This window comes from Shewanella cutis, assembly GCF_022410515.1.
Taxonomy (GTDB): domain Bacteria; phylum Pseudomonadota; class Gammaproteobacteria; order Enterobacterales; family Shewanellaceae; genus Shewanella; species Shewanella cutis.
The window spans coordinates 1-57,671 of sequence record NZ_JACSDI010000019.1; the positions used below are offsets into that span (position 1 = coordinate 1).

The following is a 57,671-nucleotide window of genomic DNA, read 5'->3' on the forward strand; positions in this document are numbered from 1 at the left end:
GAAGCGTTACATCCTTAAGTTGCCCACGACTCAGCGTTTAGGATTTTTTTGTTTATCCGAAATGGAGATAATTTCGCGCAAAACATAGCACGCTTTTGTCCAAAAGCGTGCTTAGTATTTCTTTAAAACTTACAGACTACGCTAATGCTAAACAGGTGAGCCATAGTGATTAGCGAGACGACCGTCCGCCCCATGGACGGGGCGGTCGAGCATCCAAGGAAGGACTTGCTGCGTGTCGTTGAGCAAATACCATGGTTCGCCCTTAAATATGGTCTGCATTCAATAACCAAGCAATGATATTAGTCTTTCAATATTTAACGCTTTTCTGCCCCCTATTGAGTTGTGTGCTTTCTAGTGGAGATTGTACGATTAAGCCTCGCGATATAATCAAAACAGTCAGTTGGTGTATGAGTTAGTACACTTGAGGAGAGTAAAATGCTCATCAAATATCATACTTATGGGTTGGTTTTTGGCTTGGTTTTTAGTGGTCTAGCATGGGCTGATGAACCCGCTACTATGGGCTGCGCTGCAAAATTAGCGGCCATTGGCGCTGAACTCACCGAGGCTAAAGCTGTTGGCAATCAGCATAAAGTCGCTGGACTTGAAAAGGCCTATGACGAGGTTGCTACCCATTGCGATGATGACAGCTTAACTGCCGAGCGTTTAGCTAAGATTGAGGCCTTAGAAGCTAAATTAACCGAGCGCCAACATGAGCTTACCGAAGCGATTGCTGATGGTAAGCCTATGGATAAAATCAATACAAAACGTCAAAAGATTGCAGAGGTCGAATCAGAGCTTGCTAAGGCGAGAGCTGAACTCTCGCAATAAGTTCAGGCTCTTTCTTTAACCCGCGTATCCAATGCTCAAAATCGTTGATTCAGTGCTGGAGTTATAGCCAGCACTGAGAATGATATGCTCTGTGATACGGTATCTAAGGCCTGCTTCTGCGCCCCATTGAGTGGTTTTATCTTCTTCCCATGTGGGTTTACCATCGACAATTCGGGGGGAAATATTGTTGGTATAAGCTGTGGTGCTGATATAGGCACTGCCACCTGCATAAAAACTTAAGTCGGTCGTTAAACTGTAGCTTAATCCTAAGCGCCATAGGCTTTCTTGCCGATGGGATAATGCAGGTTCTGGTACAACAATATCGGTTTCACCACTGCGGGCATAACCTAGGTAATAGCCCCATCGCTGGTAATCATCATCAAAATGATAAGGCGCAAGGGTCACTCCATAGAGATTATCTGTTGCTGGAACATAATCGAGCATCAGGGCGACATAGGGAGTATTGGTCGTTTCATCTGATTTCTTTGGCACAATCAGATTCGTCGTAGTGTTATATTCTGTTGCCTGTAATGGTTGGCATAGACCTAGTAGTCCAATGCTAAGATAGGCGAACTTTGATGAATGGCGATACATGGGATAGCTTCTTTGGCAACAGGTTGATTATTGTTCATATTCTTTTGTGTGTGGTCAATTCAAAAATGCTAAAATCTCTTTTAAAATAAATGGTTGTAAAATTATTGTGTGTTAAGTTGAGCGTTTTTAAAGGGGATTTAACTAAAGATTACTCAGTTGTCACCTTTGTATAATTTTGTTGCGCTAGCGCCTAAGTTGGAGTGAATTGTGGATCAGGAAATACGGCTCGAAATTTCGACATGGTTAACGGGCTTGGGAATTGATAGCCAACCATCCGACGGTATATCAACTAGCATTATGCTGCTTGCCTGTGTGCTGGTGGCGGCAATCTCCTATTTTATTATGCACCGAGGGGTGATCCGCGCGGTCAATATGGTGATCCTGCGCTCTAGAGTGACGTGGGACGATGTATTTATGCGCTACAAAGTGCTCGAAAAGTTGGCGATGTTAGTGCCCGCTATCGTGCTCAATCTACTGGTGCCTATCACGTTAACCGAACATCCCGTACTCAGCAGTTTAGTTGACCGCCTACTGAGCATTTGGTTGGTGATCTTGATGATCCGCGCTATCTACGCGGGGCTGGATGCCGTCAATGAAATCTCTGATATCAATGAGGTGAGTCGCCGCCTGCCGGTTAAAAGCTTTGTGCAGTTGTTTAAGTTGTTCCTATTCTTTGTCGGCCTTATCGTTTGCCTTTCTGTGTTGGCCGATCAGTCCCCCGTGTACTTCCTCAGCGGACTTGGTGTAGCAACCGGTTTTGTGATGTTAGTGTTCCGCGACACGATTTTGGGTTTTGTGGCGGGGATTCAGTTAGCGGCAAACCGAATGGTAAGCAAAGGTGACTGGATTCAAATGGATAAGTACGGCGCCGACGGTGCGGTGGAGGAGGTGTCGTTAACTACAGTTAAAGTGCGTAACTGGGATAAGACTATCACCATGATCCCCGCCTATGCCTTGGTCTCGGATGCGTTTCGTAACTGGCGTGGCATGTCCGAATCGGGCGGGCGTCGTATTAAGCGTGCGGTCAATATCGATATTAATAGCATCAAATTTTTAACTGAAAGTGATCGAAACCGCCTCAGTAAAATCAATTGCTTAAAAGAGTATTTTCCCGCCAAGATCAGCGAGATCCAAGCGTCGAACGCTAAAGTGTCCGATTTGGATATGATGGTCAATGGTCGCCATCTGACCAACGTTGGCACCTTCCGTGCCTATCTGCAGGAATATCTACAGCGCCACGATAAAGTACACAAAGAAATGACCCTGATGGTACGCCAGCTCGCACCGACCACCGAGGGGCTACCGATTGAGGTTTATATCTTTACCAATGATACCCGCTGGGCTTTTTATGAGGCGATACAAGCGGATATCTTCGACCATATCTTTGCCGTGCTGCCTGAGTTTGGTTTACAGGCCTTCCAAGCGCCGACGGGCAACGATATCCGCAGTCTCAAATCGGTTAAGGTCGAGGGTTAGTCTCGACTGACTAAAATCGCGGCGAGGGTGAGAAACACACCGCCGCTGGTGCGGTCAAACCAATGCAATTTGTTGCTGGCCTTAAGGCTCGGTGCCAGCACATTTGCCATTGAGGCGTAGATCATCACAAAGCTAAAGTCGACGAGCGCCCAAGTAAGGGCAAGAATCGCCAACTGCGGTAATTGTGGCGCGGTTAAATCGATAAATTGTGGGAATAACGCTGCAAAAAACAGCAAGTCTTTGGGATTGCTGATCCCAACTAAAAATGCTTGTTTAAAGAGTTGCTTAGGTGTGCCTTTCCCTTCCGTTTTAACGACTTCTAGTGTTTGCCCTTGCTGTTTTGTTAGCAATAATTTGATGCCCAAAAACACCAGATAGGCGGCGCCACACCATTTGAGTATGGTAAAGCCGTATTCTGAGGCGCTGATAATCGCGCCTAAACCTGCAGCCGAGGCCGCCATTAAGATCAGTGCGGCGCTGACACTGCCAAGTCCGGTGGCAATACTGCGTTTTTTACCAAAATGTATACCGTGGGACATCGACAACATCGCAATCGGTCCGGGGGAAATCCCAATTAATACAATTGCAAAAAAATAGAGTAGCCAAGTTTCGGTTTGCATCTTCTGCTCCGTTTTACATTAGGGAATTAGCGTTTGTTGTCGGGCATATAGTCAGGGATCGTTTTGGGATGTCGACCCTTAATACTGCGGTAGAAGCTTAATATCTCCGCCATATCTTTTTCTATATCAACTGGTTGTAGAGGTGAGCGGATCACCACGGCTTTACAGGCGAAATCTAAGCCCACGGGGACGATAGGGACCTGCGCCTTAGCCGCAATATGGTAAAAACCACATTTCCAACGCCTGACGGGGCTACGGGTGCCTTCGGGGGCGAGTGCCAGTTTATACTCAGGCAGGGTAGTAAACAGCTGCACCGCAGAATCGACCAAGTTATTGTTTTTACGCCTATCGACTGGGCTACCGCCGATCGCTCGGAAGATCCAACCCCAGGGTGGAATAAACAATTGATGTTTACCAAGGAAGTGAATGCGTGTATCTAATGCACCACGAGCGAGGACACCAATGATAAAGTCCCAGTTGCTAGTGTGTGGTGCGACAATCACAATATATTTGGCTTGAGTGGGGAGCTCCCCCTGAATTCGCCAGCCCGAAATGTTAAGTAGCCAGCGGCATAAATGTGTAAACATAATGTGGTGCTCAGAGTCGAAAAATTAATAATATCATCAGCTTTTTTTAATTATAAATCGGCCTAGATAAGATAGTCTGGGCCGAATAGATATAATACAGTCTACCTGATTGTGAGGGAGCGATACTATGTTGCGACAGGGATTGATAAGAAAACATATTTTGCAGTGCCTTACGGCGATATTGCTGCTATTTGTTGGGCAGGTGAGCGCGGTACCAACCGATGATATTGTCCAATTGCTAAAAGGTCAGGAGGAAGCCTGGAATCGAGGCGATCTTGACGCATATATGCAAGGTTATTGGCAAAATGAGCAGCTTATGCTCATCTCAAACGGTAAATTTCGCAATGGTTGGGACGAAACCCTTGCAGCCTATAAGAAGAATTACCCCGATAAAGAGTCATTGGGTGAGCTGAAGTTCACGATTAAAGAAATCAAAATGCTCAGCAACTATGCCGCTATGGTGGTTGGACGTTGGGATTTAACACGCTTAAAGGACACACCAACAGGGGTATTTACCCTGCTGGTGGAAAAAATCGATGACCGTTGGGTGATCACTATGGATCACAGTTCGGACTGAAGTTAATCTCTGACCGATAAGCTAAAAAACCACTAAACAGTCTGGCTCTGGCGGTAATTGGGGCGGTAGGGTGAAGTGGAAATCCTGTTGTCCCAGACGCCGACCCTTACCATCGTATCTCACCTCGGTGAACTGAATTTCCCCTTGGGCATTTTGTAGCAAAATGCTGGTGGATCGGGTGCCATAATCGGGGTGACGAATATAAATCGCGGCTAAACGGCGCTCCCATTCAAGCCCCACACCAGTGTCGGGTAACTCATTATCCTGTGGCTGTGAATCATCCTGCATCAGCTTGATAAGCGACTCGACTTCAAGCTGTGCCGATTGTTGGATTAGGGCTTCGAGTGAGCGCTGACCTTTGGTCATTTTGGGCCAAACATCATCCATTGCCCCATTGCTAATAGCATGAAATCCTTGGGTTAACTTTACCGTCTCCCGGCTAATACTATTAAAACAGTACAGATTGGTACCTTGGCCAAAGACTAAGTTGAAGGGTTGATAATCTTCCGCGTGTTCCACAAGCCAGTTAGGGCAGATAAGCGAGCCAGAATTTAATGCCTGAATGACGAGTTCGCCGCGGCTACGCATGGGTTCTTGGCTTTTTTGCGCGACTCTTAAGTTGGTCACCCCTGCAAGTTGACCTTGTTTATTCACTCCAAACCAAGTGCCGCCCGCCTGTAAGTCTTTTCCCGCGAGCATATTGCGCTCTGGCGGCCAAAATTGCGCTGGTGCCGTGGGTCTGTGGTGAAACTCATCCCGATTCGCACAAATAATCAGGGGATACTGGGGATGAGTATTAAGGGCGACGAAGAGTATGCACATAACAGGCTAAGTTTTTCCTAGAATAGGGTTAACTTAGCCTGTCTGTCGCCAAATGAACAGTTTTAGTGGTGGTGCTTATCCCTATCCGCGTGATCATGGGAGTGGCTATGGCTGCTATCGTGGTTATGACCCGGGCTAGTTGGCGTCGATAAAACAGTTGAATGCGCATGCGCATGGGCATGATCATGGCTGTGCTTATGCCCATGGGTTGAGGGTTTTAACATCATGAGGCGGCGCAGGAATTTACGGGGGCCAAGGCGCAGTAGGCTCGCAGCAAATAAGGCTGATAAGATCAGTAATGCGACTAAATTGATGGCCTCAGGTAAGGTGATCAACGAGAACCACATTGGCAACTTAAGAGCTGCAACGAGGGCGATAGCAATCATTGCTAGCAAAATCGCACGTTGTGGCCAACTCATAAGCCTTAGCTGGGCGATACTTAGCACAGGGGCGGCAATTAAAGGCAATATAATGGCCAACGGGCTCCAGCCGCTATAGGCAAGGGCTATCGACAACACCGCTGCACCTAAGTTACAAAAACGCATTGGTAAAAATACCAGCAATAGCACAGCTATCTGTAACATCGGGTTGTTTAACGGCACTGAAGGATGGCCGATCAGATTCACTAGCACTAAGCTGAGCAGTACCCAAGGCGCGCTGCGATCAACCAAATGGGCAAAACCAAAACGCAGTGCTTTGCTCGGTAAAGTTGTGTGGGGATCGGTAATTTCGACCTGCGCATGGGCCAAATAGGCGCTCATGACAAAGCTCACTAGGAGTTGGAACAGCGCCAACCAAGGGCCGAGCAGCAATGCGGTCAGCACGAGTGCTTCAGGGCCTGCTAAACGTTGGAACCAGCGGCGAGCGAGACTATTATCCTGTGGTGTTAAACCAAGTTGGAATCGCAGTGCTGCTACGGCATAACTGAGTAAAAGCACTGGCGCTATGGTCATGAGCCAGGTTGTTAGCTGCTCGGTACTGTGGTTGTGGTGGGCATGATCATGGCCGCCAGAATCCACTAATAACAGCATCATTAATAATCCAATACCGAGCAAACTGCCGATTCCGGCCTGATATTCGTATCGGCCTTGTTTATCCGTATCCTGTTGACCATGGGGCTGGTGTAATACAACGTGCAGAATCGAACCTGTAATAAAGGCTTGTAAGTAGATAGTGTCATCAATATTTAAATAAGGTAATAATTGCCCACTGGCGAAATAGCCTATACCTGTGAATAGCATAATGGCTGCAAAAATAAAGACTGTCCAACGGGCACCTAGATGGGGTTTTAGAACCCACCATACAGCAAAACCGACAGGCAATTGGTGGAGTATGACACCAAGTGCCAGCATTATGGAGTTGCCATCCTGCTGCGCTAAAACCATAGCGGTGCCATCGGTGATGGTATGTAGTAATAAGCCACTAATCCCTAGAAAAAGGGCAAAATTATGGGTGATTTCAGAATAGCGGTGGAATAATCGCTCGCTCGCCGTTGGCCCCCATAGACCCAGCACCACAAAAACAATTGCCAGCAGGCCGCCATGTTCCAGTAGTTCAGGCAGAATATGGATCAGCACTAACCCGCCTAAAGAGACGAAGATAAAACCATCGAGTCCCTTTTGTAATCCGCTACCCGATGAAAAGTAGCGATAAAACAGTGGCCCGATTAAGAGTGCGATACAACTAGCAAGAAGATAGAGCATGGATTCCACGAAAATTTGCTGAAAAAACGCCGTAGTATACCAGTTGTAATTTAAATGAGCAGTGACTTACTGGCAATTTACTAAAGCTAGATTTACCTTTCATTGCTGGTGCCGAAATCAATTCAATCGTCAAAGACTTATCGGGGTATTGGCCAGCTTTTTCACGGTCAAAATTGACAATTGTGCTGTTGTTTAATCCCATCGTAAGGAATTTTATAGATAAATTTTCACATCTGTAACGTGAAAAAGTTATACAATATCGCCTCATGTGGGTTTGGGTGTTGATAAAGTTAAATGGATATATTTTCTGCTGCGGTAATGTTGTTTTTAATTATGGATCCCCTCGGTAATTTACCGATATTCGCGTCGATTTTACGGCACATCGACCCTAAAAAACGTCGTAGGGTGTTGATCCGCGAACTGATTTTTGCATTAGTGATCATGTTGGCGTTCCTGTATGCCGGGGAGGCCATTTTAAGCTTCTTAAATCTGCGTTCTGAATCGGTCAGTATTGCCGGCGGTATTATTCTGTTTTTGATCGCGATACGGATGATTTTCCCCCAGCCAGGTGGCGTGGTGGGGCTTGCTGCGGGAGAAGAGCCTTTTATCGTACCGATGGCGATTCCATTAATGGCGGGGCCATCTATCCTCGCAGCGCTGATTTTGCTGGCACATACTGATAGTTCTCGTATGACGGACTGGACGATAGCATTAGTGTCTGCATGGGCGGCGAGTGCGGTTATCTTAATGTTCTATAAACTCTTTACCCGTATGTTGGGTGAAAAGGGGTTAACGGCCGTTGAGCGTTTGATGGGCATGGTGCTGGTGATGATATCGGTGCAGATGTTCCTCGACGGGGTATCAAACTATATGAAAACCGCTGGTTAACCGACGGCACTAAACGATATGAAAACCGCATTAACGCAGTTAGTGCGGTTTTTTTATGGCAAAAAATCGCACTGAAGAATGCTTGCTGAATAAACGCTGACAAAAGTACAAAAACCATCACCTTTCAATCTGTATCAAGTTGTTACACTGAACTCGTCCTGATATGTTTTCACATCCCATTAGAGTTGGCCTTCCTAATTAGGAACGTGAGCCAATAAACAAACTTGCCATAGTGCGAATAGGCACTAGCCTTAAAAAATAGCTTGGCTACAGAGCAAATTGTGACGGAAGGAATACGGTAATGCGAAGTACAAAGAGTATCACAGCGTTTGGATTGATGTTGGCCTTGCTAAGTGGCGCCAGTATCGCTGCGCCTAATCACACACCAGCGGATGCGGGGGTCATTAACAAAGAAAGGATCCTCTATTGGCTAATTAAGCGTGGCGAAGTATCTGAGGATGCGAGCGAGAGTGTCAAGCAAGCGGCCGTTGAAGCCTATATTGCCCGCGCGAGCCTAGCACAACCTAAAGAACCTCGGGTGGTGATTGAGGCAGAGCAAGAACGCCTCCATAAAGCCAAAACCACAGCAATGATGCGCGCACCTGCGCAGCGTGCTTTAGCGGATGCCGATGTGACTAAAACGGTTAAGGTATTAACCGTACTGATTGATTTTCCTGATTTAAGATATAACAACAACGGTTTAACCGCGAGTGATACAGACATGTATTATTCAAGTTATCCCGCTTCACACTACAAGAATTTACTCTTCTCAACGGCTGGTTTTAGTGGCCCGCAGGGGCAAACATTAGATTCGGCCTATCAGTATTACCAAGCTGTTTCGGGCAAAACTTTCTTCTTCACTGGCGATGTTAAAGGTTGGTATACCGCTGGCCAAAATGCTGATTACTATGGTGCTAATGATGCTGATACCAATAACGATGTTAAAGTTGGCGAGCTAGTTAAAGAGGCGGTATTGCAGGCGGTTGCCAGTATGTCAGCTGCGGAGCTTGCTAGCTATGATATTGAAGATCCATATGATTTAAATGGTAATGGTAACTTAAACGAAGCCGATGGCATTATTGACCATGTGATGATTTTCCACTCCAGTATTGGGGAAGAAACCGGTGGGGGCAAATTAGGGGCTAATGCGATTTGGTCGCACCGTTATTACGTGAATCAAAGCACTCAAGGTTATACCTTGCCTGGAACAAACAAAAAAGTCTTTGGTTATACGATTCAACCAATAGATGCGGCGACTGGGGTGTGTACCCATGAATTTGGCCATGATCTTGGGTTGCCCGATGAGTACGACACGACAGACAACGCTAACAAAGATGGCTCACCCGTGGGTTATTGGTCGTTAATGTCGAGCGGCAGTTGGACTGGAACGATTTCTGGCGCACAACCGAGCGGTTTTAGCCCCTACGCGCGTTCGTATTTACAGACGAAATATAAAGGCAAATGGCTGAACGAGCGTGAGATTAGCTTAGACACCATACCTCGGTCTGGCATGGAAATCACACTCAATCAGGCGATAAACCAAGAGGTTGTGAATCAAATATCGATTCCGCTCCCAGCCACACAAATTGCCTTTAAAGCGCCTTATCAAGGGACTTACCAGTACTATTCTGGCCAAGGAAACATGCTGGCAAACAGCATGAGCTTTGCTACAACCTTGCCAGTGACGAGTGATAAACTCACGCTTTCCATGCAAGCGAGCTGGGATATTGAGAATAGCTTTGACTATATGCAGGTCAAAGTGGACGGCACAGCGATTGCGGGTAATTACACTCAATCCAGCAACACCATTAATAGTGCTCGACATATCATTACGGGTAAATCATCGAGCATCTCGACCGCAGTGGGGGACGATGCTTGGGTCGCGTTGGAATATGATTTGTCAGCCTATGCAGGCAAAGCTGTCACGATTGAATTTAACTATGTGACCGATGAGGCAGTCAGTGGCTCAGGTATTACTATCGACAACATCAGCATCAAACAAGGTACGAGTGAGTTGTATGCCGATAATGCCGAAGCAGCTAACAAAGCCACTTTCTCTGGTTATAGCCGCATTACTAACACTCGCCCAGGACCAGCATCACGCTACTTAATTCAATTACGCAGCCACAATGGTGTCGATGCGGGATTAAAGAGTAAAGGGTTTGATCCTGGCGTACTGCTATGGCTCGAGAATGCCAGCTATAGCGATAACAACGTGTCAGACCATCCCGGCCGCAGCTTAATAGGCGTGATTGATGCTGATCAAAATAGGATTGGCACTAACTCTACCGATGTACAAATCCGAGATGCGGCGTTTAGCACGGTAAAACAAACCGCTTATTTTGGTGACAATAGTCTCGATGCGGTTAGTCTGTTTGACGATAGTGTCGATTACAGTGCGCCGCTGCAACCTCAGTCAGGTATGCAATTGCAACAACTTGGGTTGACGATGGAAGTTGTCGCTCAAGCCAGTGATAACAGCACTGCAGTGATTCGTTTAGCGAATGCAAACGCCGATCCCGCATTAACTCCCTTAACCGCCGCAATTAATCTGAGCCAAAACGGCCAGGCAGTGACGGTTTCTGCTGCGGTAGAAGGAGGAGAAGGCGCGTATTCCTACGCTTGGGATTTCGGTGTAGCGGGAGCAACAAGTACCTCGGCCACAGCGGTTTATACCTACTCTGCGGCTGGAACCTATACGCTGACCTTAACTGTTACCGATACCAAAGGTACAAAAGTCACCGCCACGAAAACCGTAGTAGTCAGCTTACCGTTAACTGCCAGCTTTAGTTTCAACTCGAACCAGCTAACGGTGAACTTTAGCAACACCTCGACTGGTGGTGCTGGAAGCGTGAGCTATTTATGGAACTTTGGTGATGGCACCTCAAGTACTTCGGCATCGCCTTCCCACACTTACGCTCGGGCGGGGACTTACACCGTGACGCTCACGGTTAAAGATACCCAAAATGCGACCGCAAGCAGTAGCTCAAGCGTTACCGTGTCTGCCCCAATCGCACCACCATCGGAAGATTCAGGTGGCGGTGGTGGCAGTCTAAGTTGGCTTAGTCTTCTGTTGCTTGGCGGTGTTGCATGGCGTCGCCAGCGCCAATAAGTTTGTGAGTTAAAGCAAAATGCCTCTGATCAGAGGCATTTTTTGTTTTTAGCTTAAGAGAATTAGGGGTGTAGCCTCGCCATTGCCTCTTCGGCGGCGGGGAGGAACATTTCACTGACAAACATTTCCTCCTCGTTGTGGTGGAAATATCGACGTCGACCCCAAAGCTCATGTTCTACATTCTGCGCTAAACTTTGCGCTAGGTGGGCGAGACGGCTATCGGTGGCAAAGCGGGCAATTTCAATGCGCCCCGGCACAAAGCTATCTTGGCTAAATAATAATTCGCCCAGTGGTCGAGTCCCTAGGCCTAAAAAATCAGCTTGGCGTGTCGATAATAAAGACTGAGGGATCAAGGTTCTGGCAAATACCCAAGGCACATCGTCGAGGCAGAGTAAGACTTCGCGCACCCAAACGGCACTTTGATTGGGATATTCGCCGTCGAGTGGTGGGCATTGACCTTCACCAAGGATTCTGACTTCAAACTCATTACAGCAGCCTTTGAGCTTTTGTGTCAGACTACCAGGGGCGAGTAACCATTCCTTAAGGGGAGAAGCGGGAAGATTTTTGGTGTTGTCGGCACAAAACCATTGAATTGATTCGCCATAGGGAAAGCTTAAGCTGGTCACATTCATTAAATACTCGTTACAATATAAGCAAACGTCGGCAGTCTACCAGATAGATTGGGAAGTTTCTTCCATTGGCCATTATTGTTTTTAGGGAGCTGTAAACCGCGATGAAAAAATTATTATCAGCCTGCCTGATCTTGTTCAGTGTTGTGTGTAGCGCATATGCGGCCGACGAAAAAGAAGCGGCTCCTGCAGCGGAGTACGCCTATTACGGTTTTGAACCTGAAATCGTGACTAACTATATTTCAAACCGCAAAAAGCTTGGTTTTGTAAAGATCAGTGTCGAGTTGATGGTTAAGAGTCCCGATGATTTAGTGATCGTTGAGCGCCATGATCCTCTGCTGCGGGCGGCGATTATCGAAGTGCTGGGCAATCAGGCCGAAGAAAAAGTTAAGTCCCTCACCGGACGTGAAGAGATCCGCCGTGAATGCTTCGATATGGTCAATAACCTGCTGACAAAAGAAGCGGGTAAACCTTTAGTCGTCAACCTGTTGTTTACCTCCTATCTGTACGATTAATCTCGCTAATACGCTCAAGGGCCGATCCTTGGATTGGCCCGCCCTTGTTGATAAATGATTATGCCTAAACCCGCCATAAAAACTGCCGCTAAACCCGCGACGCCAGCTGCAGGCAAACGCGCTAAGCCAAGCACGCCTCAATCTGTCGCCAAGCTCAAAGCCAGCAAGGCTAAGGCCGCTAGTAAGCCCAAAGCAAAGCTCGGGGAGAAAAAGACCTTACACCCGCGTAATGTGCATCTTCATGGCTATGATTTTGTGGCCTTAATGGCGAGTTTCCCTAAGCTGAAAGCCTTTGTCAGGCCTACGGCCTATGGTGCGTTATCGATTGATTTTGCCGATCCCTTAGCGGTTAAGAATCTGAATGCCGCGTTACTGAAACACCATTACCAAATTGATTTTTGGGATATTCCCAAGGGGGCGCTTTGTCCGCCTATCCCCGGGCGAGTCGATTATGTGCACTACTTGGCTGATCTCTTATTTGAGGGAGCCACCGCCCCGCGTATTGAACAAGTTAGCGCCTTAGATATTGGCACTGGGGCGAATGGGATTTACGCCATCCTAGGGCATCAAGTGTATGGCTGGCAGTTTGTTGCTTCGGATATCAATCCCCAGTCACTGGCCAATGTGCAGCGCATTATCGACAACAATTCCTGCTTACAAGGTCATGTAACATTAAGGCGGCAGCGGGATGAAAACGCCATTTTTAAGGGTATTATCGAGGCTGCGGATCGCTTTGAGTTAACCCTCTGCAATCCGCCGTTTCATGCCTCATTACGGGAGGCTAGTGAAGGTTCACAGCGTAAGGTGCGTAACTTACAACTCAGTCGAGGCGAAAAACCAAAAGCCACTGGCGCAGCCTTAAACTTTGGTGGTCAGGCTGCGGAACTTTGGTGCCAAGGTGGTGAGAGACAATTTTTAGCCACAATGATCCGCGAAAGCCATATGTTTGCCGAGCAATGTTTGTGGTTTACCAGCTTGATATCGAAGCAGGAAAACCTTAAGCCTTGTTATCAAGCACTGGCAAAACTGGGTGTGGATACGGTAAAAACCATTGAGATGCAGCAGGGTAATAAGGTCACCCGAGTGTTAGCGTGGAGTTTCCATTCGCAGGCTAAACGTTTGCGCTGGCGCAGTGAGCTTGTTACACCGATTAAATAAAACAGGCGCTTAATGCGCCTGTTGATTTGGAGCCACACTCAATTACTGGGCTTTGTCCTGTGGATGGTCGCGGCGAAATAGCGCCCACTCTTCAATCTGTTCACCGTTTGGCAAGGTACACATACCGTGTTCACCCTCTGCGGTTCTTTGGATTTCCGATGTGCCACCGAGGGAGGCGCAATACTCTGATGCCGGGTTGGCGATTTGTGCTTTTGCTTCAGTTTTTGTTTCAGCCTGAGCGTTTGTTGCTGGCTCGGTCTTTTCGCCACAGCCCGCTAAGCCGCTGCAGATGATGAGACCGAATAACCAAGCTGATGCTAATTTCATGTTGTTTCCCTTTGTTGTTAATTCATTTATTTACGGCCTAAAATCCGCAAAATACGCAGAAATAGGTTGATGATATCCATATACAACGCGGCTGCGCTATCGACGGCATTATCGACTGTTTTCGGGATTTGGTTCGCCCGTCCCCAATCGTAGCCAATATAGCCGCAGAAGATCAGCACGACTATCCAATCTAAAATGCCGTGATGGGTTTTAAAAATAAATATTTCAATAAGTTCGACTACTATTACGAGCAGTAATGCGATAGTGAGAACACCGGATATTTTTTGGAAAAAGGCCGGAAACAGCGTCCCCAAACACATCATCGCGATAGTGACTAAGCCCGTGATCCGAATCGCTTCGGTAACGAGCGCGGGGTCGTATTGGCTGACAACCATATTAATAATCAGGCCAAAGGGCACCACCACAAAGTTATAGCCAACAAAGCTGACGATGGGGCTACTTGAGCTTTGGAATAGATAAATCCCCAAGAAGCAGGAGGCAAAGTAACCGATAAAGAATATCCAAGGATTCACACTGGCTATCGCCTCGGGGTCGATATGGCTGACCATGGCATAGTTCACTGCAAATCCCCAAACGAGGGTGAGACCAATCACTAAATTATAGAGACCCGCCCCAATAATAGTGTCATTAGTTGTACGGCGGTCAAATACGCTGTTTTCAGTATCCATTTGATTTTTAATATCCTTAAGTGTGTAAACTGTGCTGAGTATATACCTTTTACTGGCTACATATCTTGCAGTGAGCTTGTTTAGGTAATTTCATTTCACGAAACTCCATGGTCATGGCATCGATCATCAAAATTCGTCCGGCAAGGGTTTTGCCCATGCCGGTAATGACTTTAATGGCTTCAACCGCTTGCAAACAGCCGACCATACCGACGACAGGTGCAAGAATACCGGATTCGACACAGCTGAGTTGTTGCTCGCCAAATAATGAACTAAAGCAATGATAACAAGGCGTTTGTGCTTGATAGTCAAATACGGTGATCATGCCTTCCATACGAATTGCAGCGGCCGAAACTAAAGGGACTTTGTGCTTAAAACAGCTCTGGTTTAGCTGCTCACGCACGCTGACATTATCGGTACAATCGACCACGATACTGTGACTGGCGACAAGCGCATCAATCTCATGATCATCCAATACCGCATTGATTGGATTGATTTTTACATGGGGATTGAGCTGATTCAGGCTTTGTTTGGCCGATTCGACCTTAGGTTGGCCGATATTGGCATCCTGATGTAATACTTGGCGCTGTAGGTTAGAGAGCTCAACCGTATCGAAATCCACTAAGGTCAGCTCGCCAATACCTGCAACGGTAAGGTATTGTCCCGCGGCGCAGCCTAAACCGCCTGCGCCTATCATCAGCACTTTGGCGAGTTTTAGGCGTTCTTGGCCATCGATATCCATCGCCTTGATTGAGATTTGGCGGCTGTAGCGGGTAAGTTCGCTGTCGCTGAGGATGTCTACTTGTTCATTCATCGATTCGCGCCTTAGCAAAGCACTGAGTTAAAAGGTTCTACCGTCACTTGCGTGCCCGCAGGCGTGTCACCTTGGTACTGCTCCAACTGGACGAAGCAATTTGCCAGACTCATCGAAGTTAACATGCCTGAGCCTTGGCTGCCGGTGATGGCGACTTCTAATTCGCCCTGTGCATTGCGGGATAAAATACCGCGTTGATATTCCACGCGCCCAGGTTGCTTACGCACAGGCGTAGTCAGGGTTGCCGATAACATCAGCGGCGCTTTTGGGGTTAAGCCTTGCATTTTGTTAAGTATTGGCCACACCAGTTTGTAGAAGGTGACCATGGAGGAGACGGGATTGCCCGGTAAGCCGCAGAATATCGCCTTGCCTATGCGTCCCATGGCAAAGGGTTTGCCCGGTTTGATGGCGAGTTTCCAGAAGGTGATTTTGCCTTCTTCATCCAGAATTTGCTTAGTAAAGTCTGCTTCGCCGACCGATACACCACCCGAAGTTAATACCATATCTGCTTGGCTTGCTGCGTGACGAAATGCGTGGCGAATGGCCTCGGGATCGTCGCTTACTACGCCTAAATCCAGCCATTCCACATTGGCGCGGCTGAGTAAACCTTGGATGGAATAACGGTTTGAATCGTAAATTTGCCCTGGCGCGAGTTCGCTACCGACTGGGCGCAGTTCATCCCCGGTGGAGAAAAACGCGACTTTGAGTTGGCGGTAAACGCGCACTTGGCTCACACCAATGGTGGCTAATACGCCAAGTTCTGCGGCTTTAATTTCGATACCTGCTTTCAGGACTTTAGTACCTTGCAACAGTTCTTCACCTTGACTGCGAACATTCGCACCCTTGGCCTTGGGGTGATTTATTTGGATCTGATCGCCATTGGCTTGGGTTTCTTCCTGCATTTGTACTGTGTCATAACCAGCAGGAACGGGGGCGCCCGTCATAATACGCACGCAGGAGTTTGGGGTAATTCTCCCCTCAAAGCCATGGCCAGCGAAGGAGCTGCCGATCAGCGTCAGTGTGGTTTGCTTGGCTTCGCTGGTTAAATCGGCAAAGCGAAACGCATAGCCATCCATCGAGGAGTTATCGAAGGGGGGTAAATCGATACAAGAGGCCAAATCCTCTGCTAAAACGCGGCCAAGCGCATGGGGAAGTGTAACGACTTCGGTGTCTGACACTGGGCTAACCTGCTCAAGCAGAAGGGGAATGGCTTGATCTGGATGCATTAAGCTAGGTTGCGAACAAGGATCGGCTTTCACGGACATCGGGTCTTCCTTATGGGCAAAGGGTTGGGCAAATATGCGGGCTATTATGCCACGCTGTGCTTGCTTGGCTATGATCTGTATAGGAGTTTATGTGATTTGTAAGGCGGTTAACTCTTCTAATAGATGATTTTGCAGTGCCCTTCATGCGGAGCTAAACGCGAGTCTATGAACAAATGAAAATCATTTTTATCAACTAATCATTAACTTAGCGAAGTCAACAAAGGTAAATTTTGTTGCTTTTGGCGACGGCCTTCATGACAATGTGAACCGATGATTTCAGTTCGAAGGCCAAAGAGGATTTACAATGCTGTCTGCAACCATGATCGAAAAGTTGAATGAACAAATTAATATGGAATTTTTCTCCTCTAATTTATACCTGCAAATGAGTGCATGGTGCGAAGATCAAGGCTTTGAAGGCGCAGCAAAATTTATGCGCGAGCATGCTGATGAAGAAATGGGCCATATGCGCCGTTTGTTCACCTATGTGAGCGAAACCGGTGGTTTACCGTTACTGGGCGCAATTGAAGCGCCACAGTCACAGTTCAATTCTCTGCTGGCCTTATTCGAGTTGACCTATGAGCACGAACAGTTAATTACTCGCCAGATTAACGCGTTAGCCCACACCGCATTTTCGAATCAAGATTATTCCACCTTTAATTTCCTGCAATGGTATGTGGCTGAGCAGCACGAAGAAGAAAAGCTGTTTAAGTCAATTGTCGATAAGATCCGTTTAGTGGGAGAAGATGGCAAGGCATTGTTCTTTATTGATAAAGATCTTGCCAAATTAGCCTCAAAAGGCGGCGAAAGTATCATGAATGCCCAAAGCCAACCGCAGGCTTAAGTGCATTGGCGTTGAACCACGCGAGATTAAAAAAGCAGCCTAGGCTGCTTTTTTAATGTCTATTAACCTAAATGTTAAGCTGGCCATCCCTTAAGAGTTAACACACTTTTCGCGCGGTTCTTGCTGCAGTAATAATGCCGGTAGTGTTTGGCTTAGCAGTGGGGTAATGGCTGCGAATGGCAAAGGTTTTGAGATCAAGTAACCTTGGGCGTAGTGGCAACCTAAGTCGCACAGTAGATTCCATTGGGCTTCGGTTTCAATTCCTTCGGCCACCAGTTCCATTTCAAGGCTTTGCCCCATCATCACAATAGCTTTCACCAAATTGGTATTTGAGTTGTTGCTTAGGGCATTTTCCACAAAGCTACGATCAATCTTTATCACAGAGATAGGGAATTTCTTCAAATAACTCAATGAGGAATAGCCTGTGCCAAAGTCGTCGATATAAATCTGCGAGCCTATACGGCGAATGGCTTCTAAGGTGCTTAAGCAGTGGCTGGCATCGCCCATCAACATGCTTTCGGTGATCTCAATATGGACGTTTCTTGGGTTGATATGATGACGGTTAAAGCATTCCTGCAGTACTTGATCAAATCCCATACCTCGCGCATTCACACATTGGCGGCTCGAGACATTGATAGCCACATTAAGCTGTAAGCCAAGTTGTTGCCATTGTCTTAGGTCGTGCATCGCTTGGTTGAGTACCCATTCACCCATGGGTTCGATAAGTCCTGTTTCTTCAGCGATGCCAATAAACTGATCCGGCGGGATTAAGCCTAAATCGGGGTCTTGCCAACGAATAAGTGCTTCAACACTACAGACTTTACCCGTCTTCATTTCCACAATGGGTTGATAGTGCAGCGTAAATTCATCCTGCGCCACGGCGCGGCGTAGCCGCTGTTCGAGCTCCATGCGGGCAAACATGGCTTGGTTCATTCCCGAGGTGAAGTATTTGAAGTTATTGCGTCCGGCATCTTTTGCCTGATACATGGCCATTTCGGTATTGCGGGTTAGCGAGCTAACATCCAAGCCGTCTTCTGGATAAACACCAATCCCAAAGCTGGCGGAAATTTGGATTTCCCGTTCATTCAAGTTAAAGGGCGTCGACAAGGTTTCGATGATACGGCTTGCCATATGCTCAATCGCGAATTCATTCGTTACCCGGGGAAGGATAAGTACAAATTCATCCCCACCGATGCGTGCGATCAAATCATTCTTTCCGGCAATATTTTCTAGCCGCTTAGCCACGTCTTGCAGTAGTAAGTCGCCTGTGGCGTGGCCTTGGACGTCATTAATATATTTAAATTGGTCTAAATCAATCAGCAGAATCGCCAGTTTGCGGGAGTCATGTTGGGCGAGCTGGATTTCATGTTGGAGCCGCTCATTAAACAATTTGCGATTAGGTAAGCCTGTCAGCGTATCGAAATGTGCCTGATACCAAAGATCCTGCTCATATTGCTTACGTTTACTAATATCCATAAACAAACCAATATGCTGGATGATTTCACCCCGTTCATTACGTACCACGGTAATGGCCAAATACTCGGGATACACTTGGCCATCTTTGCGTTTATTCCAGATTTCGCCTTCCCATTTGCTGTCTTTTTGCAGCGCTTCCCACATGGCTGTGTAGAAATGGCTTGGATGGCGTTTAGAGCTCAACATCGAGGGGCTGCGACCTTTGATGTCTTCAAGGCTGTAACCTGTGATCTGGCTAAAGGCGGGGTTCACTAACTCGATATGATTATCGGCATCCGTGACCATAATGCCTTCGGCCGAATAGTTAAATACCGCTGCGGCGCGGCTAAGGGCCTGATTGGCTTTTTGGCGCTCGCTCAGCATGCGGTTCATTGCCCTAGACATGCGAGCCAGTTCATCTGAGCCTGACACATCAATATGGATATTCAGCTGGGGATCTGCGGCCATTTGCTGCATATCATTGGCAATTTGGGTGATTTTAATCATAAAGCTGCGAATGATTTTTCGGCCCAGCCACAGGGTGATCGCCGTGGTAAATAAGGCAGACAGCAGATAAAGGCCTAATAACATGAGCGCATGCTGTTGTTGTATATCACTCTGGCGCGCCATGGAGAGGGTGATTTCATTACTGAGCGCATTCAGTTTATTGATTCTATCCGTCGTTAATGTCCACCAATGTTTGCTGCTTACTGGATGGGGTGGCATCAATAATTTATCAATGGCGGCAGAGAGCTCGCTATTGTTGATATGGGCAAGGGCGGTGATTTCCGCGAGCGACAGTTTTTGATCTTTTAACTGCACTATCTTAGACATGCAGAATTGATACTGGTTAATGCTCTCTTCGATGCTTTGTACGGCAGGCGCAAGTGAGGGAAGGTTTACCGTTTCGCGGTTAAGTTCATCGAGTTTTTGCTGGATCGTGGTTAAGGCTTTAGTGAACTTTGCAAGCGATGCTGGGCTGCCCGTTAATAAGTAATCCTGAAAACTATCGATTAACCCCTCATAACCTAAATGCGCATTGATACTTTGCACTAAGGTACTGATATGGATTTGTTGCTCGATTTGTTGGCTGATTTTCAGTATTCGCAGGCTTTCAGGTGAGGCTTGTATTTGGCGGATAAGGGAGTGTCTGTCGGATATTGAGGCATTACTCGCATGGGAAATAGCTTGGCCATACTCGTACATAATTGTGCTGATGGCTTTATAGTCATTAATGCTGAGGCTATCTGACGATAACATCCGATTAATCGCACTGCGCTCTTTAACCGCTAGCTCTTGCACCATCAATAAATTGAGTAAATCCGCGTAGGCCCTTGATTGCGTGATGTCATTCGTGAGTAATTGTAGCTGTTGGACCAACTGTAATAATGAAGAATTAAACTGCTGATATAAATCGATAAATGAAGATGGTCGCTGGTCGAGTGCCTCTTGGCGACTTGATGCTAACTTATGGCTTAGCAGCGTCAAGTTGGTGAGTTTTTCCTGTAATTGTGTCGCTGCTTGTTGGTCACTTAAGGTGGCATTCAATTCAATTAAAGCAGGGCTCTTAAGCAGTGCCTCTAGTGCAGCCGAAGTAATTTGTTGCTGTTGCAGTAGGCGAGTTTCATCTTGAGGCGTAGTGGCAGGGAGTAATTGGGTACTGAGTCCGTACTCATTATGGAGTTGAAACAGGAAGTCTGTCGTTTGTACCGTTGCCCTTATCGCTAAATGATTCTGATTGGCAGACCGGTATTCCTTCACAAGCATATACATTCGCGACAGTACAAAAATACTCATCATCAGCAAAGGTAGCAGCGAAAACAGAATCAGTTTCTGCTTCAGGCTGAGATGCTGTAGCGTGGATGGCATGCAAACTTACTCCTAGATTGGCCTGATTGGAGACATAAAAAATCAAGGGATTACCTTGATGAGTTGAAAGCGAAAAAGTCAGGCACTGGGGGCGAATTATTAACATAGAAGCCTGTCGCTCGCGACCTCTAGTTTATGGATATCTAATCTAGCTCACGAAATTCAGCTAATTATTATATACATCTAAGATTATATTTTTATTGATGAATTTTTCTCCTAGCAGATTCATTGTTTTTTTGTCTGTGATATTTGGCGTGGTTTGGCTCTTAAGCAAATTGTTTTGTTGGCGTTAAATAAAAAGGACGCGGGCCTGGGCGCGCGTCCTTTAAGTCGTATCCCGTTTATGGGGCCAAATTTAGCCTACGTTGGCCAATAAGGATTTACGGTAAACCACGATATCTTCAATCGTGAGTACGGGCATATTATGCGCTGTGCCAAAGGCGATGATTTCGGGCAGACGCGCCATAGTGCCGTCGGGGTTGGTGACTTCACATAACACGCCTGCGGGCTTGAGTCCGGCCAGTTGCATTAAGTCGATAGTGCCTTCGGTATGACCACGGCGAGTTAATACGCCACCGGGCTGGGCGCGCAGCGGATACACATGGCCTGGGCGAGCCAAATCGCTTGGCTTAGCATGGTCAGCGATGGCGGTTTTAATGGTGGTGACACGGTCTGCGGCCGAAACCCCAGTGGTTACACCCACCTTGGCTTCGATACTCACGGTAAACGCGGTGCCATATTGGCTTGAGTTGTTTTCGACCATTGGTGGCAGCTCAAGGGCTTTGACTTTTTCGTCCGGTAAACACAAGCACACTATACCGCTGCATTCGCGAATAAGCATGGCCATTTGCGCATTGGTCAGCGACTCGGCGGCAAAAATTAAGTCGCCTTCGTTTTCTCTATCTTCGTCATCGACGACCAACACACCTAAGCCTTGGCGCAGGGCATTAAGGCCCGCTTCAACGCGTTCGATTGCAGTACCAAAAGGAGCAAGTAAAGACTGATTCATGGTTAATATCCTTCAAAAATACGACATGGGAATATCCAGAATCAGGGCGTGCAGAAATACAGTCATTACCCCAAAGGGGATTGTACTGTAGCAATCGACCTCTTTAAGCGCAGGCTTAAAAACGTGATTGCAAAATATGAGGCTAACAGCTGGGATACTTAGCCAAAGTGAATGCCAATTATCCGAGTGTTGTCTTACATTCTCTTCCATCCGGACTCAGTACTGTTGCTCGCGGCAAACAGTCCATTACCGTCGGCTCTGGAATAATAGCGTGGCCTCGTTTGGCATTAACCATGGCGAGACAAGCTAGGGCACCAGATCTGCTGACCCCGAAATTGCGTTCGGGCGCTCGCGGGCTTTAGCGTGGGAAAATCTCTTTCACCTCACTATTTACCGCCGGTGGGGAATTTCACCCCGCCCTGAGAATTGTTGATAGGCTAAGGCCTAAAAACGCGGTTATGTTGCGCCTAAATAGTGGTGATGGCAATAACATCGCGCCTGAAATTGGGCAATGTTTGCGCAAGCGCACAATTGTCGAAACAAGCCTCATCTTTAGGAAACTCGCAACTTGAGCTAGCTTGGGTATATCATATCCGGCACATCAACTTATTGGCTTGCCGTCGTATCTTACGATGGTGTTTGAACGTCACAAGGACGTATACATGCGCACTCTGTTGCTTACTTTAGGTCTTGCTATGCTATTACCCGGTTGCTCCACTCAAAAAGGGCAAGTTTCTGCGCCCGTTGCGGAAAAAATCCCCCATGTGATGACCTTGCATGGCGTCACGCGCACCGATGACTACTATTGGATGCGCGACGATAAACGCCAAGATCCCAAAGTATTGGCGCATCTTAAGGCTGAGAATCGTTATACCCAAGCTTACTTTAAGCCGCTGAAGTCATTACAAGATGGGCTGTTTAACGAGCTTACTGGGCGCTTAGTGGCCGATGAGTCGAGTGTGCCGTACCAATGGCACCAGCATAGCTATTACCGCCGCTACCAAGAGGGCAGCGAATATCCGCTGATCGCCCGCAAAGGCAGTGACGGGGTTGAGCAAATGATGCTCGATGTGAATGAGCGTGCCAAGGGCCATGAGTTTTATGGTTTGGGCGGGGTTAGCGTCAGCCCAGATGAAACCATGTTGGCCTTCGGTGAAGATGTGTTAAGCCGCCGCGTGTATAACATCTACTTTAAAGATATTGAATCCGGCGCCATGATCACCGATGTGCTTGAAAACACAGAGGGTCGTATCGTTTGGGGCAATGATAATCGCCATGTGTTTTATATCGCCAAAGATCTGCAAACCCTGCTAGGCTATCGCGTGTATCGCCACGAACTCGGCACACCACAATCGAGAGATGTGTTGGTGTATGAGGAACAAGATGATGCTTATTACATCTCTCTCGGCAAGAGTTTAGATGAGTCGCAAATTGTGCTGTTCCATGAGAGCACCACAACCAGCGAAGTGTCAGTGCTGGATGCAAACGATCCTTTAAGCCTGTTCAAACCTGTACTGGCGCGGGAAGAAGGCCATGAATACAGTGTCTCTAAGCTGGGTGACAGTTATTACATTCTCACCAACTGGCAGGCGACTAACTTCCGTTTGATGAAAGTGGCGATTAAGGATGCCGCCGATAAATCTAAATGGCAGGAAGTGGTTGCTCACAATCCCAATGCGCGGCTTGAAGATGAGCTGGTGCTAAAGGATTACCTGATTATTCAAACCCGTGAAAATGGCCTGACACGGATTAAAGTGATGCCATTCAATGGCCAAAAGCCCTTTGAGCTGAGTTTTGATGAGCCCGCCTATGTGCTGGGTTTAGATGTTAATGCCCAGCAAGATAGCAATAAGTTACGGGTTTTCTACTCCAGCTTGACTACGCCCGAGACGATTTATGAGTACCACTTAAGTAATCCTGATAGACGCGATCTGCTAAAGCAGGAACAAGTGCTCGGCGGCTTCGATGCCAGCCAATACCGCGCCGAACGTTTATTTGTCACCGCCCGCGATAGCGCTAAGGTTCCAGTGTCCTTGGTGTATCGTAAGGATAAGTTCAAGAAAGACGGCACCAACCCTCTGTACCAATATGGTTATGGTTCCTATGGTTACACTGTTGAGCCTGACTTTTCTTCATCGGTGATCAGTCTGCTCGACCGCGGCTTTGTGTATGCCATTGCCCATGTGCGCGGCGGTGAAATGCTCGGCCGCCCTTGGTACGATGCGGGCAAGTTGCTGAATAAAAAGAATAGCTTTTATGACTTTATTGATGTCACCACGGCCTTAACCGAGCAAGGTTATGGCGATAAAAATAAGGTGGTAGCCTCGGGCGGCAGTGCTGGTGGGCTGCTAATGGGCGCGATTGCCAATATGGCGCCTGAAAAGTACTTTGCCATTGCAGCGCACGTGCCCTTTGTGGATGTGGTGACGACTATGCTCGATGAGTCGATTCCGCTGACTACCAATGAGTACGATGAATGGGGTAATCCAAACGACAAGACCTATTTCGACTATATGCTCAGCTACTCGCCCTATGACAATGTTGCCGACCATGAGTATCCCCATCTATTGGTGACCACAGGTTTGCATGATTCACAGGTGCAGTATTTCGAGCCTGCTAAATGGGTAGCAAAACTGCGCGAAGTGCAAAATAAATGGTACAAACTGGACGATAAGGTGTTGTTATTCCACGTCGATATGGATGCCGGCCACGGTGGCAAGAGTGGCCGTTATCGCCAGTACCAAGATACAGCGCAGGAATATGCCTTCTTCTTAAGTCTGCTCGGCATGACTAAGTAGGCGCCAACGGGTGACCGATTTAGTGATTGAAGCCGCTAATTCAACTCCCTCGGCTAGCCCCAAAAAAGGGGCTAGCCAAACTCAAGCTGTTAACAAAGCTCAGCTTTCTAGTAAGTCAGAAGCGCTAGGTGCTGAGCAAGCTGTGACTTCGGAGCAAGGCGTAACGTCAGAGAGAGAACAAGTCTCGATCTGGTATCTGTATCTCATCCGCTGCGCCAATGGCCACTTGTACACTGGCATCACCACGGATGTCGCACGCCGCTTTAACGAACATCAATCAAGCAGCCCAAAAGCAGCAAAGTACCTGCGTGGCAAAGGGCCATTAACCCTGATGTATCAAGAAGTCATCGGCAGTCACGGGGATGCGCTAAGGCGTGAAATCGCGGTTAAAAAGTTAAGCCGCAGTCAAAAGCTGGCGTTGATTGAATCAGCTGTTGAGCATAGCGCTCAATAAAAGAGTTAATACTATGGTTTACTCGTAAAATGATTAAGCACTGTCATTTCAGTGACACGCAGCAAGTACGTCCTTGTATGCTCGACGGCGGCATCCATGCCGCCAACGGTCACTTACATGCCAGTGCTTAATCCCGTTAACCACTGAGTATTTTTTTGCCCTACCTGCCCCAATTCTGTTGTTTCACCGCAGAGTTTAACAGTGGGTGCCTCGATAAACTTTGTTCAACTAAATACAGATAGTTAACTTTTAGAAGGTTAGTGATTATGAAACTTCTTCCCCATTACATAGAAATGCTGAGCTTTATAGAAGATGAAATAGTTAAAGTTCGGATCACGACTTCTAAAAGTGGAATAAAAGCGGCAGCAACTTTATTGGTTACAACTGTTGATCACGCTCAAGGCATCAGGTTTTTACTGGAAAGAACGGCATACCCCTCTGCTTCTGCCTTAATGCGAGTTTTATTTGAGACCTATATTCGTGCTATGTGGCTATGGAAGTGTGCGGATGACAACCAAGTAGACTCGTTTATAAATAAGGACAAAGTTATCTCTAAAGATGGTAAGACAATCTATTTTAAAGATCTAGTTAAAGCCGTTGAGCATGCCCACAATTTCCCCGAATACCTGTCTAAAATACAGGGAAATACATGGGAAGGGTTAAATAGTCTTACTCATGGCGGTGCCATTCAGCTTCATAGAAACTTTGATGGTAAAACTATTCAGCACTGCTACGATGAGGAGTTAATAAATGAATTGATTGAGTTTTCAACGATATTAGCTTGTATGGCGTTCGCTGGAATAATGGATCTTTGCGCTCACAAAAATGGAGCGGAAGTTTCAGAAAAGTTATTTCAGCTGGTTGAGCCGTGGGCTCTTAATAAGTTAAACAAGTCTGACACAGAATTATGAACAGCCTCTTAGAAAGATTTATTTGAGGAGCCACAATGAGACTGAACCTTAAAATTTCTTCTTGGGTGATTGTAATTATTGTGGTGCTGCCGCTAATAAGTTTTGCAATTTATGATCTTTTTTACTTTCAGCCTCACCGTGTAGAAATAACTCGACTTATCCAAGTTGCTACTCCAGAAGAATCAGAGCCTCCAGCCATGATTGTTCAGCTAGCTCGGATATCCACTGACGAGAATCTTGATTGGCTTGCTGCAAGGTTAATTATTGATAATTTAAATATCCGCCATGAAACCGAATCAATGACTTATTGGCATCTTAAGTCATTTCTGTGGCTGCAGTTGGTCAGGATTCACCTTACAGAGCAAGAGCAATTAACTCTTTATTTGGCGCAAGTGCATACTGGCAAAGATTCAAAGGGCTTTTCCTACGCATCATATGCACTTTTCAATAAGCCTTTATCGGAATTAAATGTGGAAGAGGCGGCCACAATAGCAGCCCTTCCATATGCTCCTAATATCTTTGCAAAACATCCAGATCTACTCACAAAACGCCGTGAATATTTGCTTTCTAAGTTGGATAAAAGCTTCTAGTCTGCTGTGCTGTTGAGCGGAAATATCAGTTTAAATGAGACACCCATTGTTAAATTTTTTTACGGGAATGGCTATAGCTGGCAAAACTCTTGTGGAATTAACAGCCTGCACAGAGAATAAGAGCTGAGCCAACCAAAATAAGTGTGTCAATTAAACAGAATAGTTGCATGATGAACCCCTGCTTTGTGGAGCAAGCCTTGGTTGCTGGATTTAAATCAATGGCTAAATCCTAACCATTTATGCGGACGTACTGCTCTAAAAAGCAAGATAAATCTTAAGGTAATGGGTACGACAAACGCGATCCAATACCAGCAGAAATGAAATTAACAAACTCTTTGGGAATATGGTAAGTTTATGAAAATTAATGAATTATTTTTTGAAGATGATGAAGCAGTTATGTATGTTAATCATTTATTTGATGCAAGTGACTTGGATGATTATATGCGCGGATTTCATAACATATCGATATCTATGAGAGATGAAACTTTAAACGGTCAAGAAGTAGTAAAGGTTTACTTTGGTGATCTCGTAGATGCTAATAAATTGAAGTTGGCATTAGATGAATACTTTAGTAGCTGAAAAGAAAAGGTAGGAGGGTTTATCGAGACACCATTGTTAAATTTTCTTACGGGAATGGTAGACTTGGAAAATTCTTGTGGGGTTAACAGCCAGCATCGAGAAAGCGTCATGATAGGTATTACTCGTCTATCAATGGTTGCACCTAATCAAGCATTGTTGCGCCAGTGACCTTCTAAAACAGGGATTTTTTAGTAGAGCCTACTGGGACGCGATTTTTTAAAAATGAGTACGGCGAGTCAATGGTGTAGCTCATATAAGAGTGTGCGAAAGCCTGCGGCAGGCAATTAGGAAATACGATAGCCAGAAGCCATGATGCCGCCAATTAGCCCCTCTAACCTTTACCGAAACTACTGGTTTACCGAGACACTTATCGCGACATTTTGCTTAGAAAATTAAATAGGTAAAACGTTACCAAAGGTTTACCTGAATTGAGCCTGAGAAAGTCTCAGACACAAAAAAAGATGCCACTACAAGGGGTTAGTGGCATAAAGTGCATAAGAATGTCCATGGAACGGTAACGCTAAAAGGGTGGGTAGAAGACTGACATTTTGGTTGGGAACCGTTGCAACATCAGCCTCTACGCCGGGAAGAGGGTTGAGTGGTAACGCTATTGATTTAACGGGCTTAGAGTTTGCTTACTGGGCCATCGATTTTATCGAAGCTCACATCCCCTGAACCTGCTGAGAGAATGGTTAAGCCCTTAGTGTTCACCACATTGATATTGCCTGAGCCATCGTTAATGGTGACTGTGCTTTGCACATTAGCGACTTCAATTTCGCCTGAACCATCATCAATGGTGATGCTGCCTTTAATATCATTGATTTGAATGTCACCAGAGCCATCAATAATCGCGAGGTTGCCGTTTACTTGGCTGACTTCAATTGCGCCCGAACCATCATCGATACTGACATGGTTGCCGCCATGGATAGCCAGTTCGCCAGAACCATCCTGAAGCTTGATATCTGCAGTCGTCTTATTGATAAACACAGCACCCGAGCCATCGACAATCTCCAGCGCTAATCCGGCAGGCACCTGTAGCTTCAAATCGATATAAGGCGAGTAATTGCTAATGCGAGTGTTAGACTCAAAATCCGCCTTGAGCTTGGCTTGATTAGCATGTTTCTCAAGGGTTAGCAGCATTTTGCTATCGTCATGGCTATAGATATCAGCAACCAGCTTAATTTGGGTTAGGCCTTCGACACCGATAATCTCGAGACTGCCTGCGCCCGTTTCGGCGACCAGAGTTTGCACATCTTCTGCATCCAGTGTCAGCTCTCGCTGCTGGTGATCTAACTCCAGCATTCCGGCGGCATTTACATTGATTATGCAGCCAGTGAGTGACACGCCAACCGTAAAGACGGCGATAAATCCGAGGGTGAAGATAAAAGGGCGTAGTGACATTGTATTCTTCCTTGTTATCGATACTCGACAACTGACTGAGCGGCGCACTGATAGCGATTTCGTTTATGTAAATCGTAATAGCACATCCTATGCCAGTTTTAAAATTCATTAATAATCAATATGGTATTGCAGGAGTGTCCGTTAATGTTTGAGCGGACATGTCCGCAAAATGAGTGATTTGCCCACTGATTAGTGAAATTGCTCATTTATTAGGTTAGTGTGAGCCCCATAAATCCCACTTTATTCAAAGCCCTGCTAGAAAGGATTCATATGGATTACTTAATGACCAATAAAATCGCCTGGGATGCCCGCACACGGGTGCATTTAACCTCTGATTTTTATGATGTTGAAGGCTTTTTGAGTGGCAAAACATCCTTAACGGAAATCGAGCTTAACGAGCTTGCGGTGGCGGGCAAAAGTCTACTGCATCTGCAATGTCATTTTGGTTTAGATACTCTGTCGTGGGCGCGAATGGGCGCAAAAGTCATTGGGGTCGATTTATCTGAAGTGGCGATTGCTGAGGCGCGCAAGTTGGCGCAGCAGGCGCAGTTGTCCGCCGAGTTTATTTGTAGCGATGTCTACAGCGTGGCAGGCAAGGTTGAGCCGCAGGATATTGTCTTTACCTCCTATGGCGCGATTGTTTGGCTGCCGGATTTAACGCTCTGGGCGCAGACCATTGCGGCTTGTTTAAAGCCCGGCGGACAGTTTTACATGGCCGAGTTTCATCCGGCGCAGCAGCTATTTGATGGGTATAGCTATTTTAATCGCGGTGAGCCAGATATTGAGCAGGAAGGGACCTATACCGAGAATGCCGGTGATGATCTGCAAACCTTAATGTGCTGGTCGCATAGTTTGTCTGAAGTGATCAATGCGTTATTGCAGGCGGGCTTAGTGTTGGAGTGTTTCCATGAATTTGATTTTAGCCCCTATAACTGTTTCGAAGGGCTAGAGGCGCAAGCCGATGGCCGTTATGTGCTAACACACCAAGGGCAGCATGTGCCCTTAGTGTATAGCATCAGCGCGCGTAAGCCTGCTTAAGTCTTGCCGTTTTTAATGGCTAAGATTAACGGCTACGGTAGACCGGATACGTAAGATATTGATTATCGTAGTAAGGGCTGCGCTCATAGAACCAGCGTAAGCGTGCCTCTGGATCAGCGGCAAACTCTGGGTTTTCCAGCGCTTTATTAAATTCCGCCTGCAGCTTTGGATCTTCCTTAAGCATCTTGGCGGCCAGCGGCTCTACTGCATAGTCCTCAATATATTCTGTACGGGTAAAAATAGGGTTAAAGAAGCCCCATTGCAGCAGTGAATCCGGTGATTGTGGCTCAAGCAGTAAAATTGCTAGATCGCCTAAGGGTTGATCTGTACTGATTTTGACTGTGCCCGCGGGCAAGGTGGTGGTCAGTTTCGCCAGTGTCGAGTCGGCCTTAACCGTGAGTCGTCCCTCGAATGCCTTGGTATTAAACACCGGATTGCTCAGGCTGTATTGCTGCAATTTAAGCTCGGTCGGTTTGCTTAAGCGCGTTAGACGAATGCCGTGCAGCGTTAAGCGGTCAATCACTTGCGTCCACTCTGCGGGGATATAATAGGCGCTCGGGCGAGTGACTTTAATATCGGGCACAGTTTCGGCCATCACAGGTAAATTGGGGTACAGCTTAGGCTCGCCCGTCCAACGTACAACGTCGGTGCCGCTAATCGGACTTTTCTCAAGCTTGTAATCTATGCCTTTAAAATCCCAACCCTTAGCCAGCGGCGCCGATTTCCAAGTGAGCGTGATCAGTGGTGAGGCGCGGTATTTATCCTCTTGAATCGCACTCTTTAATTTTGTGGCTTGGTCGCCAACGGTTTTCAGGGTTTGCTCTAGCAGCACATAGGTGCCAAGCACCCGTTGTTTAAAGGGTTTTAAGCTGTGGTTTTCAATCAAAATAGTGGGTAGATGGCGGGCATCACCATAACCATTGGAGAAGCGTGGGCTAGGGTTCCACAGTGACATGCCCTTGGTGATATCTGCGTTATCCGCAGCGAAAATCAGCGGACCTGGAATATGGCCTTGGGCGCTTAGCGCGGCTTCGACCGCTGGGCGGTAGCTATTTTCGAGCCAGCGAAAGCTCGCGGGACTCAAGCCTTGGGCGAGGTTGTAACCAAAGGTAATGTCATACTGGTAATCGATGCCGTCGGTGACATGCACATCAAGATATAAGTCTGGTTGCCACACATTAATAGCCTGCAGCATATGCTGCATTTCTAAGGTGTCGGCCTTGGCGTAGTCGCGGTTAAGGTTGAGGTTATTGGCATTGGTTCGCCAGCCCATATTCACTGGACCACGTTGGTTGACACGATTAAATTCGCCGCTGCGCTCATGGGCATCGACGCTAAATATTGGCACAAACAACAGGTTGGCTTTTTCGAGCAGCTCGCTTTTGTCGCCTTTAACCATATCCCGCAGCAGCATCATGCCTGCATCTTTACCGTCGATTTCACCCGCATGGATACCGGCTTGCACCAGAATTGTCGGCTTAGTGTTTTGCTTTAGCCGTGCCGATTCGTTAATGCCTTCACTGCTGGCGACATACATCCAAATATCGCGACCTTGAGGGCTCTTGCCGAGGCTGACTTTTTGCAATTTAGTAGTTTCGGCTGCCAGTCTATCGAGCCATGCGATGGTATCGTCATAGCTTGGGCTTTCAAGCCCATTGCTTTGCTCGAAGGGGGTTGCCCATTCGTGGTCTGCACTGAGTAACAAGGCTTCGCTAGCACCGTGCCAAGTGATGCTTGGCGGGAGAATAGCATCATTAACAAAGGTATTGGCGCGCGTCGGTGTTGCGGCGACATTCGCTGCGGCGTCAGTGGTGGCTTCAGAAGATGATTCAACTATGGCTGATGTTGCGTTGCTATTGGCGTTGGCTTCAACTACTGCGGCTTGTACAGCTTCGGTGTTGGCGACTTCAGCGTTAGCAACTTGAGTTTTAGTTGCCTCAATCTTAGCGGCTTCAGTGTTCGCTATTTCGGCGTTAGTCGCAGCAGCATTTGCGGCTAAGGCTAACTGGGGAGCCAAAAATGAACCCGCAGATAAGCAGGCGATTGCGACAACGGAAAGGGAAAACAAACGCATGAAAAGAGTCCATATATCGAATTTTTATTAGGGCGGTATCTTTTCATTAAACCCCCAGCCAGCGCAAGGGCTGCCAAGGGTTTATCTTGGTTCGCGGCTATGGTGGTTGGCCGCAATTCCCCGTCGTCACGGCCTATGCACGCTTGGCTGTTTTGTGTAACACGGTTTGTCCGTTATAGGCGGCTTCGATAATCTCGATATCGGCATAAAGCGCTTCGACGGCGATGGCGAGTTGATAGATAAGCCAGCCGTACCCCGTGAGGGCAAATCCTTGCGCTACCTCGTTTACCACAGAGATTGAGGCGTACTCTGGCGTGGGTGTTGCCAAGGTGAGTTGTAATCTGTGTTGTAACTCTTGCTCTAATGCATTTGGCAGTGTGGGCAATGTGGCGGTTTTACCTGCAACAAATTCGCCAAGGCGTTGCAGATATGCGGTGAGCTCGGCGGCGACGTTATTAATTTGGTGATAAGCCTCTTTGTCGGCCTCCTGCCAGCGACTTAAGGGCAGGAGTTCGAGCAGGGTGATCAGCCGCACCTGTTTATTGACTAATTCCGCCAGCAGCACTTTGTGCTTTTTTAGGGTTTGGCTTTCCCACTCGAGGGAGAAAAACAGCTTCTTCTGGGTTAATACGGCTTTCATGGCCGCTTCGAGATCGGCACGAAAATCTAAATCATGGTTGGCGGGCGCCTGTAAATGCTGGGTGAGCACTTTGGCCATACTATTGATGGCATTGGCGAGCTGACTACGCCAATCGTGTTTAGCTTTAATCGGGAAGATAAATAGCGACACCAAAATGGCGATCACACAGCCAAGCAAAATATTGGCCGTGCGCCACAGCGCCTCAGAGGTATCATGGCTGGCATCGCCAACAACGATAATAATGGTGAATCCTGCCACCAGATAGGCGTAGCTATAACGTCCCGCCGAGATAAAACAGATCAGCGTTACCCCTAAAATCAACAAGCCCATAATTAACCAATAGCTGTCGATAGTGGCCACTAACATCACGCCGTAAGCCGAACCTAAACAGGTACCTACCGCCCGTTGCAGCGACTTTTCAATGGCACCGCCCACCTGTGGCAGACTCATCATAATGATTACAATCGTCACCATGCTCCAAATAAAATGCGGCGGTGACCAAATGGCGTTAATGGTGACGGCAATCAGCAGGGCGAGGCCGAGTTTAAGGGCATGAATGGCACGGAAATGACGATAGATAAAGTCGGCAAAAGGGCTTGCAGGGGCAAAAACGGACATAATGCAACACTCCTTTGGACTGATGGTAGCCAAGCCATTATCGCAGAAAGGCATTGTGCTCGTGTGGCTCGGCGGATAAAGAAATTCGAATTGCGAGGCCGCGCCGTTTGAGCTTAGCCCAAGGCGTCGCCAAGATCACATTAATTTGCATTAAGTGATACAAAATCAGTGGGATAAAGTGCGGTATCTCGAAGATTAAGCCATAAAAAAAGGCCTGAATAAGCAAGCCTATTCAAGCCCAGATACACTCGCGTATTGACTCTATTAGTTCGAGTTTGGCTCTGCGGTATATTTATCCATAATCACGGCGCAGGCGGCATCACCTGTGATGTTGAGCGCGGTGCGGATCATGTCAAACACCCGGTCGAGGGCGAATAACAGCGGTAAACCGTCAATCGGAATACCGGCGGCCAGTAGCACAGCGACCACTAAAAATGATGGACCGGGCACACCCGCTTGGCCAATGGCGCCTAAGGTGGAGGTAAAGATAATCGCGGCATAGGCGGTCATTGAGAGGTCAATGTTGTACATTTGCGCGAAGAACATGGCGACTAAACCATAGTAAATCGCGTTGCCGCTCATATTGATGGTGGCACCTAAAGGCAGCACAAAGGCGGTGGTTGCCTTAGAAACCTTAAGATCTTCTTCGCAGGTTTCCATATTCACCGGCAGCGTGGCCATGGATGAAGCCGTTGACAGTGCCATCACCTGAGGTTTTTTCATTGCCGAAATAAATTGGCGTGCCGATACCTTAGAAAACAGCTGTACCACTAAGGGGAAGAACACAAAACCGTAGATCAGAATCGCGGCCACAAACACGGCAAACAGCTTAAACACCACTTCTAAGGCATCAAAACCGAAGGTGCCGACGGAATCGGCCATCAAACCAAACACACCGATAGGAGCAATCATCATCACGCAGTTGATCATCCACACAAAGGCGTCAACGACGGTATTTAACGCCGCCATGATGGGCTTAGCGCCATCGCCTTTGACCTTGGTCAGCGCGATCCCGAAAAATATACTAAACACCAGTATTTGCAGGATATTTCCACCGTTCAGTGATTCGAACACATTGGTTGGGATCATGCCAATAAAGGTGTCCATGACCCCTGGCAGAGCGCCATGCTCGGCGGTCACTTCCATCAGGCCGCTACTGCTATGGGCGGTAAAGTCGACCCCTGCGCCGGGGGTAAACACCTTGCCCATCACTAATGCCAAGGCCACGGCAATCCCTGAGGTCACAATAAAGAAGCCAAAAGTGCCCACGCCTATCTTACCCGCCGAGGGGCTATCACCTAAGCTGGCGGCGCCGCTGATGATAGACACCAGTACCAGTGGGATCACTAGCATTTTGATTAAATGGATAAAGATGGTACCCAGCGGTGCGAAGATACTCGCGCTTTCACCCATCATAAAACCCACGAGTGCGCCAATAATCATGGCAATCACGACTTGCACACCAATGTTGCCTAATAAACTCTTGTTCTTCATTCTTGCGAAACTCCCCGGTTAGCGCGGCATTTGGTGTCTTAAGACTCGAAAGGCTGCTCTTGGTTTTAGCATTAAAAGCTCAGCCCCGACACATTTTTTGGGCGCTTAAGGTACCACAGTTGGCATCACTGGGTTTGTGAAACATCATCAACCTTGGTTTTAAAATAACCAAAATCTAAATAACGATAAGGCTAAGTGAGGAATATTTAAAAATGCACATCATAAAATGATTTTTGTTTAATTATGGTTTGGGTTTTGTCCATCAAATTGATGAATTGTGATTTTGGCTTTGTTGGGCAGACACATTATTTCGTACTCTTAGGGGCTGGTTAAAAAGCTACAGTGCTTTCTATCTGCAGTTTACCCTTTGCAAGCAGAACGAATGTCCAGAGATTGATTGCTAACGTAGACCCAATTCTGTCAAAGCAAAGGAATCGTATTGCATTTGTGTATGACAAACCCCACGCAGAGGAATTTATGAATATCACTTCATTCTTTGGCCAGCCCGAATCGTTACTGTGCTGGATTGGCAAGTGTATCGAGCAACCAGGACTAAGTTATTGGCTAGTTTATCAAGATCTTGCAGAAGGCGAATCCCTACAACTGACCACATTACTTTTCCCGATAGTGGCTGATAGGGATCTCTCGGATGACGAAATCGATGCCTTTGAGGATGGTTTAGGCCGTAGTGACTATGGTTATCTGCTAAACACAGATCAAATCGAGGACGTGATTGATAATCTTAAGCAGCAAAAAGCTCAGCCCAGCGATCAGGAACTGCTTGAAGCTATTATCTTTTACTATGAGCGAGATGCGTTTATTGATATTTAAGTATTTGGATTTAAATGTTTTTTGTTATTTGAAATCAGATAAAATGCCGACGGTTGACGTCGGCATTGGCGTTTAAGGCGAGGTGATAAGCGGCGCAGGTGAGGTATCGAATGCCTGTTTTTTTATGAATTCAATTTCGCAAGCACTCTGCATACCTCTTTTACGCCCTAAGGCATTGCTGGGAAAGTGAATGAGCTACCGATACCCAATGGCAGGCCTATTGCCCAATATGCCAATAAGAAACCGCTCCAAAGCAGTATAAAACTGATTGAAAACGGCAGCATCAGCGCTACTAAGGTGCCAATACCTGACTCCTTAACGTATTTTTGGCAAAACACCACTATCAGCGGAAAATAAGGCATCAGCGGGGTAATGATATTGGTCGATGAGTCGCCCACGCGGTAAGCGGCTTGAGTCAAATCGGGCGATACGCCCAGTTCCATTAACATGGGTACCATAATGGCACCAATCAAGGCCCATTTAGCCGACGCCGAGCCGACTAATAGATTGACGAACGCGGTGAGAAACACAATCCCCACCAAAGTCACACCCATCGGAAGGGCCAATTCTTTCAACGCTAACGCGCCTTTAATCGCCATTAATGCGCCTAAATTGGATTGACCAAACGCATAAATAAACTGAGCGCAGAAGAAGGCCATAACGATGTAATAACCCATACCACTCATGGACTTACTCATGCCTTGGATAATGGCTCTGTGGTTATTCGCCGTGCCTGCAACATAGCCATAGACTATGCCGGGCACGAGGAAGAACACAAAAATAATCGCCACAATGGAGCGCATTAAGGGAGCCGAGGCACTGGTTAATGCGCCGTCAGTAGCGCGCCAAGCAGAGTTGTCACCATAGGCGGTGAATACCAATCCTAATGCACACAACAACATGGATAGCATGGCAAATCTGAGTCCGCGGCGCTCATGGGGTTGCAGCTCATCAAGCGTAGGTAGCGTGCTAGGATCGCCATTCACCGCAGTGTTTTTTAGGCGCGGCTCAATCACTTTATCCGTTAAGAACCAGCCAACTAAGATAATTAACACGGCAGAAGCTGACGTAAAGAAGATATTATTCAGTGGGTTAATCGTTAATGTTGCGGAAGCTGGGTCGGCCGATAATCTTGCCGCTGCCTGTGTTAAGCCCGCTAACATAGGGTCAAGGCTCGATGGCACACCCACTGTTGCAGAAAAACCACCGGATACCCCCGCGAACGCCGCAGCAATACCGGCTAGGGGATGACGACCCGCTGCATAGAAGATCACAGCGCCGAGTGGGATAACCAGTACATAACCCGCATCAACCGCGACATGGCTAAGAATACCCACGGCGATCAGTACTGGAGTGAGAAGCATCTTGGGCGTAACCGATAAAATTGACCGCAGCCCTGCATTAATAAAGCCAGTATGCTCAGCAACACCAAGGCCGAGCATGGCAACCAGCACGACACCGAGCGGCGGGAAAGTCACAAAGGTTGAGACAAGTGTTGAAGTAAAGGCGGTTAATGCGCCGCCTTCGAGCATATTGACGACTTGAATTGGGTTACCCGTTCGGGGATCGATTTCATCAAAACTGACGCCCGATAACCCCCAAGAGATCAGCCAGACCAAGCCTAGAAATAGTGCAAATAATACCGCCGGATCGGGGAGTTTATTGCCTACGGTTTCGACGCCATTGAGAAATCGCTGGAATCCAGTGACAGGTTTATGATTTTCCATAATGAGTGTCGCTTCCTAAAAATGATGATTGTTATGGGTGATTATAAAAACGCAGCATTAATTTAAGCTTGGTTTAACTAATCGATAAGAAATAAAACACATAAAAATCTACCGCAGCGACGTTAGTGCGGGTTAGTTACAAAATCTACAGACAAATAAAAAGCGCGTGTTCATCACTGAATCCGCGCTTTTTTACTCAACAATGTGTTTGGTTACATTATCTGAATGAATCCGCTATGCGCTTATGCCTTTGGGCCGGCGTTACGGATAGCATCTGACACTTGGTACTTAGCGAAGTTTTTAGTGAAAGCTGCGGCCAGTTTTTGGGCGTATTCGGCATACAGTGCCTTATCGCTCCAAGTGTTCACTGGGTTGAGTAGGTTAGTGTCTACACCCGGTACCGCCACTGGCACGGCCAGATTCAGCGTCTCTAAGTGTACGGTTTCAACATCTTTCAACTCACCGCTGACAATCGCATCGACAATGGCGCGCGTCGTTGGAATGTCGAAACGTTTACCAATACCGTGTGGGCCGCCAGTCCAGCCAGTGTTCACTAAGTACACTTGGCTACCGAATGACTCGATACGCTTCATCAGCAGCTCTGCATACACGCCCGCAGGACGTGGGAAGAAAGGCGCGCCGAAGCAGGTAGAGAAGGTGGACTGAATCGCAGAAGTTGAACCGATTTCAGTCGAACCGACTTTAGCTGTGTAGCCAGAGAGGAAGTGGTAAGCCGCTTGCTCTTTGCTCAGGATAGAAACCGGTGGTAATACGCCAGACACGTCGCAGGTTAAGAACACCACAGCGTGTGGCTCGGCGCCACGGTTGTCTTCTTTACGCTGAGCGATATGCTCGAGTGGGTAAGCCGCACGGGTGTTTTCCGTCAGGCTGCTGTCTTTGTAGTTAGGCACGCGGTGCTCGTCCATTACCACGTTTTCCAGCACAGTACCGAAGCGAATCGCATCCCAAATCACAGGCTCGTTCTTTTGGCTCAGGTCGATACACTTGGCGTAGCAACCGCCTTCGATGTTGAATACGCCGCCCGGTGCCCAGCCGTGCTCATCGTCACCGATCAGGAAGCGTTTTGGATCAGCAGACAGGGTGGTTTTACCCGTGCCTGACAGACCGAAGAATAGGGTAGTGTCGCCGTCTTTACCTACGTTAGCCGAGCAGTGCATTGGCAATACGCCTTGGGCTGGCAGCAGGAAGTTTTGTACAGAGAACATCGACTTCTTCATTTCGCCAGCGTATTTCAGGCCCGCTAGCAACACTTTGCGCTCGGCAAAGTTTAAGATCACCGCCGCATCTGAATTGGTACCATCACGCTCAGGAACACAGACGAAGTCTGGCGCGTTGATGATTTGCCATACAGGCTTGTCTTGACGGTTAAATTCTTCTGGGATGATAAAAAGGTTGCGGGCGAACAGTTGGTGCCAAGCGTATTGAGTCGTCACGCGCACTGGCTGGTAATGTTCTGGATCTGCACCGACTTCGAGGTCAGATACAAACAACTCTTTATCGGCGAGGAATGCTTCTACGCGCGCCCATAATCCTTCAAAAGCACCGGGTTCAAATGCTTGGTTGACGGGTCCCCATTCGATATCAGCCGCTGAACCGGGTTCTTTAACAATAAAACGATCGCCAGGAGAGCGACCTGTACGGGTACCGGTTTTGGCAACCAGTGCACCATTGGCGGTTAATTCACCTTCGCCGCGTAGCAGGGCAAATTCGACCAGTTGTGCTGTTGAGGGGTTGTAATGAACGCGGTTTAATCCATCCGCCATAGTGAGGTCTCCATTGACTTGTATTTGTAAGGTTATTTTTTTATCGATCGTCTGCCGATTTTGCTTTTATTTATCGCCCGAGGCGTGCTAGGGGACAAAGTGTGCCGATTGTATCCTATCCACGGCTAAAGTGTGAGCTGGATCATTGAGGCGGTACAAAAAAGGGCACCAGAGGTGCCCTTCTAACAGTAAACGATTACTTACTGCTGAGTATTTGAAGCTGTGCCATTGGCATAAATTGATGCGATATCAATACCATCGAATACGTACTTGGCATTGCAGTATTCACAACCCATTTCGACTTTACCGTCTTCCGCAAGAATGGCTTCCACTTCGGCTTGATCAATCGTTTTAATGGCGGCTGCACTGCGCTCGCGTGAGCAAGTGCATTTAAAGCTGACTTCGATGGGATCAAACAGACGTACTTCTTCTTGGTGATAGAGGCGGTGTAATACGTCCTGTGCTTCTAGCGTAAATAACTCTTGTGCTTTAATGGTGGCGGTTAACTGAGATAAATGCTCAAAGTCGGCATTGTGATCTTCTTGGCTAGGTAAAATTTGCAAGAACATGCCTGCCGCTTGTTTACCGTCGGCAAATAACCACAGTGCAGTAGGTAATTGCTCTGATTGGTTAAAGTAGTCTTCAACACAGGCAGCTAAGGTTGGCTTGTCGAGGGCGACCACACCTTGGTAACGCTCGCCTTCATCGGGCGTTAGGGTGATAACCATATAACCTTGACCAAAGAGATCGGCAAGGCTGGCATTGTCGGCCAACTCGCCATCCCAGCGTGCTATGCCACGAAGCTGCTGCAGATTGTTGCCATTGATTACCGCCAGCGATACAGGACCATTACCTTGCAACTGCACGCTAATATCACCGCTAAATTTTAGGGTAGCGGTTAATAAAGAGGTTGCCGCCAGTAATTCGCCCAGCAGGATTTGCAGCACGGGAGGATAGGCATGTGAACCAATTACCTGTTGATAGCAGTTTTGCAATTGTACAAGCTCACCACGCACATCGGCATTATCGAACAGGTAGCGGTGTAAAATATCTTGGGTCATCTTGTGTCTCACTGTTAGGTAACTTTTAGAATTCTTTAAAACGGATAAGCTCTCGTCGCTGTTTTTTATCCGGTTTGCGGTCTGGCGCAGGATTATTCAGTATGTTTAATCGTCTGGCTTCGGCGTTTAGCGCGCGTTTAGCGGCGCTGGCGGCCGTTTCTTCGTACAATTCCTGCGCGATTGATGCACTTTGGCGCACTTCAGATAATTTTTTTATGACGATCTCTTTATCGTCATAACCTTGTCGTATTTTAAGGACGGCACCTATCTCAGCATTCTTACTAGATTTGGTGCGCGCACCGTTGTAATGTACTTTGCCGCCGTTGATCATTTCTTTGGCTATGGCTCGGGTTTTATAAAAACGTGCGGCCCATAACCATTTATCGAGTCGAACGCTGCCACTGTCGTCTGAACTTTGTGTCATAGTGTCTCCAAGATAAAAGATCGATGAGTTCACATGCTGAGTAATAAAATGCCTAAGTCGCATTGCCATTATGTTAAAGGGTGGTGCGCTTCACACCCTTTTTAGGCGGGCAAAGTTAGCATAAATGGCCGATTTTCGCCAATTGCAATACTGTTATGGGGTTGTTGCCAAATGCGGCCTAGGTTAGCATGTGGCGAACATTATAATTTTTATAATCAGAACAGAGACCTGTATTGAGGGTCCACATAAATATGGATTTATTAGATAAAGTTATCGCAAAAGCTGCAGGTATTCCGCATAAGCCATTGAGCCAAGTCGTTTTCTGGTGTGGTTTTATCCTAAGTATACTCTTAGCTGCGCAAATTACATGGAAGCTCGTACCTACCTCATCTTCTCCTACGGCTTGGTCTCCTTCAGCGGTGACTACGACGGGTAAAGGGGCTGGGCAAATCGATCTCGATGGATTACAGCAACTTGCGCTTTTTGGTCGAGCCGACGCTAAGGCGGACAAACCTAAAGCCGAAGTGGTTGAAACCGTCACCGATGCACCTAAAACCTCCTTATCTATCCAACTGACGGGTGTTGTGGCATCCACCGCCGATCAAAAAGGTTTGGCGATTATCGAATCCAGTGGCAGCCAAGAAACCTACAGCTTGGGCGATAAAATTAAGGGGACTTCCGCCTCGTTAAAGGAAGTCTATGCTGACCGCATTATCATTACCAACGCGGGTCGCTATGAGACCCTGATGCTTGATGGTTTGGTTTACACCAGCCAAAGTCCTGCGAATCAGCAATTACAAAAGGCCAAGAGCGGAAAACCTGAAGTCGTTAGCCGAGTAGATCAACGCAAGAATGCTGAAATCTCCCAAGAGCTGGCCGAATCCCGCAGTGAACTCTTAGCCGATCCCAGCAAAATCACCGACTACATTGCGATTTCACCCGTTAGGCAGGGAGAAACCGTTGCCGGGTATCGCCTCAATCCAGGCAAAGATGCGAACCTATTTAAGCAAGCGGGTTTTAAGCCCAATGACCTTGCAAAATCGATTAATGGATACGACCTGACCGTAATGAGTCAGGCGTTAGAAATGATGAGCCAATTACCTGAATTAACTGAAGTTTCTATTATGGTTGAACGGGAAGGACAATTGGTTGAAATCATGTTTAGTTTGCCGCAATAACACGCGTTAGGGGAAAGAAAAATAATGAATAACAAACGGATTCGACGCAAACTGATTGCTGGAGTTGTGGCGGGCGCCACCATGCTGACCTCGCAATTTGTTTGGTCTGAACAATATGCGGCCAACTTTAAGGGCACAGATATTCAAGAATTTATCAATATTGTTGGTAAAAACCTGAATAAAACCATCATTGTTGACCCAACAATTCGCGGCAAGATCAACGTGCGCAGTTACGATCTGCTTAACGATGAGCAGTATTACCAATTCTTCCTCAACGTGCTGCAAGTGTACGGTTATGCCATCGTCGAGATGGAAAACAACGTCATCAAGGTTATCAAAGACAAAGATGCGAAAACCGCGGCGATTCGTGTTGCTAATGACAACGATCCTGGTCTGGGTGATGAAATGGTTACCCGTATCGTGGCGCTGTATAACACTGAGGCTAAGCAATTAGCGCCGTTATTACGTCAGTTAAACGATAACGCCGGTGGTGGTAACGTTGTTAACTACGACCCTTCAAACGTGCTGATGCTGTCAGGTCGCGCTGCGGTCGTAAACAAGCTAGTGGAAATCATTCGCCGAGTCGATAAACAGGGCGATACCTCTGTACAAGTGGTGCCGCTCGAATATGCCTCTGCCGGTGAAATGGTGCGAATTATTGATACTCTTTACCGCGCAACAGCTAACCAATCGCAGCTTCCCGGCCAAGCGCCAAAAGTGGTGGCCGATGAGCGGATTAACGCAGTGGTGGTCAGTGGTGACGAAAAGAGCCGCCAACGAGTGGTTGAGTTGATCCACCGTCTCGATGCTGAGCAAGCCAGCACCGGCAATACCAAGGTACGTTATTTACGTTATGCCAAGGCGGAAGACTTAGTCGAAGTGCTAACTGGTTTCGCTCAAAAGTTGGAGGGCGAAAAAGATCCGAGCGCTCAAGCGGGTGGTGGCAGCAAACGCCGCAATGAAATCAATATCATGGCCCACACCGACACCAACGCGTTAGTGATCAGTGCCGAGCCAGATCAAATGCGCACCATTGAGAGCGTCATCAATCAACTCGATATTCGTCGTGCTCAGGTACTTGTAGAAGCCATTATCGTAGAAGTCGCCGAAGGCGATAACGTGGGCTTTGGGGTGCAATGGGCCGCAAAAGCCGGTGGTGGTACTCAGTTCAATAACTTAGGCCCAACCATTGGTGAGATTGGCGCGGGTATTTGGCAAGCGCAAGATAAAGAAGGTACCTACATTACCAACCCGAGCACGGGTGAGGTGATTGGCCAAAACCCTAAAACCAAAGGTGATGTGACCCTATTGGCGCAGGCCTTAGGTAAAGTGAATGGTATGGCGTGGGGCGTCGCCATGGGTGACTTTGGTGCCTTAGTACAAGCTGTGTCGGCTGATACCAATTCAAACGTACTGGCAACACCTTCGATTACCACTTTAGATAACCAAGAAGCGTCTTTCATTGTCGGTGATGAAGTGCCTATTCTGACAGGCTCTACCGCCAGCTCAAACAACAGTAACCCATTCCAAACCGTTGAGCGTAAAGAGGTTGGGGTGAAGTTAAAAGTGGTGCCACAGATTAACGAAGGCAACGCGGTTAAACTCGCCATTGAGCAGGAAGTCTCCGGCGTGAACGGTAACACAGGGGTGGATATTTCCTTCGCAACTCGTCGGTTAACCACCACAGTGATGGCCGATTCGGGTCAAATCGTGGTACTCGGTGGTTTGATTAACGAAGAAGTCCAAGAAAGTATCCAGAAAGTGCCATTCCTTGGTGATATTCCGGTACTTGGACACTTATTCAAATCCTCTTCCAGTAAGAAGACCAAGAAAAACCTGATGATCTTTATCAAGCCCACCATTATCCGTGATGGTGTGACGATGGAGGGGATCGCGGGACGCAAATATAACTATTTCAGAGCGTTGCAGCTTGAACAGCAAGAGCGTGGTGTCAATCTAATGCCAGATACTAAAGTGCCGGTTTTAGATGAGTGGAACCAGTCTGAGTACTTGCCACCGGAAGTGAACGATATTTTAGAGCGTTACAAAGAAGGCAAAGGGCTAGAGACTCAGATGCGTAAAACTGACCCGACCCTCAAGTCGTTGGATGAAAACAAAAACAAAGATAAAACACAATGAGTGAAATACAAGTATCCCAAGTCGAGGATTTAAGCTTAGTTTCCAATGAACTAGGTCTTGAAGCCGAAGGTGATGAGGTATTTCGCTCCAGCAGCAAAGAGCGTTTACCTTTTGCCTTTGCCCATCGCCATCAGGTGATTTTAGCCTATGGCGATGATGGTGCCTTGAAGCTGTTTTATACCGCCCATACCCCATTAGCGGCGATGCTAGAGGCACGCCGCTATTCAGGGGTGGATTTGCCTTTGGTGTTGCTCGAACCGAATAAGTTTGAGGTCAAACTCACTCAGGCATACCAAGCTAATTCCTCCGAAGCGCAGCAGCTGATGGAAGATATTGGCAATGAGATGGATTTATTCACCCTCGCTGAAGAGTTACCACAAACCGAAGACCTGCTCGAAGGTGATGATGATGCCCCGATCATTAAGCTGATTAACGCGCTGTTATCTGAGGCGATTAAAGAAGAAGCCTCGGATATTCATATCGAAACCTATGAGAAGCAACTGGTTGTACGATTCCGCATCGACGGCGTGCTCAAAGAAGTGCTCAAGCCAAACCGTAAACTGTCATCTTTATTGGTGTCGCGGATTAAGGTGATGGCACGCCTCGATATCGCCGAGAAGCGTGTTCCTCAAGATGGTCGCATTTCGTTGCGGATTGCGGGCCGCGCGGTGGATGTGCGGGTATCGACCATGCCATCGAGCCACGGTGAGCGGGTAGTGCTGCGTTTGCTCGATAAAAACGCCGGTAATCTGGATTTAAAACAACTGGGTATGACGGACAGTATTCGAGCCAAGTTCGATGAGCTTATTCGCCGTCCCCACGGCATTATCTTGGTAACTGGTCCTACGGGTTCGGGTAAGAGTACCACGCTGTATGCCGGGCTTACAGAGATTAACTCTAAAGATACCAATATCTTAACCGTTGAAGACCCCATCGAATATGAATTAGAAGGCATTGGCCAAACTCAAGTTAACACTAAGGCGGATATGACCTTCGCCCGTGGTCTACGGGCGATTTTGCGTCAAGACCCCGATGTGGTGATGATTGGGGAAATCCGTGACCTTGAAACTGCCCAAATTGCAGTGCAGGCATCTTTGACCGGCCACTTAGTGATTTCGACTCTCCACACCAACACCGCTTCGGGCGCGATTACCCGTTTGCAGGATATGGGCGTAGAGCCTTTCTTAGTCTCATCAAGTTTGCTCGGGGTATTGGCACAACGTTTAATCCGTACCCTCTGTCCAAAATGTAAGACAGAGCATGTGCCCGATGAGCGTGAACGTGAGCTGCTGGGTATTACTGCAGATGATCATCGGCATATTTATCGCGCCAACGGTTGTAAAGCCTGTGGCAATAGCGGTTACCGTGGTCGTACGGGCATCCACGAGCTATTGCTGGTTGATGATAATGTACGCGAGCTTATTCACGGTGGCCGTGGCGAACTGGCGATTGAGAAATATATCCGTCAATCGGTGCCAAGTATCCGCCACGATGGTATGAGCAAGGTGCTCTCAGGTATCACCACTCTGGAAGAAGTCCTAAGGGTGACCCGCGAGGAGTAAGCTATGCCAGCATTTGAATATAAGGCGCTGGACGCCAAGGGAAAGCAGCTTAAAGGCGTGATCGAGGCGGATACCGCTAGACACGCCCGCAGCCAGCTGCGCGATCAACGCTTGATGCCGCTAGACATTCTGCCGGTCACCGAAAAAGAAGCCAAGGCTAAGAGCGGTGGTTTTGCTTTGTTTAAGCGGGGAATTTCGGTCGCTGAACTCGCGCTGATCACCCGTCAAATAGCTACCTTAGTGGCAGCGGGTTTGCCGATTGAGGAATCCCTTAAAGCGGTTGGGCAACAGTGTGAGAAGGACCGTCTGGCCAGTATGATCATGGCGGTGCGCTCACGCGTAGTTGAAGGCTATAGTCTGGCCGATTCCTTGGCTGAATTTCCGCATATTTTCGATGACTTATACCGCGCCATGGTGGCCTCGGGGGAAAAATCCGGTCACTTGGAAGTGGTACTTAACCGTTTAGCCGATTACACCGAACGTCGCCAGCAGCTTAAATCTAAACTGCAACAGGCGATGATCTACCCCATTATGCTGACGCTGGTCGCCATTGGCGTGGTGTCTGTGTTGCTAGCGGCTGTGGTGCCTAAAGTAGTTGGGCAATTTGAACATATGGGCGCCGAGTTACCCGCCACCACCCGCTTTTTAATTGCAGCCTCTGACTTCGTACAAAGCTATGGGCTGCTTGTGGTATTGATTTTGGGTATTCTGCTGGTAGTGTTCCAGCGTCTACTCAAGTCACCGATTTTCAAGATGAAATACCATACATTTTTGCTGAAAATGCCGGTGATTGGCCGAGTAAGTAAAGGACTCAATACTGCGCGTTTTGCGCGTACCTTGAGTATTTTATCCGCCAGTTCGGTGCCTTTGTTGGACGGGATGCGCATTGCCAGTGAAGTGTTGCAAAATATGCGGGTGCGGGCGGCGGTGGATGATGCCACGGCGCGCGTGCGGGAAGGAACTAGCTTAAGCACTGCGTTGACTAACACTAAGCTGTTTCCGGCGATGATGTTATATATGATTGCCTCAGGGGAAAAGAGTGGTCAGCTCGAAGATATGCTTGAGCGCGCTGCAGATAACCAAGATCGAGAGTTTGAGAGTAATGTTACGCTCGCCCTCGGCGTATTCGAACCCATGTTAGTGGTGAGCATGGCGGGGGTTGTACTCTTTATCGTGATGGCCATTCTGCAACCTATCTTGGCACTGAACAATTTGATTAGTGGCTAGTTTTTGAATTTATGGGATGTTGCCTCTCAGTAATAATACCGAGAATGGTGCTGGTTTTTTAGGAGATGTAGTCGATGCAAATGAACAAAAAGCACAAGGGTTTTACCTTACTCGAAGTGATGGTGGTGATTGTTATCCTCGGTATTTTGGCGTCTATGGTGGTGCCAAACCTGATGGGCAACAAAGATAAAGCTGACCAACAAAAGGCGGTGTCTGACATAGTCGCGCTCGAAAATGCCTTAGATATGTACAAGTTAGATAACGGTGTGTATCCAACGACTGAACAAGGTTTAGAGGCCTTAGTGCAAAAACCTACTATTTCACCCGAGCCACGTAATTACCGTGAAGAAGGTTATGTGAAGCGTTTACCGCAGGATCCATGGCGTAATAACTACTTACTGTTAAGCCCAGGCGAAAACAGCAAGTTAGATATCTTCAGCGCAGGCCCTGATGGTCAGCCAGGTACCGAAGACGATATCGGTAACTGGAACTTACAGAATTTCCAATAAGATGTTAATGCTGCGCCACGCCGGCTTCACCTTAATGGAGGTGATGCTGGTGATTTTGTTAATGGGACTCACCGCTGCGGGGGTGACTATGTCTATTGGCAATTCAGGCCCACAACAGGCGCTGGAAAAGACTGCGCAGCAATTTATTGCCGCCACGGAGTTAGTGCTCGATGAAACCGTATTGAGCGGCCAATTTATCGGGATTGTGGTGGAAAAAACAAGTTATCAGTTTGTTTTTTATAAGGATGGTAAATGGAATCCATTGGAGAAGGACAGAATTTTGTCCGAGAAACAAATGGAGCCCGGTGTCGTCATCAATTTAGTGCTCGATGGTTTGCCACTCGTTCAAGAAGACGAGAAAGATGAATCTTGGTTTGAAGAACCTTTAATCGAGCCCTCAAGCGAAGATAAGAAAAAGCACCCAGAGCCACAGATTTTGCTATTCCCCAGCGGTGAAATGAGCGCTTTTGAGCTGAGTTTTATCACTAAGACAGATAAAGGGCCGCTCGACGTATTAGTGGTGGGTGATGCCCTTGGCCGTTTAACCCTAGGGCGACCCGATGAAATACGCTAAGGGAATGACGTTACTCGAAGTGATCGTGGCGTTAGCTGTGTTTGCTGTTGCTGCCGTTTCCATCACTAAAAGCTTGAGTGAGCAAATTGCGAATATGCCGATTCTGGAGTCGCGCACTCTGGCCCAGTGGGTAGCAGACAATCAAATGGTCGATGCAAGGCTTGATCCGCAATTTCCTGAATTAGGCAAAAAAGATGGGCAAGTAGAACTCGCGGGTAAGGATTGGTACTGGCGAAAGGAAGTGGTGAAAACCACCGACGATAACTTTCGTATGATCCGCATTAGTGTCAGCGAAGATGAGCGTTATCAGCGTATTGCAGCACAAGTGAGCAGTTATGTCCTTAAAACAAACTAAGGCTCATAAGGGATTTACCCTGCTGGAAATGCTGATCGCGATTGCGATTTTTGCCATGTTGGGGTTAGCGGCCAATGCGGTACTCAGCACAGTGCTGACCAACGATGAAGTGACGAAAAACTTCTCTACCCGCTTAAAGGCATTACAACAGGGCTTTGGTGCCATTGAGCGCGACCTTGGGCAGATGGTGGCGCGCACTCCCAGATTACTCGAAGGCGGCCGTGGTACCACAGTCTTCCAAACGGGTAACGATATTTTAGACTCGGAGTCAGAGGCTTTAGTGTTCTACCGCTTAGGCTGGCTTAACCCCGACGGTTTATTGCCCCGTGGTAGCATACAGTCCGTTGCCTATGTGGTGCGCGAGGGAAAATTAGAGCGCTGGTATTTTCCTTACCCTGAGCCAGAATTTGGCGCTGAGCCTATTAAGACCGTCATTATCGATAAGGTGCTATCGGTCGAGTATTCCTTCTTTATGGAAGACAAATGGGAGCGTAAGGTCGAGGCGACCAAGTTACCCAAAGCCATCGCAATGGAAATTGAGATTGAAGGCTTAGGCAAAATTCAACGTAAGTTTATGTTGCCCTTGGGCGCGGCGGCGCCAGAGAAATCCAATGATGAGGACAACAATAACGACAACGCCGATGACAATAAAGACGACAACGGCGACCAAGACAATAATGGCGATGGCTCGGGTAACGGTGAAGAAGATCCCGGCAAAGCCGACCCAGAAAATGAGGATGGCGCATGATAAGGCGAAGTCCTGCTAAACAACGTGGGGTCGCACTGATTGTGGTGCTACTGATTGTGGCTATGGTTGTGATTATCGCCACCAATATTACCAGTCGCAATCAACTGTCGATGCGCCGTACCTTAAACTTGGCCCAGTATGATCAGGCTTACTGGTACGCGATTTCCGCCGAAGAACTGGCGAAGAAGATCCTCAAGCAGGATTTGGACGATTCGGAAGGCCGCGTACACAAACAACAATATTGGGCCATGAGCGACGTGGTGTTTCCGGCTGAATATGGTGAGATTGCAGGCAAGATCACCGATATGCGCTCGTGTTTTAACTTAAATGCTTTGTCTGTCACCACAAAAGAGGTTGAAAATGGTCAACCTAAATTGCCCTTGGCGGCCAAGCAATACAAAGCATTATTAGTGAGTTTAGGGATGGATGATTTTACCGCCGATCATCTTACCCAAACTCTAAAAGATTATATTGATGAAGATACGGTTGCCAGTCCGTATGGCGCTGAAGATGCCGAGTACGAAGCGCGCCATGTGCCTTACCGTGCGGCCAACACCCTAATGAATCATAGGAGTGAGCTGCGGGCAGTCATGGGATATTCGCAGGATATTTATCTGAAGTTATTGCCCTATATTTGTGTGATCCCAGGGAGTGACAGGCAACTGCTGAATGTGAACACCATAGATGTCGAGCAAGCGGCGCTACTGGCAGCAATGCTGGATAATCAGATATCGGTTGGTGAGGCCGAAAGTATTATCAACCAACGTCCCGGCGATGGTTTTGCCAAGATTGATGATTTTTACGAATCCTCCTCAATGGGGTCGATTAAATGGGAAGATGCGATGAAGTCGACTTTTGTTATCGACAGTCAATACTTCCTCCTCGCCTCAGGCGCTAAGGTCGACAACGCCATTTTTAGGATGGAAAGTGTGCTCAAAAAGGGCAGCGGTAACAAAATGGATGTGCTCACCCGTCAGTTTGGTGGACAAAAATAATAGCAAACAAGCTCAATCTTTTAAGATGGAAGCTGGTGGAGAAAAACTGTGAGTGAACGGCTATTTATTCGCTTAGGCAGAACCGCAGAGCATGCTTGTTCTTGGCTGGTTTGGTCCGAACAAGAACAAGAAATTATCGCCTCTGGTGAACTTGCCAATGCCCAAGGCTTATCAACCTTAACTGAGCGTGCGGGCAATCGTCCTATTGACGTATTGGTGCCAGCCTCAGCGATGACGCTCACTAGTGTCCATCTGCCTGAAAAGGGTCAGCGTCAAGCCTTGAAAGCGCTGCCTTTTATGCTGGAGGAATCTATCGCCGATGATGTGGATGCGATGCATTTTACCGTTGGACCACGCAATGGCGATGCCCTCAGCGTAGTGGCTGTCGCCCATGAGCAAATGCAAACTTGGCTCAGTTGTTTGGCCGAAGCCGGCTTAAAAGTGAAGCGTATCGTGCCCGATTGCTTGGCCTTGCCATTGCAGGAATGCCAATGGGCGGCCATGCGTTTTGGCAATGAGTTATTACTGCGAACGGGTTTAGGAACGGGCCACAGTCTGCCTTTACCTTGGTTGCCTGTGGCGATGAAGCAACTGACGGCCCAAGCAGAGGAGCTGTCGGTCGCCAGTTATAGTGAGATGCAATTGGATGGGGTTGAGCTTAAGCCACAGCCGCTCGATTTACCTATGCTGGTCCTGGCGCGCGGCATTTTACATGCGCCCATCAACTTACTGACAGGTGTTTATACACCTAAGCGAGAGTACAGTAAGCACTTGTTGCAATGGAAGAATGCGGCCATTGTATTGGCCGTTGCCATTGTGTTGTCGCTCGTGAATAAAGGCTTAACCATTCATCAAGTCAATGGCCAAATCGCCGATCTTAAAGCGCAGAGTGAAGCCATTTATCAGCAAGTGGTGCCGGGGAATACACGTATCGTGAACTTACGCTCGCAGATGGAGAGCCAGCTACGGCCACTCCAAGGTCAAGGCAGTGGTGCTGAGTTTTTTTCTATGCTGGCGGGTTTGCAAGACGCCTTTAAACAAGTGCCTGAGCTAAAACCTAATAGCTTACGATTTGAGAGTGCCCGTAATGAAATCCGTATGCAGGTCACGGCTAAAAATTACGCGCAAATTGAGAAGTTTAAAGAAATTGTTGGCCGTCGTTTCCAAATGGATGGCGGCACAATGAATAGCGGTGAAGAAAAGGTCACCAGTACCTTAACCTTGAGGAGCAAATAAGATGGATAATTTGCGGACTTGGTGGCAAGGGCTTGCGTCGCGCGAGCAACAAATCGTCGGCTTTGGCGCCGTATTCTTAGTGATCGGTATATTTTACTGGGGCATTTGGACGCCAATCGCGAACGCGGAGGCCAATGCGCTACGCAACTTAACGGCGCAGCAGCAAACCCTGACGTATGTAAAACAAACCGCGAACAAAATTGCTGGCTTAAAACAAAGCGGTGCTAAACCGACAATGTCAGGCAGCTTAAGCTCGGTCGTTAACCAAACAGCGGGCAGTTACGGCTTAGTGATCACTCGCATGCAGCCCCAGGGCGATAAAATCCAAGTGTGGATGGATGATGTGCCATTCGATGCCCTGCTCAATTATTTGAGTGACTTAGTGCAGAAAAAAGGCCTATCACTTGAGAGTGTTGATTTGGCTGAGGCCGACGCGCCAGGCTATGTCAAAGTGAGACGTATCCAACTAGCGCAATAGATTAAGGTGTAGCTGTGAGTCTGATAAAAAAGATCATTATTGGTGTACTGGTTTATATCGTGTTTCTAGTGGTGTTATTTCCCGCCAGTGTGGCTGTGCGCCTCGCGCCATTGCCTGCAAATGTGGGGATTTCCGGGGTGAGCGGCAGTATTTGGTCGGGCAGCATTGAAACCTTGAATATTCAGCAGCGCCAGCTGGAGCAAGTGCGTTGGGAGCTCAGCCCTTGGTCGTTATTTTTAGGTAAAGTAAAACTTGATTTTCAAGTGGGTAGCCGTGCAACGCCCATGAGTGCTAAAGGGTTAATTACTTGGTCAATGGCTGGCATTAGTGCGCAGGGATTACGCTTTGAAGCGCCCGATAGCTTTTTAATTGGTAATGCTAAACTGCCCTTTAGAACCGAAATTAACGGTGAAGTCAGCTTGCTGGTTGAAACCCTCAAGCAAGGTAAACCTTGGTGCGAACAGTTATCGGGTAAATTGTTTTTAAATCAAACCAACGTGAAAAACCAATTTGGTGATTACCCACTGGGTAATATCGAACTGGGGCTGAGTTGTGTTGAGGGTAAAGCACAGCTCGCAACCGATGAGAGTAAAAATCAGTTGGGGATTAGCGGCACGTTACAGTTAGACGAAGGCAATATGGTTAAGGTTGCCGCTAAGATCAAGGAGACTAACGAGCAGCCGGAAGATATGCGTAAATCCCTCGGTATTCTCGGTCAGCGCGGCAGCGATGGTTACTTCCCTATTGTTTATCAGGGACGTATCCCGGGGCTTTAATCTACCCCCAAATGTGATATTTGATAAAGGCACCTTGGGTGCCTTTTCTATTCCGAGGGGTTAACTTGTGAGATCGTTAAGCAATACACGATAGTCGCTAATGGCCGGAAAATCATTGAAGGTTTTGGCAGGTTTTTGGCTATCGGGATTGCTGCTCCCAAGCTGATGCCCCACGCCTGCTAAGCGCGCCGCATTTAAAATGGGTTCGCTATCATCGATAAACAGACAACGCTCAGGTACTAATGCAAATTGCTTAAACAGTGTTTGCCAAAATTGCGGATGCTCTTTCGGGTAACCCGTTTCATGGCTCGAAATCATTGCATCCAAGCCGCTCCCAAGTTCTGTATGTTCAAGTTTAAGGGCAAGACTTTTAGGGTGCGCATTGGTCACTAATATGCGTTTTTTCCCCGCTGCTTTGAGGGCGTCAAGAAAGGGCATGCTGTCTTGGCGCAGCTGAATACGATCAACTAAGGTGCGATGTAATCCCATAATGTCGAGCTGCAATTCGGCTTGCCAATAATCGATGCAATACCAGTTCAACGTTCCCGCAACTTTGCTATAGGATTCAACGACTAATTTGTGCGCTTGGTCTTGGCTCAGCCCACGTTGCCTGCTCAGTTCCTGCGGTACAAGACTCAACCAAAAATGGTTGTCGAAGTGCAAATCTAGCAAGGTGCCATCCATATCGAGCAGTACTGTATCAATGGTCTTCCAGTCAAACATGGGATTTCCTGTTTTATAAAATTGGCCTGAGTGGCAACTTAGGATTAAATCTGTCTACCTTGCCAGCCTGACACTTTGTGCTAGGCTTGGTAAATGAATTTTTTGTCTAAAATAAGACACTTGGATATGGATATCTGCTCTTTCGCCTTGCTTGCTCAAGTCCCGAATGCCATTAGTTTACAGCAAGAACTTACTCCTTTGTTGCAGCATGAGTGGTTACCACATATTAATCAGCGTGATTATCACTCGGGTTCTCAGGGCGGTTGGGATGTGTTGGCACTACGCTGTGCCGAGGAATACCACGCCGCCCATCCCATTTTACAAGCCTTTTCCATTAGTGCTGCCAATGAATGGGATAATTTGCCTGCGCTTGAGTCGAGTCCCACATTACTGGATTTTATCCAATCACTTGCGTGCCCCGTGAACTCCGTGCGCTTGATGCGCTTACACGCTGGTGCCGAAATTAAACCTCATCGGGATCAGGGATTATCCCTTGAACAGGGGGAGGCTAGATTACATTTGCCCTTACAAACCCATGATCAGCTTTATTTTTATGTGAATGATCAACGGGTGCCGATGCAGGCAGGGGAGCTTTGGTATATCAATGCAGATCAAACCCATTGGGTTGCCAACAAGGGATTGAGCGCCAGAATCAATTTGGTGATCGATTGTAAAGTCAATTCATGGTTAAGGGAGTTAATCCATGGCGCAAAGATTAAAGCCTGATATCAGGCAGAACAGGGAACGTATTGAATTGACTCAGTTTGCACACGCGCTACTGCAATCTCGCTCTGCAGGTGAGGCTAAGCGGCTTATTGATCCTATATTGGCGCAGTTATGCCAATTGACGGGATTGGTGCTACATCCAGCATGTTTTCTCGATACTGAGGCGAGTATTACGGCTTTTGGCAAGGCGGTGTCACCAACAACTGCGGCGCAATGTGCGGAGGATCCTGAACGTAGCCGGGTATTTATTCAGGGAATTCATCAAGCGATACAAGATAAGCTCGCAGCCAAGCCGGATTGTCCTGTGCAAATACTCTACGCAGGCACAGGGCCTTTCGCTTGGTTAATCTTAGCCTTATTGCCGTTATTTACGGCTGAGCAAGTGCGAGTAACCTTACTCGACATTCATCAAGCGTCATTGGAGTGTGTTGAAAAGTTGCTGGCATATTTCGACGTAGCTGACCGTGTGGAGGCTCTGGTCTGTGCCGATGCGACATGTTGGCAGCCTGTTGCGGGGCAAGACTTTGATTTAATTGTATCTGAAACCATGAAGCACTTACTGCAACAGGAGCCGCAGGTACAAATTTTTACGCATTTGCAAGCCTTTCTAAAGCCCGATGGTTGCCTGCTCCCTGAGTTGATTGAGTTGGATGCGTGGCTTGAAATTAAGGGCCAACCACTGACTTATTTGGGACCCTTATTTAGCCTTGATTTACCCAACGCGCGTTTGCTTGCTCAGGGCGATGACTATTTGTTGAGCGGCAGTTTATTACTGCCAAACTATACTCTCCAACCTGTGAACCTAAAACTGACGACTCAAATCCGAGTATATGGTGATCATGTCTTAGCCGAGAACCAGTCCCAACTCACCTTAAGCCAATATAAGAAATCACTATGGCTTAACCCATTGGGTAGATTGAACTTTTATTACCGGCAGGGTGAGCATCCTGATTTTGTCTTCCAATACCAAGAGTATAAATTGGAGCTCGCCGCAAGTGAGGATCTGAGCAGTTTAGGGATTTTCCATTTGCAACGTCTATGGCAAAAAAGTCAGTTGCAAAAACGAGGGCTGTGTTACTCGGTGCCAGTAAGTGAATGGAGCCTAGACAAAGCGCTGCTGGATCTTTGTGGTATAGGGTTAGAGCCTGGGATGAAGGCGCTCTATCGATATGATAATCAGATTGATTTTGAAGCATTTATTCAGCGAGCGACCCAATTGACCGCAGCGGATATTGATGGCATCAACCAACGATTGCGCACCTTATCCGAAGGCAAGCAACAAAGCGTTGTCACCGACACTGCGGATGCTTCTGGCTTACCTACGGTTCTTACCGATGCTCAGCTCGCGTTTTGGCAACGGGAAGGTTATCTAGTCATCCCGCAAGTGTTGTCAAAAGCGCAATGCGCCGCGAGTCGAGCCGTGATTTGGCAACAGCTTAGCGCGAATGAAAATGATCCATCAACTTGGTATCAGTCCCATGAGTTGATGCAGAAAATCATGCTGCAGTTATTTCGTCATCCTATCCTCGATGCCAATCGGCAAGCACCTCTAATCCGTCAAGCCTTTGAACAATTATGGCAGCGAACTGATTTAGTGATGACGACTGACCGAGTGAGTTTTAACCCTCCTGAAACGCCCACTTGGCAGTTTCCTGGCCCCAATATGCATTGGGACATGCCACTGCAACTACCTGTGCCATTTGGAACACAAGGATTAATTTATCTTACGGATACCCCTGCCGAGCACGGGGCATTTTGCTGTGTTCCCGGCTTTCACCTCAAAATTGAAACCTGGCTACAGGAACAAAACAAGACTGATATGGAGTTGCAGCAACAGCATTGGGACGAGTGGCCGATTAAACCTATCGCCGCGAGCGCAGGGGATTTAATTATTTGGCACCATGCCTTGCCCCATGGACCGACGCCAAATCGAGGCGTGTTACCACGTATGGTGCAGTACATTAATTTCTATCCAATGGCCAGCTAATGATTAATTTTAATGAACAACAGCAATGCTATTGGCAATTGCTGCATCAGCCTGAATCATTGTATTTACTGTATCAAGCGCAGGATGTTGAACATTTTGTTGCCTTGATGGCAGACTTCCTCAATTGGCCTGAGCTAAATTTAGAGCAGATGCTGGCATTTATTGCCTTACAGCAACCAAGCTTCATTCCGGATTTAGCACGCTTCAGCCAAGTGTGGTTTCCTTCTCATTATCATGCTCAAACCAAAACAATCAGTTGGGTTCCTGTCTTTCAGCGGTTATCAAAACCTTTCTTGGAGGACGATATCTGCGATGCTCGTCGTGGTTTACTGGCTAGTTTTATCCAGCCTCAAACCTTGCTCGAACCCTTATTATCCCAACGCGAAAGTTTGCCAGCGATCAATCCTAACTTGATGATTTTCCATTGGTCCCGTTGTGGGTCAACACTGGTTTCTAGCAGTTTTTCCCTACTCAATACCTGTCGAGTGCTGTCCGAATCAATGCTCTGTAGCGATGTTATGCATGATGGCGATTGGCCTTTGGTGCTAAAACCACAGTTGGTGGATTTATGTTTAAGGTTGCAGGGTCGATTGAGGCCAGATGAGCGTGAGCTAGTGATCAAGTGCAATGCGTGGGATTTAGCCTGTTGGCCCATGTTGCTGGCACTCTATCCAGACAGCCGAGTGCTATGTTTGATGCGCCATCCCAGAGATATTTTGGCTTCGCATCAACGAGAAGCTGGGATGCATATGGCGGGGCGGGTAAATGCCTTATCTTCCTCAGTGTTACCACTTGTTGATAACAGGAGTGGGGAGGTTAGCGTGGAAGCTTTGCGGATTGGCGTCTTGCAATATTTTGCCCAGCAAACCTATGCGCTATATCAATCTGGCCGAGGCTTGGTATTGGATTATCAGCAATTAAAAGTGTTTAAACCGACCACACTCTGCGCCATGTTGGAATGGCCGTTGTCTGCCGAGGATATTGAACGCTGGCAAACGCACAGGCGTTTTGATGCAAAGCAGCAAGGGCAATTGTTTACGCCCATGGTACCCACGCACTCTTTTACCCCATTAAATGAATCACAAGCTATCTCATGGCAGCTGTTATTGAATGCTTATGAGCAACTGTTACAACTTCTAGATCGAGATGAAAACCATGATGCTAGTTGAGTTAAATCCATTAACTGGCTTGAGCGTTCAGCCAGCCAATGCAAACGATAACCTATTTTTGGCAGAGCTTTTTTATTCAACAAAAACCTTCTTCTATGAGTTAGGGCTACCCGCTGGAATCGCGCAAAGCATGCTGGAGCAACAGTATCGGCTACAGCAAGTCGCTTATCAGGAGCAATATCCCAATGCCATTACTTATATCTTGTTTTATCAACGGCAAGCGGTCGGCAAAGTGATGATCGATATTAATGAGCATAGAATACATCTTGTTGATTTTATTATGGTGTCGACTATGCGAGGCCGTGGTTTGGGTTCGGCAGTGTTAGAGGCGGTTAAGCTTGAGGCGACGCAACGTCAGTTGCCTGTCCACTTATGCGTCGAGCGCGAAAATACTCAGGCTAAAAAGCTGTATCTGCGGCATGGATTTAAGCTCGAAAGTTGTTCCGACACCCACGAATCGATGCAATGGACTTACATAGTGCGTGATTATTTCTAGTGATTTTTTGGGGCGCAATTGTGTTTGTCGATTTTTAAGATATGTTTAATTGTAAGCATATTGTTTTATTGAGGTTAATTATCTTGGTTAATCTTCCCATTCTGTGATGTGGATGATGTTGCAATAAGCAAAAGGAACTCGCCGTCGATTAAATGTCGTGAGTAATGAAATCGTTGAAAAACGCTACATAGACAAAATCGTAATTTTAAGGAGAAAAACAATGTCAGATCCATTTATTGGAGAAATCCGCATGTTCGCTGGTAATTTCGCTCCCCGTGGCTGGGCGCTTTGCAATGGACAGTTATTGGCCATTTCCACCAACAGCGCGCTCTTCTCTCTTCTGGGTACAACCTATGGTGGCAATGGCACCACAACTTTTGGATTGCCTAACTTGCAAAGCCGTACTCCTGTGGGTACAGGAACTGGGGGAGGTTTGACAACAGTTGCTCTTGGGCAGAGCTCAGGTGCTGAGAACATCAATCTTACAACCAATCAGCTACCTATTCATACACCAACAGCCACTTTCGCTGGCAATGCAAGTAGTGTGGCTGCAACGGTTGATGTTGCTACCACTACTGGCACTGCAATGGTTCC

Annotated in this window: 54 protein-coding genes and 1 riboswitch (1 of these 55 running past the window's edge); of the genes, 32 read left to right on the top strand and 22 right to left on the bottom strand. The window is 47.5% G+C overall.

Translation table 11 applies throughout. The features are described from left to right. Positions 1-147: 147 nt before the first annotated feature. Positions 148-279, bottom strand: coding sequence for a hypothetical protein (locus tag H9J30_RS21665; protein ID WP_275679669.1), 132 nt, complete (start codon positions 277-279; stop codon positions 148-150). A 156-nt stretch (positions 280-435) separates the two neighbouring features. Between H9J30_RS21665 and H9J30_RS17835 the strand changes: the two genes are divergently transcribed. Further along, positions 436-828 carry a DUF1090 domain-containing protein gene (locus tag H9J30_RS17835; RefSeq protein WP_240132233.1) on the top strand — a complete coding sequence of 131 codons (393 nt, stop codon included), beginning with the start codon at positions 436-438 and terminating at the stop codon, positions 826-828. Positions 829-843: 15 nt separating this feature from the next. Here H9J30_RS17835 and H9J30_RS17840 read toward each other — a convergent pair whose 3' ends face one another. After that, a complete protein-coding gene (locus H9J30_RS17840) occupies positions 844-1,422 on the bottom strand; it encodes a TonB-dependent receptor (protein WP_240132234.1) in 579 nt (192 codons plus the stop codon). A 207-nt stretch (positions 1,423-1,629) separates the two neighbouring features. Here H9J30_RS17840 and H9J30_RS17845 point away from each other — a divergent pair, with 207 nt between their 5' ends. After that, entirely contained in the window at positions 1,630-2,898 is a 1,269-nt protein-coding gene (locus H9J30_RS17845; protein ID WP_240132235.1) for a mechanosensitive ion channel family protein, read from the top strand. Here the strand turns inward: H9J30_RS17845 and H9J30_RS17850 are convergent. Together H9J30_RS17850 and H9J30_RS17855 are read right to left on the bottom strand one after the other, a co-directional pair. Then, complete coding sequence (locus tag H9J30_RS17850) at positions 2,895-3,518, bottom strand: LysE family translocator (RefSeq protein WP_240132236.1); 624 nt, start codon at positions 3,516-3,518, stop codon at positions 2,895-2,897. The two genes, H9J30_RS17845 and H9J30_RS17850, sit on opposite strands and share 4 nt — an antisense overlap. A 26-nt stretch (positions 3,519-3,544) precedes the next feature. Next, on the bottom strand, positions 3,545-4,105 hold the full coding sequence (locus tag H9J30_RS17855; RefSeq protein WP_240132237.1) for a lysophospholipid acyltransferase family protein: 561 nt from the start codon (positions 4,103-4,105) through the stop codon (positions 3,545-3,547). Between the two features lie 127 nt (positions 4,106-4,232). Here H9J30_RS17855 and H9J30_RS17860 point away from each other — a divergent pair, with 127 nt between their 5' ends. Further along, the gene (locus H9J30_RS17860) at positions 4,233-4,682 is read left to right on the top strand and encodes a YybH family protein (protein ID WP_240132238.1); all 450 of its coding nucleotides are present in this window, start codon (positions 4,233-4,235) and stop codon (positions 4,680-4,682) included. Positions 4,683-4,703: 21 nt separating this feature from the next. Here the strand turns inward: H9J30_RS17860 and H9J30_RS17865 are convergent, their stop codons facing one another. Together H9J30_RS17865 and H9J30_RS17870 are read right to left on the bottom strand one after the other, a co-directional pair. Beyond that, on the bottom strand, positions 4,704-5,504 hold the full coding sequence (locus tag H9J30_RS17865) for an NRDE family protein (protein ID WP_240132239.1): 801 nt from the start codon (positions 5,502-5,504) through the stop codon (positions 4,704-4,706). Positions 5,505-5,566: 62 nt separating this feature from the next. Further along, on the bottom strand, positions 5,567-7,207 hold the full coding sequence (locus H9J30_RS17870) for a glycogen synthase (RefSeq protein WP_240132289.1): 1,641 nt from the start codon (positions 7,205-7,207) through the stop codon (positions 5,567-5,569). A gap of 294 nt (positions 7,208-7,501) precedes the next feature. Here H9J30_RS17870 and H9J30_RS17875 point away from each other — a divergent pair, with 294 nt between their 5' ends. Both H9J30_RS17875 and H9J30_RS17880 read left to right on the top strand, forming a co-directional pair. Then, the gene (locus H9J30_RS17875; protein ID WP_011070534.1) at positions 7,502-8,095 is read left to right on the top strand and encodes a YhgN family NAAT transporter; all 594 of its coding nucleotides are present in this window, start codon (positions 7,502-7,504) and stop codon (positions 8,093-8,095) included. Between the two features lie 301 nt (positions 8,096-8,396). Next, on the top strand, positions 8,397-11,207 hold the full coding sequence (locus tag H9J30_RS17880) for an immune inhibitor A domain-containing protein (protein ID WP_240132240.1): 2,811 nt from the start codon (positions 8,397-8,399) through the stop codon (positions 11,205-11,207). Positions 11,208-11,269: 62 nt separating this feature from the next. On the opposite strand, the gene H9J30_RS17885 is transcribed toward H9J30_RS17880, so the two are convergent. Next, on the bottom strand, positions 11,270-11,839 hold the full coding sequence (locus tag H9J30_RS17885; RefSeq protein ID WP_240132241.1) for a chorismate--pyruvate lyase family protein: 570 nt from the start codon (positions 11,837-11,839) through the stop codon (positions 11,270-11,272). A gap of 101 nt (positions 11,840-11,940) precedes the next feature. On the opposite strand from H9J30_RS17885, the gene H9J30_RS17890 reads away from it, so the two are divergent. Both H9J30_RS17890 and rlmF read left to right on the top strand, forming a co-directional pair. Then, positions 11,941-12,351, top strand: a complete 411-nt coding sequence (locus tag H9J30_RS17890) for a flagellar basal body-associated protein FliL (protein WP_240132242.1) — start codon at positions 11,941-11,943, stop codon at positions 12,349-12,351. A 60-nt stretch (positions 12,352-12,411) separates the two neighbouring features. Beyond that, entirely contained in the window at positions 12,412-13,509 is a 1,098-nt protein-coding gene (gene rlmF / locus H9J30_RS17895) for a 23S rRNA (adenine(1618)-N(6))-methyltransferase RlmF (RefSeq protein ID WP_240132243.1), read from the top strand. Between the two features lie 42 nt (positions 13,510-13,551). Here rlmF and H9J30_RS17900 read toward each other — a convergent pair whose 3' ends face one another. Genes H9J30_RS17900 through moeA form a run of 4 tightly spaced genes read right to left on the bottom strand, consistent with a single transcriptional unit; the run spans position 13,552 to position 16,601 of the window. After that, a complete protein-coding gene (locus H9J30_RS17900; protein ID WP_240132244.1) occupies positions 13,552-13,836 on the bottom strand; it encodes a putative hemolysin in 285 nt (94 codons plus the stop codon). Between the two features lie 26 nt (positions 13,837-13,862). Continuing rightward, positions 13,863-14,525: a Bax inhibitor-1 family protein gene (locus H9J30_RS17905; protein ID WP_011070540.1), complete on the bottom strand. Its 663-nt coding sequence runs from the start codon at positions 14,523-14,525 to the stop codon at positions 13,863-13,865. A 49-nt stretch (positions 14,526-14,574) separates the two neighbouring features. Then, entirely contained in the window at positions 14,575-15,336 is a 762-nt protein-coding gene (gene moeB, locus H9J30_RS17910; protein ID WP_240132245.1) for a molybdopterin-synthase adenylyltransferase MoeB, read from the bottom strand. 11 nt (positions 15,337-15,347) lie between these two features. Continuing rightward, positions 15,348-16,601: a molybdopterin molybdotransferase MoeA gene (moeA, locus tag H9J30_RS17915; RefSeq protein WP_240132246.1), complete on the bottom strand. Its 1,254-nt coding sequence runs from the start codon at positions 16,599-16,601 to the stop codon at positions 15,348-15,350. Positions 16,602-16,905: 304 nt separating this feature from the next. Between moeA and ftnA the strand changes: the two genes are divergently transcribed. Next, a complete protein-coding gene (gene ftnA, locus H9J30_RS17920; RefSeq protein ID WP_011070543.1) occupies positions 16,906-17,442 on the top strand; it encodes a non-heme ferritin in 537 nt (178 codons plus the stop codon). Between the two features lie 90 nt (positions 17,443-17,532). On the opposite strand, the gene H9J30_RS17925 is transcribed toward ftnA, so the two are convergent. Further along, on the bottom strand, positions 17,533-20,766 hold the full coding sequence (locus tag H9J30_RS17925; RefSeq protein ID WP_240132247.1) for an EAL domain-containing protein: 3,234 nt from the start codon (positions 20,764-20,766) through the stop codon (positions 17,533-17,535). Positions 20,767-21,121: 355 nt separating this feature from the next. Continuing rightward, positions 21,122-21,775, bottom strand: coding sequence for a 3,4-dihydroxy-2-butanone-4-phosphate synthase (ribB, locus tag H9J30_RS17930; RefSeq protein WP_240132248.1), 654 nt, complete (start codon positions 21,773-21,775; stop codon positions 21,122-21,124). 194 nt (positions 21,776-21,969) lie between these two features. Continuing rightward, a riboswitch (FMN riboswitch) is annotated at positions 21,970-22,206 on the bottom strand. Between the two features lie 231 nt (positions 22,207-22,437). On the opposite strand from ribB, the gene H9J30_RS17935 reads away from it, so the two are divergent. From H9J30_RS17935 to H9J30_RS17955, 5 genes are all read left to right on the top strand, one after another. After that, positions 22,438-24,573 carry a S9 family peptidase gene (locus H9J30_RS17935; protein ID WP_240132249.1) on the top strand — a complete coding sequence of 712 codons (2,136 nt, stop codon included), beginning with the start codon at positions 22,438-22,440 and terminating at the stop codon, positions 24,571-24,573. 10 nt (positions 24,574-24,583) lie between these two features. Further along, complete coding sequence (locus H9J30_RS17940) at positions 24,584-25,027, top strand: GIY-YIG nuclease family protein (RefSeq protein ID WP_240132250.1); 444 nt, start codon at positions 24,584-24,586, stop codon at positions 25,025-25,027. A 266-nt stretch (positions 25,028-25,293) separates the two neighbouring features. Beyond that, positions 25,294-25,938 (top strand): DUF6988 family protein, encoded by a 645-nt coding sequence (locus H9J30_RS17945; protein ID WP_240132251.1) that lies wholly within the window; start codon positions 25,294-25,296, stop codon positions 25,936-25,938. 35 nt (positions 25,939-25,973) lie between these two features. Further along, positions 25,974-26,528 carry a transglycosylase domain-containing protein gene (locus tag H9J30_RS17950; RefSeq protein WP_240132252.1) on the top strand — a complete coding sequence of 185 codons (555 nt, stop codon included), beginning with the start codon at positions 25,974-25,976 and terminating at the stop codon, positions 26,526-26,528. A 354-nt stretch (positions 26,529-26,882) separates the two neighbouring features. After that, positions 26,883-27,107, top strand: coding sequence for a hypothetical protein (locus H9J30_RS17955; RefSeq protein WP_240132253.1), 225 nt, complete (start codon positions 26,883-26,885; stop codon positions 27,105-27,107). Between the two features lie 624 nt (positions 27,108-27,731). Here H9J30_RS17955 and H9J30_RS17960 read toward each other — a convergent pair. Further along, positions 27,732-28,508 (bottom strand): DUF4097 family beta strand repeat-containing protein, encoded by a 777-nt coding sequence (locus H9J30_RS17960; protein WP_240132254.1) that lies wholly within the window; start codon positions 28,506-28,508, stop codon positions 27,732-27,734. Positions 28,509-28,778: 270 nt separating this feature from the next. On the opposite strand from H9J30_RS17960, the gene H9J30_RS17965 reads away from it, so the two are divergent. Beyond that, complete coding sequence (locus tag H9J30_RS17965; RefSeq protein WP_240132255.1) at positions 28,779-29,546, top strand: class I SAM-dependent methyltransferase; 768 nt, start codon at positions 28,779-28,781, stop codon at positions 29,544-29,546. Between the two features lie 25 nt (positions 29,547-29,571). Here the strand turns inward: H9J30_RS17965 and H9J30_RS17970 are convergent, their stop codons facing one another. The 3 genes from H9J30_RS17970 to H9J30_RS17980 form a co-directional block, all read right to left on the bottom strand. Further along, positions 29,572-31,620 (bottom strand): M14 family metallopeptidase, encoded by a 2,049-nt coding sequence (locus tag H9J30_RS17970; protein WP_240132256.1) that lies wholly within the window; start codon positions 31,618-31,620, stop codon positions 29,572-29,574. 133 nt (positions 31,621-31,753) lie between these two features. After that, positions 31,754-32,878: an FUSC family protein gene (locus H9J30_RS17975; protein ID WP_240132257.1), complete on the bottom strand. Its 1,125-nt coding sequence runs from the start codon at positions 32,876-32,878 to the stop codon at positions 31,754-31,756. Between the two features lie 264 nt (positions 32,879-33,142). Beyond that, entirely contained in the window at positions 33,143-34,372 is a 1,230-nt protein-coding gene (locus H9J30_RS17980; protein WP_240132258.1) for a dicarboxylate/amino acid:cation symporter, read from the bottom strand. Positions 34,373-34,849: 477 nt separating this feature from the next. Here H9J30_RS17980 and H9J30_RS17985 point away from each other — a divergent pair, with 477 nt between their 5' ends. Next, the gene (locus tag H9J30_RS17985; RefSeq protein ID WP_240132259.1) at positions 34,850-35,203 is read left to right on the top strand and encodes a DUF7716 domain-containing protein; all 354 of its coding nucleotides are present in this window, start codon (positions 34,850-34,852) and stop codon (positions 35,201-35,203) included. 167 nt (positions 35,204-35,370) lie between these two features. Here the strand turns inward: H9J30_RS17985 and H9J30_RS17990 are convergent, their stop codons facing one another. The 4 genes from H9J30_RS17990 to hslR form a co-directional block, all read right to left on the bottom strand. Beyond that, positions 35,371-36,930, bottom strand: a complete 1,560-nt coding sequence (locus H9J30_RS17990) for an AbgT family transporter (protein WP_240132260.1) — start codon at positions 36,928-36,930, stop codon at positions 35,371-35,373. Positions 36,931-37,172: 242 nt separating this feature from the next. Next, positions 37,173-38,714, bottom strand: a complete 1,542-nt coding sequence (locus H9J30_RS17995) for a phosphoenolpyruvate carboxykinase (protein ID WP_240132261.1) — start codon at positions 38,712-38,714, stop codon at positions 37,173-37,175. 200 nt (positions 38,715-38,914) lie between these two features. Then, positions 38,915-39,775 (bottom strand): Hsp33 family molecular chaperone HslO, encoded by an 861-nt coding sequence (gene hslO, locus H9J30_RS18000; protein WP_240132262.1) that lies wholly within the window; start codon positions 39,773-39,775, stop codon positions 38,915-38,917. A gap of 25 nt (positions 39,776-39,800) precedes the next feature. After that, entirely contained in the window at positions 39,801-40,199 is a 399-nt protein-coding gene (gene hslR / locus H9J30_RS18005) for a ribosome-associated heat shock protein Hsp15 (RefSeq protein ID WP_240132263.1), read from the bottom strand. 251 nt (positions 40,200-40,450) lie between these two features. Between hslR and gspC the strand changes: the two genes are divergently transcribed. The 12 genes from gspC (at position 40,451) to H9J30_RS18065 (ending at position 51,976) form a co-directional block, all read left to right on the top strand. Next, positions 40,451-41,377 carry a type II secretion system protein GspC gene (gspC, locus tag H9J30_RS18010; protein ID WP_240132264.1) on the top strand — a complete coding sequence of 309 codons (927 nt, stop codon included), beginning with the start codon at positions 40,451-40,453 and terminating at the stop codon, positions 41,375-41,377. Between the two features lie 24 nt (positions 41,378-41,401). Then, on the top strand, positions 41,402-43,516 hold the full coding sequence (gspD, locus tag H9J30_RS18015) for a type II secretion system secretin GspD (RefSeq protein WP_240132265.1): 2,115 nt from the start codon (positions 41,402-41,404) through the stop codon (positions 43,514-43,516). Further along, positions 43,513-45,078: a type II secretion system ATPase GspE gene (gspE, locus tag H9J30_RS18020; protein WP_240132266.1), complete on the top strand. Its 1,566-nt coding sequence runs from the start codon at positions 43,513-43,515 to the stop codon at positions 45,076-45,078. The genes gspD and gspE overlap by 4 nt, the downstream gene beginning before the upstream one ends. A gap of 3 nt (positions 45,079-45,081) precedes the next feature. Then, complete coding sequence (gspF, locus tag H9J30_RS18025) at positions 45,082-46,305, top strand: type II secretion system inner membrane protein GspF (protein WP_240132267.1); 1,224 nt, start codon at positions 45,082-45,084, stop codon at positions 46,303-46,305. A 74-nt stretch (positions 46,306-46,379) separates the two neighbouring features. Continuing rightward, complete coding sequence (gene gspG, locus H9J30_RS18030; protein WP_011715426.1) at positions 46,380-46,814, top strand: type II secretion system major pseudopilin GspG; 435 nt, start codon at positions 46,380-46,382, stop codon at positions 46,812-46,814. 1 nt (position 46,815) lies between these two features. Further along, entirely contained in the window at positions 46,816-47,388 is a 573-nt protein-coding gene (gspH, locus tag H9J30_RS18035; protein ID WP_240132268.1) for a type II secretion system minor pseudopilin GspH, read from the top strand. Next, entirely contained in the window at positions 47,375-47,743 is a 369-nt protein-coding gene (gspI, locus tag H9J30_RS18040; RefSeq protein WP_240132269.1) for a type II secretion system minor pseudopilin GspI, read from the top strand. Before gspH ends, gspI begins: the two co-directional genes overlap by 14 nt. Next, entirely contained in the window at positions 47,724-48,491 is a 768-nt protein-coding gene (gene gspJ, locus H9J30_RS18045) for a type II secretion system minor pseudopilin GspJ (protein ID WP_240132270.1), read from the top strand. Before gspI ends, gspJ begins: the two co-directional genes overlap by 20 nt. After that, the gene (gene gspK, locus H9J30_RS18050) at positions 48,488-49,486 is read left to right on the top strand and encodes a type II secretion system minor pseudopilin GspK (RefSeq protein ID WP_240132271.1); all 999 of its coding nucleotides are present in this window, start codon (positions 48,488-48,490) and stop codon (positions 49,484-49,486) included. The genes gspJ and gspK overlap by 4 nt, the downstream gene beginning before the upstream one ends. A gap of 48 nt (positions 49,487-49,534) precedes the next feature. After that, positions 49,535-50,722: a type II secretion system protein GspL gene (gspL, locus tag H9J30_RS18055; protein ID WP_240132272.1), complete on the top strand. Its 1,188-nt coding sequence runs from the start codon at positions 49,535-49,537 to the stop codon at positions 50,720-50,722. A gap of 1 nt (position 50,723) precedes the next feature. Beyond that, positions 50,724-51,200 (top strand): type II secretion system protein M, encoded by a 477-nt coding sequence (locus tag H9J30_RS18060; protein ID WP_240132273.1) that lies wholly within the window; start codon positions 50,724-50,726, stop codon positions 51,198-51,200. Positions 51,201-51,214: 14 nt separating this feature from the next. Continuing rightward, a complete protein-coding gene (locus H9J30_RS18065; protein ID WP_240132274.1) occupies positions 51,215-51,976 on the top strand; it encodes a type II secretion system protein N in 762 nt (253 codons plus the stop codon). A 60-nt stretch (positions 51,977-52,036) separates the two neighbouring features. Here the strand turns inward: H9J30_RS18065 and yrfG are convergent, their stop codons facing one another. Beyond that, positions 52,037-52,699, bottom strand: coding sequence for a GMP/IMP nucleotidase (yrfG, locus tag H9J30_RS18070; RefSeq protein WP_240132275.1), 663 nt, complete (start codon positions 52,697-52,699; stop codon positions 52,037-52,039). A 126-nt stretch (positions 52,700-52,825) separates the two neighbouring features. On the opposite strand from yrfG, the gene H9J30_RS18075 reads away from it, so the two are divergent. The 5 genes from H9J30_RS18075 to H9J30_RS18095 all read left to right on the top strand — a co-directional run. Continuing rightward, a complete protein-coding gene (locus H9J30_RS18075; protein WP_240132290.1) occupies positions 52,826-53,425 on the top strand; it encodes an aspartyl/asparaginyl beta-hydroxylase domain-containing protein in 600 nt (199 codons plus the stop codon). Further along, positions 53,403-55,412 carry a phytanoyl-CoA dioxygenase family protein gene (locus H9J30_RS18080; RefSeq protein ID WP_240132276.1) on the top strand — a complete coding sequence of 670 codons (2,010 nt, stop codon included), beginning with the start codon at positions 53,403-53,405 and terminating at the stop codon, positions 55,410-55,412. The genes H9J30_RS18075 and H9J30_RS18080 overlap by 23 nt, the downstream gene beginning before the upstream one ends. Continuing rightward, positions 55,412-56,581 carry a hypothetical protein gene (locus H9J30_RS18085; RefSeq protein ID WP_240132277.1) on the top strand — a complete coding sequence of 390 codons (1,170 nt, stop codon included), beginning with the start codon at positions 55,412-55,414 and terminating at the stop codon, positions 56,579-56,581. The genes H9J30_RS18080 and H9J30_RS18085 overlap by 1 nt, the downstream gene beginning before the upstream one ends. Continuing rightward, entirely contained in the window at positions 56,568-57,077 is a 510-nt protein-coding gene (locus H9J30_RS18090; RefSeq protein ID WP_047540293.1) for a GNAT family N-acetyltransferase, read from the top strand. Before H9J30_RS18085 ends, H9J30_RS18090 begins: the two co-directional genes overlap by 14 nt. A gap of 157 nt (positions 57,078-57,234) precedes the next feature. Continuing rightward, positions 57,235-57,671, top strand: partial view of a phage tail protein gene (locus tag H9J30_RS18095; RefSeq protein ID WP_231570482.1) — the 5' portion only. The gene runs 262 nt beyond the window's last position; 437 of the gene's 699 nt are visible here — the first part of the coding sequence; it begins with the start codon at positions 57,235-57,237; the stop codon falls past the right edge of the window.

What these genes read in the sequence shown, in the direction of transcription:
- yrfG (WP_240132275.1), bottom strand. Translation starts at nt 52,699, where the DNA reads ATGTTTGACTGGAAGACCATTGATACAGTACTGCTCGATATGGATGGC.
- moeA (WP_240132246.1), bottom strand. Translation starts at nt 16,601, where the DNA reads ATGTCCGTGAAAGCCGATCCTTGTTCGCAACCTAGCTTAATGCATCCA.
- H9J30_RS17945 (WP_240132251.1), top strand. Translation starts at nt 25,294, where the DNA reads ATGAAACTTCTTCCCCATTACATAGAAATGCTGAGCTTTATAGAAGAT.
- gspF (WP_240132267.1), top strand. Translation starts at nt 45,082, where the DNA reads ATGCCAGCATTTGAATATAAGGCGCTGGACGCCAAGGGAAAGCAGCTT.
- hslR (WP_240132263.1), bottom strand. Translation starts at nt 40,199, where the DNA reads ATGACACAAAGTTCAGACGACAGTGGCAGCGTTCGACTCGATAAATGG.
- H9J30_RS17860 (WP_240132238.1), top strand. Translation starts at nt 4,233, where the DNA reads ATGTTGCGACAGGGATTGATAAGAAAACATATTTTGCAGTGCCTTACG.
- H9J30_RS18075 (WP_240132290.1), top strand. Translation starts at nt 52,826, where the DNA reads ATGGATATCTGCTCTTTCGCCTTGCTTGCTCAAGTCCCGAATGCCATT.
- H9J30_RS18080 (WP_240132276.1), top strand. Translation starts at nt 53,403, where the DNA reads ATGGCGCAAAGATTAAAGCCTGATATCAGGCAGAACAGGGAACGTATT.
- H9J30_RS17990 (WP_240132260.1), bottom strand. Translation starts at nt 36,930, where the DNA reads ATGGAAAATCATAAACCTGTCACTGGATTCCAGCGATTTCTCAATGGC.
- H9J30_RS21665 (WP_275679669.1), bottom strand. Translation starts at nt 279, where the DNA reads ATGCAGACCATATTTAAGGGCGAACCATGGTATTTGCTCAACGACACG.
- H9J30_RS17935 (WP_240132249.1), top strand. Translation starts at nt 22,438, where the DNA reads ATGCGCACTCTGTTGCTTACTTTAGGTCTTGCTATGCTATTACCCGGT.
- H9J30_RS17955 (WP_240132253.1), top strand. Translation starts at nt 26,883, where the DNA reads ATGAAAATTAATGAATTATTTTTTGAAGATGATGAAGCAGTTATGTAT.
- H9J30_RS17865 (WP_240132239.1), bottom strand. Translation starts at nt 5,504, where the DNA reads ATGTGCATACTCTTCGTCGCCCTTAATACTCATCCCCAGTATCCCCTG.
- H9J30_RS18085 (WP_240132277.1), top strand. Translation starts at nt 55,412, where the DNA reads ATGATTAATTTTAATGAACAACAGCAATGCTATTGGCAATTGCTGCAT.
- H9J30_RS17925 (WP_240132247.1), bottom strand. Translation starts at nt 20,766, where the DNA reads ATGCCATCCACGCTACAGCATCTCAGCCTGAAGCAGAAACTGATTCTG.
- H9J30_RS18060 (WP_240132273.1), top strand. Translation starts at nt 50,724, where the DNA reads ATGGATAATTTGCGGACTTGGTGGCAAGGGCTTGCGTCGCGCGAGCAA.
- moeB (WP_240132245.1), bottom strand. Translation starts at nt 15,336, where the DNA reads ATGAATGAACAAGTAGACATCCTCAGCGACAGCGAACTTACCCGCTAC.
- H9J30_RS17995 (WP_240132261.1), bottom strand. Translation starts at nt 38,714, where the DNA reads ATGGCGGATGGATTAAACCGCGTTCATTACAACCCCTCAACAGCACAA.
- H9J30_RS17890 (WP_240132242.1), top strand. Translation starts at nt 11,941, where the DNA reads ATGAAAAAATTATTATCAGCCTGCCTGATCTTGTTCAGTGTTGTGTGT.
- H9J30_RS17880 (WP_240132240.1), top strand. Translation starts at nt 8,397, where the DNA reads ATGCGAAGTACAAAGAGTATCACAGCGTTTGGATTGATGTTGGCCTTG.
- H9J30_RS17900 (WP_240132244.1), bottom strand. Translation starts at nt 13,836, where the DNA reads ATGAAATTAGCATCAGCTTGGTTATTCGGTCTCATCATCTGCAGCGGC.
- H9J30_RS17885 (WP_240132241.1), bottom strand. Translation starts at nt 11,839, where the DNA reads ATGAATGTGACCAGCTTAAGCTTTCCCTATGGCGAATCAATTCAATGG.
- H9J30_RS17965 (WP_240132255.1), top strand. Translation starts at nt 28,779, where the DNA reads ATGGATTACTTAATGACCAATAAAATCGCCTGGGATGCCCGCACACGG.
- H9J30_RS17855 (WP_240132237.1), bottom strand. Translation starts at nt 4,105, where the DNA reads ATGTTTACACATTTATGCCGCTGGCTACTTAACATTTCGGGCTGGCGA.
- H9J30_RS17875 (WP_011070534.1), top strand. Translation starts at nt 7,502, where the DNA reads ATGGATATATTTTCTGCTGCGGTAATGTTGTTTTTAATTATGGATCCC.
- ribB (WP_240132248.1), bottom strand. Translation starts at nt 21,775, where the DNA reads ATGAATCAGTCTTTACTTGCTCCTTTTGGTACTGCAATCGAACGCGTT.
- H9J30_RS17975 (WP_240132257.1), bottom strand. Translation starts at nt 32,878, where the DNA reads ATGTCCGTTTTTGCCCCTGCAAGCCCTTTTGCCGACTTTATCTATCGT.
- H9J30_RS17980 (WP_240132258.1), bottom strand. Translation starts at nt 34,372, where the DNA reads ATGAAGAACAAGAGTTTATTAGGCAACATTGGTGTGCAAGTCGTGATT.
- H9J30_RS17840 (WP_240132234.1), bottom strand. Translation starts at nt 1,422, where the DNA reads ATGTATCGCCATTCATCAAAGTTCGCCTATCTTAGCATTGGACTACTA.
- H9J30_RS17960 (WP_240132254.1), bottom strand. Translation starts at nt 28,508, where the DNA reads ATGTCACTACGCCCTTTTATCTTCACCCTCGGATTTATCGCCGTCTTT.
- H9J30_RS17835 (WP_240132233.1), top strand. Translation starts at nt 436, where the DNA reads ATGCTCATCAAATATCATACTTATGGGTTGGTTTTTGGCTTGGTTTTT.
- H9J30_RS17950 (WP_240132252.1), top strand. Translation starts at nt 25,974, where the DNA reads ATGAGACTGAACCTTAAAATTTCTTCTTGGGTGATTGTAATTATTGTG.
- H9J30_RS17985 (WP_240132259.1), top strand. Translation starts at nt 34,850, where the DNA reads ATGAATATCACTTCATTCTTTGGCCAGCCCGAATCGTTACTGTGCTGG.
- gspK (WP_240132271.1), top strand. Translation starts at nt 48,488, where the DNA reads ATGATAAGGCGAAGTCCTGCTAAACAACGTGGGGTCGCACTGATTGTG.
- gspI (WP_240132269.1), top strand. Translation starts at nt 47,375, where the DNA reads ATGAAATACGCTAAGGGAATGACGTTACTCGAAGTGATCGTGGCGTTA.
- gspJ (WP_240132270.1), top strand. Translation starts at nt 47,724, where the DNA reads ATGTCCTTAAAACAAACTAAGGCTCATAAGGGATTTACCCTGCTGGAA.
- gspE (WP_240132266.1), top strand. Translation starts at nt 43,513, where the DNA reads ATGAGTGAAATACAAGTATCCCAAGTCGAGGATTTAAGCTTAGTTTCC.
- H9J30_RS17905 (WP_011070540.1), bottom strand. Translation starts at nt 14,525, where the DNA reads ATGGATACTGAAAACAGCGTATTTGACCGCCGTACAACTAATGACACT.
- gspG (WP_011715426.1), top strand. Translation starts at nt 46,380, where the DNA reads ATGCAAATGAACAAAAAGCACAAGGGTTTTACCTTACTCGAAGTGATG.
- H9J30_RS17870 (WP_240132289.1), bottom strand. Translation starts at nt 7,207, where the DNA reads ATGCTCTATCTTCTTGCTAGTTGTATCGCACTCTTAATCGGGCCACTG.
- H9J30_RS17850 (WP_240132236.1), bottom strand. Translation starts at nt 3,518, where the DNA reads ATGCAAACCGAAACTTGGCTACTCTATTTTTTTGCAATTGTATTAATT.
- hslO (WP_240132262.1), bottom strand. Translation starts at nt 39,775, where the DNA reads ATGACCCAAGATATTTTACACCGCTACCTGTTCGATAATGCCGATGTG.
- rlmF (WP_240132243.1), top strand. Translation starts at nt 12,412, where the DNA reads ATGCCTAAACCCGCCATAAAAACTGCCGCTAAACCCGCGACGCCAGCT.
- gspC (WP_240132264.1), top strand. Translation starts at nt 40,451, where the DNA reads ATGGATTTATTAGATAAAGTTATCGCAAAAGCTGCAGGTATTCCGCAT.
- gspD (WP_240132265.1), top strand. Translation starts at nt 41,402, where the DNA reads ATGAATAACAAACGGATTCGACGCAAACTGATTGCTGGAGTTGTGGCG.
- H9J30_RS18090 (WP_047540293.1), top strand. Translation starts at nt 56,568, where the DNA reads ATGATGCTAGTTGAGTTAAATCCATTAACTGGCTTGAGCGTTCAGCCA.
- gspH (WP_240132268.1), top strand. Translation starts at nt 46,816, where the DNA reads ATGTTAATGCTGCGCCACGCCGGCTTCACCTTAATGGAGGTGATGCTG.
- ftnA (WP_011070543.1), top strand. Translation starts at nt 16,906, where the DNA reads ATGCTGTCTGCAACCATGATCGAAAAGTTGAATGAACAAATTAATATG.
- H9J30_RS17970 (WP_240132256.1), bottom strand. Translation starts at nt 31,620, where the DNA reads ATGCGTTTGTTTTCCCTTTCCGTTGTCGCAATCGCCTGCTTATCTGCG.